We start from the raw sequence: 57671 nt of genomic DNA, 5'->3' as shown, positions 1-57671 counted from the left end.
TTCATTCGATAGTGCCATAACAAGCGTCCTTCATGGTCTGTGTGTAAGTTTTTTGTGGTGTTTTTGTTAGCGTACGGCATTCATGTTTGGGGTGGGTTTTTGCCTGTTCTTTCAGCTGAACAAAGGCTTGGTGAAAATGCTGTGAAAACCTACATTTAGCTCACGAAAATTCATATTTCTGCCACAATTCCCCGTCAGAATTGCTATTATGTTGCGCGACTAAAGGCCGAAGTGCCTGGTCTGCATTTGATGATGGTTAAAATAAATAAAATCATGGGGTTGATAATATGTCACATAAACTGATGAAAGGATTGCTTGCCACTGCGGTACTGGCTGCTCTCACCGGCTGTATGGATGCCGATCCGAAAGAGCCGGTTGTACCAACGACCTGTGCTGAAGCCGGTGATGCCTGTAAGACCTTCACTGTGCTGCATACCAACGACAACCACGGTCGTTTCTGGGAAAACAAAGACGGTGAGTACGGCATGGCTGCCCGTAAGGCCCTGATTGACCAGATCCGCGGCGAAGTGGAAGGCAATGGCGGCGAAGTGCTGCTGCTTTCCGGTGGTGACATTAATACCGGTGTACCCGAGTCCGATTTGCAGGACGCAGTCCCTGATTTTATCGGTATGACCAAGATTGGTTACGATGCCATGGCTGTGGGTAACCACGAGTTTGATAACCCGCTGAATATTCTGGATATGCAGCGCCAGCTGGCTGACTTCCCATTCCTGTCTGCCAACATCTACAAGGCGGATGGTACCCGCTACTTCGATGCTTACAAGGTGTTTGAAGTGAACGGTGTGCGTATCGCAGTTGTGGGTCTGACCACCGAAGATACTGCCAAGATTGGTAACCCTGAATTTATCAGCGAGCTGACCTTTACCGATCCAAAAGAAGAAGTTGCCAAAGTTATCAAGGAAATCAAAGACGGCGATATGGCCGATGTGATTTTCGCCGTAACTCACATGGGTCACTATGCCGATGCACAAAACGGCAGCAACGCCCCTGGCGATGTGGCCATGGCCCGCAGCCTGAACAAGGGCGAGCTGCAGCTGGTGATTGGTGGCCACTCTCAAAACCCAGTGTGTATGGAGCCAGGCACCAATAACTACGCCGACTTCCAACCCGGTGATGAGTGTACCCCTGATCAGCAAAACGGTACCTGGATCATGCAGGCTCACGAGTGGGGCAAGTATGTTGGCCGTGCTGACTTTGAATATTTCAATGGTGAATTGCACCTGGCTGGCTACAAGCTGATCCCGGTTAACCTGAAGAAAACCGTAGAAGATGAGTCAGGCAATAAGAGCAAGGTACTGGTAGGTGATGCCATTACCCCGGATGCCGAACTGAAAGAACTGCTGCAGTACTATCAGGATAAAGGACAGGCTTCCCTGGATGAAGTGATTGCCAACACAGACGATAAACTGGAAGGCGATCGTACCATGGTGCGTGGTCAGCAAACCAACCTGGGCCGTCTGCTTGCCATGGCTCAGTCTGTTAAAGTGAACGCCGATGTGGGTGTAATGAACTCAGGCGGTGTGCGTGCCTCCATCGCGGCCGGTGATATCTCTTACCGTGACGTACTGACAGTGCAGCCATTTGGCAACATGGTGACGCTAAGCACCATGACAGGTGCCGAGTTGACTGAATACCTGGGCGCCGTTGCCTCTATGCAGCGTGGTTCAGGTGCATACGCTCAAATCACCGGTGTGAAAATGACCGTGGATTGTACTGCCAAAACCGTTGCCATCAGTGATGTAAACGGTAAAGGTTACGATGCCGGTGCCTCTTACACCTTTACTGTTCCAAGCTTCAACGCCGCCGGCGGTGATGGCTACCCAGTGCTGGCCCCAGTGCAAACTGGTTATGTAGATGCCGACGTGCTGTACGACTTCTTCAAGCAGAAGGGCAGCATCAAGGCCGCCGATTACAACCCTATGGGTGAAATCGTTTACGAAAACTCCAACAGCCCACTGGGTTGTGAAGTCACTGCCCAGTAATCCTCGGGTAGTTTCATGAATAAAAAGCCGGCTTAGCCGGCTTTTTACTTTTCTGGCCTTGATTTCTGAATCACCAAACCCCAAATAGGTTTCAGAGCCGCTCGATGAGGGCTCGGGTATCGCCTTCGGGGATACCTTATTTCTCAGGGTGCGACCCGGTCGGCCCGCTTACTATATTGCTTATGATGAGGATATACAGAATGCGTAATTACGATTTGACCCCACTTTACCGCAGTGCCATTGGTTTTGACCGCCTTGCCCAATTGGCCGAACATGCTGCCGCCAACAATGGCAACAACGGTTACCCCCCTTACAATATCGAGCTGCTCGGTGAAAACCGTTATCGCATTACCATGGCCGTAGCAGGTTTCTCGATGGAGGAGCTTGAGATCAGCAGCGAAGGCGACAAGCTGGTCGTCAAAGGCAACAAGCAAGATAAGGCCGCTGAGCGCAAATATCTGTACCAGGGCATCGCCGAGCGAGGCTTTGAGCGCACTTTCCAGCTGGCAGATTATGTGACCGTGACCGGCGCCTATCTTGAACATGGCTTGCTGAATATCGACCTGGTGCGGGAAATCCCCGAAGCGCTGAAACCACGCAAGATTGAAATCGGTTCGCGCCCCGTGCTGGAAAATGTCGAATAAGCCCTGATAAGGCAATCAGCGCTATTTGAGTGCTGAGTTGCCTCAATAAATACAAAACGCCAGTCTGAGACTGGCGTTTTACGTTTTGCGGCATGGCGTTGCTGGTGTTATGCCCGCATGGACTTATCACCGCGGGACAGGCCCACCACACCGGAGCGTGATACTTCCACCACCTTGGTGACTTCCGCCAGTGCATTGATAAAGGCGTCCAGCTTCTCTGTGGTACCGGCAAGTTGGATGGTGTAGTGGCTGGAGGTGACGTCGACGATTTGGCCACGGAAGATATCGGCGCTGCGTTTGATTTCTTCACGCACTTCCGCTTGGGCCTTTACCTTCACCAATGCCAGCTCACGCTCAATATGGGCCGATTCAGTGATGTTGGAGACTTTGAGCACGTCAATCAGCTTGTGCAGCTGCTTCTCGATTTGCTCGAGCACCATTTCATCCGCCGCAACGGTGATATTCATCCGCGACAGGGTGGCATCGTCTGTTGGTGCCACTGTCAGACACTCGATGTTATAGCCACGCTGGGAAAACAGGCCAACGACACGGGAAAGGGCACCGGGTTGGTTTTCCAAAAGTACAGATATAATTCGGCGCATCAGCTTCTCTCCGTTTTGCTCAGCCACATGTCATTCATCGCGCCCCCGCGAATTTGCATGGGGTAAACGTGCTCAGTTTCATCGACATTAATGTCTACAAACACCAGTCTGTCGGTCATCGACAGGGCTTCGGCAAGCTTGGGCTCCAGCTCCTCCGGGCGGCTGATGGTAATGCCTACATGGCCATAGGCCTCGGCAATCTTGGCAAAGTCCGGTACTGAGTCCATGTAGGAGTGGGAGTGACGACCTGAATAAATCATGTCTTGCCACTGCTTTACCATACCCAGGAAACGGTTGTTAAGGTTGATGATTTTTACCGGCACATCGTATTGCAGCGCGGTAGAAAGCTCCTGAATATTCATCTGAATGGAGCCATCGCCGGTGACACATACCACGGTTTCATCGGGCATGGCCATCTTCACCCCCATGGCGGCGGGCAAACCAAAGCCCATGGTGCCGAGGCCCCCTGAATTTATCCAGCGTCTTGGCTTATCAAAGGGGTAGTACAGGGCCGCAAACATCTGATGCTGACCCACATCGGAACTTACATAGGCATCGCCCTTGGTAAGGCGATAGAGGGTTTCTATCACTTGCTGCGGTTTGATTTTCTCGCTGTTGGTCTCGTATGCCAGACACTTGCGGGCACGCCACTGATTGATGTCATTCCACCAGCAGTCGATGGCGCCTTCATCGTTTCGCATTGCGGCGTCGCCGTCCAGCAGCGACAGCATTTCATCCAGTACCTTGTCGGCACTGCCTACGATGGGGATATGGGCCTGTACCGTTTTGGAGATGGATGAAGGGTCGATATCGATATGCAGCACTGTGGCGTTGGGGCAGTATTTCTGCACGTTATTGGTGGTGCGGTCATCAAAACGCACCCCAATACCAAAAATCAGATCGCTGTTATGCATGGTCATGTTGGCTTCATAGGTGCCGTGCATACCCAGCATACCTATGTTGTTGGGGTGGGTGCCGGGAAAAGCGCCAAGGCCCATCAGGGTGTTGACCACAGGAATATTCAGCCGCTCCGACAGTGCCAGAATTTGTTTGTCGCAGCTCGAAATAATAGCGCCGCCGCCTACATAAAGTACCGGCTTTTTGGCATTGAGGAGGGCCTGCAAACCCCGGCGGATTTGGCCTTTATGACCTGTCACCGTGGGGTTGTAAGAGCGCATTTTCACCTCTGAGGGGTACTCATAGTCGAACTTGATCGCCGGGTTCAGGGTGTCCTTGGGCAAGTCCACAACCACTGGGCCTGGACGGCCGGTCGCGGCAATGTAAAAGGCTTTCTTAATGGTTTCGGGTATTTCGGTGGGGTCTTTTACCAGAAACGAGTGCTTCACTATGGGTCTTGAGATGCCAATCATGTCGCATTCCTGAAAGGCGTCGTTGCCAATCAGGCTCGATGGCACCTGACCGGACAGGATAACCAGCGGGACCGAGTCCATATACGCGGTGGCAATGCCTGTGATGGCGTTGGTGGCGCCGGGGCCTGAGGTTACCAGTACCACGCCCACATCACCCGTGGCACGGGCATAGCCGTCGGCCATGTGTACGGCGGCCTGTTCATGGCGAACCAGAATGTGCTCTATATTTGAACTTTCATGGAGGGCATCGTAGATATCCAGTACAGAACCACCTGGATAACCGAAAATGTGTTTTACGCCTTCATCAATAAGGGATCGAACAATCATGCTGGCGCCGGAAAGCTTTTCCATTCGTGCATCCTCAAAAAGATACCGTTACGGTAAACAGTACTTGTTACAGCGACGGTAATCGCTCTAAAACCAAGCTCCTGGGGTACCAGAAACTCGCTCAATTGCCCATATTCCGGTAAGAAACGCTCACTTGGGTGAAGCGAGCCGGGCAACTGTCACAGATGGACAGGCATTCATCTTTCAAAAAAGACTGGTTAAATTCAAGCCTGAATTCAAAAAAAACAACGAACTTAAAGAAAATTCAACATCAGCGGGGAAGAGAGACGGGAGTTAGTGCCCAGGAATAAGTCAGGGTGTTCCAGCTAAACATTTGAAATTAATTATAAATAGATCACTTTCAGGCCAGTTATGCTATATGTGGCCTGAAAGCAAGCAATTGCAGATTATTCAATCGAGGCGCGTCTGGCGAGGTGCTGACACACTCCGGCCAGCAGTACCGAAAACAGCATCAGTGCCGAAAACGGCAGGGCAGTGCCTGTGTAAAATGCCGCCAGCAGAGGCCCGGCCAATGCACCAATCCCGAATCTGAGGGTACCTATCACGGCGGTGGCCGTGCCTGTTTCCCGCTGAAACTTGAGCAGCACTATGGCATCAGCATTTACCGACATAATGCCGAGGCAAGCCATCAAGGGTATCAGGGTCAGCAAAGTGCCATACAGCCCCAGTTCAATGGTGTTGGCGGCGCACAGCAGCAGGGCAAAGACCAGACCGCATAGGGTCGAGGCCCTGAGCAGCCTCAGCGAGCCAAAACGGCCCACTATTCGCGAGTTGAGAATATTGGCGAGCATCAGGGCGCCCACGTTTGACGCAAACACCATGGCAAAGTGTTGGCTGTCCAGCCCGTAAACCTCCATAAATACAAAGGGAGAGGCGGTGAGGTAACAGAAAAACGCGAAGGAGGTGAGTACGCCGCTGGCGATAAAGCCCTTCACGCCGGCGCGGGTCAGTACGGTGCGATAGGCTTGAATAAACCCGGGCCTTTGATGTTTCTCTGTTTTTACTTCCGGAATGTGCAAGCCAAAGTACACCAGTGTCAGCGCCAGCAGCGCATAACCCGAGAGGACATAGAAAATCATCTCCCAGTGGCTGAAGCCCAGAATAAAACTGCCGATACTGGGGCCAATCAGGGGCGCCAGCATCATGATAAGGCTCACGTAGGACATGCCCTTGGCTGTATTGTCCCCATAGAGAATTTTTACATAGCCGGGTACCACCACTGTGGCGGCAGAGCCAATCATGGCCTGAAAAAAACGCAGCCCGAAAAAGGCTTCAGGGGTGCTGACATGGGATAAGAGCAAGCTGCAAATTCCAAAGCCTGTAAGCCCAAACAGCACCAGCGGACGGCGGCCGTATCTGTCAGCCAGGGGACCAAACAGCAACAAGCCGCAGGCGTAACCGGCGAGGTATACACTGAGACTCTGCTGTACATGGGTCACATCCGAGCCCAGACTCAGCGCAATAGCGGACATCGCCGGCAAATACATATCAATGGCCAGCGGCGTAATGGCCACAATGGCGGCCAGCAAGGGAATTAAAAAGGCCCTGTTGAGCCCTGATGTGCGTGCTTGCGCTTCTGTCGGTGAACCCACTGTTACCTCTCGTGGTGAAAATGAATAATCAGGCGATAAATCTATGGGCTGCGACTCCCCAGCCGCGGCGAATCTCCCATCCTAGGTGACTGTGCCGGCAACTGCCAGCACCGCCGGGAGAGACAATTGAAAGCAATTGTTGCCCTCCAATTGCTTTGTCTGCAGGCATCGGTGAGGGCCGTGAATTTAAACCACGGCAATGCCCTGATTGAGGACTTCAGTCAGGGTGCTTTGGATCCTGTCGAATACCTCGTCTTCTTCGCCCCGTGGAATACGACCCAGGCTGAATCGAATGCCGTTTGCCGGGCCGCCAAAGTCCGCAAGACTGCGGGCCAGTATGCCTTTTGAGGCGAGCGCCGCTATCACATTGCTGGCCCTGAAACCTTCTGGCAGGGTCAGGCGCCCGTTAAGTCCGCGACTTTTGGCTTCAAGCTCAAGGGATTCTGCCATGGTCAAAAATCGCTGTTGCAATGAGGCTATCCAGGTGTCTCTGTGTTGGTGAATGCCCCCAGAGCGGATAAGTTCACAGCCAATTTCAATCAGCAGCGGCGACATCATCCAGCAGTGGGCATGTATGATGCGATTGACCCTGGGCTGCAATCTTGCAGGCAGCAACATAAAGCCAAAGCGAATGCCTCCGGCAAACCGCTTCGACAGACTGCTTAAATACACCACAGATTGCGCATCCGCGGCCAGTTGCCAAATGGGAGCACTCCACTCCTCTGACGTGCAGTAATTCACATCATCTTCAATAATGATGATGTCGTGGGCTCTGGCCAGAGCCAGAATACGTTGCCGCTGCGCCTCACTGTAGCCTATGCAGCCAGGATTCTGGCTGTTGGGGGTCAGGTAAATGACCTTGGGCCTGTGTTTGTCGATGCAGGCGGCCAGTTCGTCCAGATTAAGACCATCGTCCACCAATGGCACGCCGCACAGATTCAGGCCCAGGGCTTCGGCGGCGCGATTCAGCCCCGGGTAACACCAGGCCTCATGCAATACCCAGTCGCCGGGTTCACACAGGGCGGCGAGTGCGGCATACAGCCCCTGCTGCGCCCCCTGGGTAAAAACCAGTTTACCCCCAAAATCATCGACGCCGGTCCGGGTTAAAAACGTCAGCACAGTCTCTTGCTGCGCCTCCAGATTTGCCGTGTGGTAATCCAGCAGGCCGGCCAAACGAACCGGATCGCGTCCCATGCGGCTCATCACTTCTCCGAGGATTGCGGCTTGATCGGTGACTGCCTGCTGGCAAGTTGCCAAATCGAGGGGGCCTGTGCTTTTCGGCTCCCCCATGCGCACATAGGTGCCATCACCGACACGCGCTTCCACCCAGCCACGATAGATGGCTTTGGTGTAAGCACGGGTGACAGTGCCCAGAGTGACACCGAGTGCATCGGCGAGTCGGCGCTGTGGCGGTAGTTTGGAACCGGGCGCCAGCTCTCCCCGGGTAATCGCATCGCCTATGGCATTCGCCAGCTGTTCATACTTACTGCCACTGAAGTTTTCCAGCTTGGGCGTCCAAATTGTACGCATGACAATATTCCGATTGATCTGTTTTATGGGCTCTATAGTATGGCAATAATTGTTCGGAATCATCCTTTTATTGCATCCATACAATTTGGAGTTTACTGCATGGAAATGACCCTGACGGCATTGACCCTTTCTGCCGCTGTATTTTGCGCCACTATGACCATGACCCCGGGTCCCAACAACCTGTTGTTGGCTCAGTCCGGGGCGACCTTCGGTATCCGTCAGAGTGTTCGCCATATTGTAGGCATAAGGTTGGGCACCACCTCACTGCATCTGGCCATGCTGTTGGGGCTTGGCGCCTTGTTTGAAAGTTTTCCGCTGCTGCATCAAATCCTTAAAACCGTGTCATTGGCGTATCTTTTATGGCTTGCCTTTAAAATTGCCACCGCGCCTACCGGGGGGCAGTCCGCATCCGGTCGTAACCGGCCCATGGGGCTTATGGAGGCGGCAATGTTCCAATGGATAAATCCCAAGAGTTGGCTCGCGGTGATGACCCTGTGCAGTGCCTTTACCCTCGCAGGAGACCAGTACTGGCTCAGCGCGCTGGTGATGGTATTGGTGTTTAACGTGGTTGGATTGCCGGCATCCTTTACCTGGGTGGTGTTGGGGCAAGCCATTGGCCGCTTTTTGCACACACCGGGGCGTCAGCGCACCTTTAACCAGCTGATGGCGCTGGCCTTGTTGCTGACACTGCCAATGATATTGATGTAGTCAATGGATTTATTTTTACTGGCAGGGATAGACAAACTAAGCTAATTCAACGATAAGGCAGGGAATGGATGGATCGAAAGGAGTCTGTGTGTCTCGTTTGTTGTCCCTGATGCCGGGTCTGGCATCATTTAAAGACTACCGAAAAGAATGGTTCAAAGATGATGTGCGAGCGGCATTCTCTGTGAGTGCCGTGGCGCTGCCTGTGGCCATTGCCTATGCGCAGCTTACCGGGGTGAACGCCTTGGTGGGCCTGTATTCCTGCGTGCTGCCCATGATGGTTTACGCCCTGTTTGGCACCTCCCGTCAGTTGATAGTGGGACCCGATGCGGCAACCTGTGCCGTGGTGGCTGCTGTGGTGACACCGCTGGCGGCGGGCGACAGTATCAAACACTGGCAATTGGCCATGACCATGACCGCCATGACGGGATTCTGGTGTCTTATTGCCAGTCGTTTCAAATTGGGGGTGTTGGCTGATTTTCTGTCAAAGCCCATCTTAATGGGGCTGTTAAACGGTGTAGCCATCACCATTATCGTGGGTCAGGCCTCCAAAATTCTCGGCTTCAGTTTTGATGAGCGTTATTTACTTGACCGCATCGCTGCGGCGCCCGGATATCTGGCGCAAATTCACTGGGCCACCCTGGCGATGAGCCTGGGAGCCGTGCTCATTTTCCTTTTGGTCAAACGTTTCAGGCCCAACTGGCCAGCGGCCATGTTGGTGATAGTGGTGTCTACTCTGGTGGCCTGGGCCGCAAACCTGGAGCAGTTTGATGTGGCGCTGGTGGGGGACGTAAGCATCAATATGCCGGCCCTGCAGATGCCTGCCTTTGACATTGGTATCGCCCGTGAGTTGGTTATGCCGGCACTGAACCTCGCCATGGTCAGCTTTGTGAGTATGATGCTCACGGCACGAAGCTTCGCTGCAAAAAATGGCTATGATATTGACCCTGACAAAGAATTCAGGGCCTTGGGTATTGCCAATATCGCCTCGGCGCTATCGCAGGGTTTTGCCGTGAGCGGCGCCGACTCCCGTACTGCGGTGAATGATGCCAGTGGTGGCAAGACGCAATTGGTGTCGCTGATTGCCGCGCTTATCATAGGCGTTATCGCCTGGCTGTTTACCGCGCCACTGGCCTTCATCCCCTCTGCGGCGCTGGGGGTTGTGCTTGTGGTGGCATCCTGGTCACTGCTGGACCTGAAAACCCTGTGGAAACTCAGAAAGCGCGATCAGAGGGCGTTTTTACTGGCTATGACCACCTTTGTGGCCGTGTTGCTGATTGGGGTTATTCCGGGTATTACTCTGGCGGTGTTGCTGGGCCTGTTTCAGTTTTTGCAGGTGGTGATGCGCCCGAGCGACCAATGCCTTGGACTCGATGCCAAAGGCACGCTGCGCAGTCTGGATGGCAGTGATAAAGCCGTGGCCGTGCCCGGGGTATTTATCTACCGTTTCAACTCGCCGCTCACCTACTTTAATGCCAGCTATTTCAAACGCCGTCTTTTGGAGCGTATCGCCGCAGAGCCCGAAACACCGGAATGCGTGATTATCGATGCGGTGCCGTGCTTTACTCACCCAGACATCAGTGTGATGGCCATGTTGTCGGACTTATATGCACTCCTGAAACGCCGACATATCCGGCTGATTTTGGCAGGCCGCAAGCGGCAGTTGCTGTCCTGGTGTGAGGCGCAGGGCATACCCACGGGGGAAGGTGGGCTGCTCATCCGTTCTGACCTCTATCTTGCGCTCAAGATGAATCAGGCTTACAAGCAGGCTTTGGCGGATGGTCAGGCGCCGGTGCTCAAGCGACCTGTGGATTTGGACCTGGTGTTGGAACACAGCCATCTGTAACAAAAAAGCCCCGGTTCCCGGGGCTTTTTTTGTACAAGAGAATTAATCTCTGCCAAGCATATCGCAGGGGATAAGCCCTTGATAAAAATAATAACCGGCAGGACCCAATCCAAGACTCAGTGCGCACCAGAGGCATTTTTGCCCCTGACTGATTTTGGCTTCACTGCTCAGAGCCTTGTATCCGAACAGACAATGCAGCACTACCAACAGCAGCAACAGCAACAAGATGGTGATTTCCATATACTCAATACCTTAAAACAATTCCGTTAAGGTGACGCTTCTTGCGTTTTCCCCAAAATAACAGCAGGTTCCGTTTTTTATCGCACTAATTTACCTGACGATGTACGTATTTGCCAACACACAACCCCATCGCAGTGGAACCTTTTGTGCGGCCACCTCCAGGATGCTTACCTGAAGTTTGGCGCGACGATTAAAATTGTAGCGATTTTGGCGGTGAAGTACCAATAACAACAGTAAAAATGCGGGAAAGATCCCCATTCAACTCAGGACTGTGGACGCGCTCAGTCGTGTCTGTTGGGGCTATCACATGTGGTTGAGCGTTTGTCTGGTATGGAAACGCCTGTCGGCAAGTGGCGTGAGGGGTATAAGTCAGTTAGTAACACGGCGCGCCTTTGCGCTGACAGGCGATATGTCAGTCTTCGTCAGCGGGAGAGGGAAGCTCGCTGTCCAGTCTCAGAATAAGGCCAAGCTGCCCCAGATGTTTCTTTTCACGTTTCAAATCTTTAAGCAGCAGGTCCACACGTGCGCTTTGCTCGGGAATAACCGCCAACTCATTGGTATCCAATACAGCGCAGCTCAGGCGAAGGGAACGGGCTACCCGGCCAAGGTTCACCAGCACCGCCAGACGCAACAAACACAAGAGTTTTACCAGTACTTCGCGGCGGCCGTCGGGCAGGGTATTAATGTTATCGAACTGCGGCTTTTTACACTGGTTGCCAATTAACATCGCCAGATCCTGCTGCAAGTCCTGACTGAAACCGGGGAGGTCGCTGTTGGCGATGATGTAGGCTCCATGCTTGTGGTAAGCACGGGAATTGATGTGAATGCCGATTTCATGCAATGAGGCGGCATAGGACAAGAGTCGGGCAAAGGGGCGGATTTGCCAGCTGTCGGCCACGCTGTCAAAGAGGGCCATGGCGGTGTTACGCACCCGGGCACCGTGTTTGGTGTCCACGTGATAGAGATTGGCGATGCTCTCTACCGTGCGATGACGTATATCCTGAGATTGGTCGATTTGGGCAAGCTCATAGAGCACACCTTCGCGCAGCGCCGCAGGGGTAGGCTCAAGCTGCTCTATCGCAAGTCGCCTGAAAAAGCTGATAAGAATGGCAAGTCCAGCCGGCACCAAAGTCATGCGCTTTTTATCGATATTGGCAAATTGCAACGCATCCACGTGGCCAGCCTGAACCAATTTCAGTTTCAGCTCTTTTAATCTGGCCAGGGTGACAGTTTCATCGCCAAAGCTTTCCAGCAGGGCTTCACAGATGGCTTTGACCGAGCCTGAGCTGCCCAGTACCAAGTCCCAGCGGCCATCAAAGTACTCTTTGGAAAGCGATGAGAACTGTTTGTCGGCGGCCGTTTGCGCGGCGCGAAAGGCACTGAGGGAGAGCTGACCATCGGAAAAGAAACGCTCGTTATAGCTCACGCAGCCACAGCGAAGGCTTGAAAGCATCACAGGTTGGTTCTTTTCGCCAATCACTACTTCGGTGGAGCCACCGCCGATATCGATAATCAGATTATGCTTGGCCAGTACCTGACTTTGGGCGATGCCGGAATAGATAAGTCGCGCTTCTTCATGGCCGGAAATCACCTCGATGGGATAGGGGATCACCGTCAGTGCGGCTTTTAAAAATTTGTCACGGTTGCGGGCGACCCTTAAGGTGTGGGTCGCTACCAGCCTTACCTGGGTTTCGCACAAGCCGGAAAACCGCTGGCCGAAATTGCGCAGACACTCCAGGCCACGGCCTATGGCTTCATCGGATAAGTAGCCTTCCGGACTCAGTCCCTGAGCCAGCTGCACCTGCGCTTTTTCTTTATGCAGAATTTGCAAACTGCCGTCTTGTTCACGGGCAATCATCAAATGGAAACTGTTCGAACCCATATCGATAGCAACAAAGTGTCGCTGGTTTGATGATGACAAGCTGTTTCTCCCTCGTGGATCAGCTGGCGACCGGCAGATCCCTGTTATCTTCGTGCTCCGCAACCGGGCCGGACTCGCTCTCCAAGGCCTGTGCCTCGGCTTCGATACGCGCCTTGAGGAGTTTTTCATACTGGCAAAGATACTGGTATATCGCCAATTGGGAGCGTACTTTACGTTTATTTCCCCGGTGACGGTAGGGGTTGCTCTGCTCTTTGTTGATTATTCGGGCTTTGGTATTGTCCGATAACTGCAGTGCCAATATGTCCATCACCATCTGTTTCAACTGAGGGTCGTAAATCGGGGTGGTTACCTCGATACGGCTGTCGATATTGCGGCTCATCCAGTCGGCAGAGCAAAGGAAGAGCTTATTTTCACCACCGGCGTGGAACAGCATGACCCGAGAGTGTTCGAGGAACCTGTCGACAATGCTGATGACATCGATATTGTCACTGATCCCGGGGATTTGTGGCACCAATGAGCACATGCCGCGAATGATCAGGCGAATTTTTACCCCGGCCATGGACGCATCGTAAAGCTTACCGATAAGCTGCTCATCAACCAGGTTGTTGAGTTTCAATGTGATACCGGCCTTGCTGCCCATTCGGGCATTGAGGATTTCATCTTCAATCAATGAAATCAGTTTCTGGCGGGCATCGAAGGGGGAGACAAGCAGGTGCTTGAAGTTGTCACGTCGGTATGGGTGCTCAATTAAATCAAATACCTGCTCAACTTCGCGGGCGATTTCCTGATTGGCGGTGAACAGGGACAAATCCGTATACACCTTGGCGGTGCCTTCGTTGAAGTTACCTGAGCCAACGTGGCAATACAGCCGGGTTTCCCCATGCTCTTCTCGGCCGACGAGGCAGAGCTTGGAGTGTACCTTAAGGCTCGGGATCCCGTGGTGCACCTTAACGCCGGATTCCGCCAGGATGCGGGTCCATTCTATGTTGTGCTCTTCATCAAAACGGGCCCTGAGCTCAATCACCGCCGTTACCTGCTTGCCGTTTTTCACCGCATCAATCAACGACTGCATCACCCGTGATTTCTTCGCGACCCGGTAGAGGTTGATTTTGATGAATTTAACCGCGGGGTCGAAGGCCGCCTGACGCACAAGCTCGGTAAAGTGTGAAAATTTGTGATAGGGGTAGTTGAGCATAATGTCGCCGCGGGCGATGGCATCAAAACTGTTGCCGCAGCGCTGAAAACCGGCGCTGTCCAGGGCGGCAATCTTGTCGTTTTCAAGATATTTGCGACCCGGGTTCGGGAAGGCGATAAAGTCTTTAAAGCTATGATAGCGACCACCGGGCACCAGGCACTCTGTGGAGCTAATCCCAAGCTGCTCTTTAAGCATTACCAGCATATGCTCTGGCATGTCTTTGTCGTATACCAAACGCACCGGCTCGGCGGTGAGGCGTTTTTTCAGGCCCCGGGTCATTTTTTCCAGCTGGCTCTGGTCCAGCTCGTCAATCACGTCAAAGTCGGCATCGCGGGTCAGTTTCATCGAATACGCATCTATGCTCTCGTACTCGAAAAACGGCGAGAAGAGGTCATCCAGACAGTGACGGATGATGTTATCCAGCAGGATAAGGTGCTTTTTAGCCTTGGATTTTTCGGTAGGCAGTTCGATAAAGCGGGGAACATTTTTGGTCGGCACTTCCACCAATGCATATTGTCTGCGGTCTTTGCTGTGCAAACACACTGCCAGGTAGGTGGCGTTGTCGGTGATATGCTTGACCAGGGCCCTGTGGTTGCTGACGATAAGGGGCGCTATATGGCGTTTTAATTGGTCGCGAAAGTGCGACTTGAGCCACTGGCTTTGAAAGTCGCTCAGCTGAGATTCATTGATAAGCAGTATGTTGCGCCGCACCAGCTCACGCATCAATTCGCCATAAATGGTGTCGAATCTTTCCTGCAGCGTGAGCACCCGGGTTTGAATTTTTGCCATCAGGTGGCGGCTGTTGTTACGGCCATCCTGGAGGCTTGAGAGGAGAATGCCCCTGCGTACCGAAGCGACCCGCACCCGGAAAAATTCATCCATATTACTGGAGAATATCCCCAGAAAGCGGATGCGCTCTACCAGTGGCACATCGGGGTCGCAGGCCTCCTGCAACACACGTTCGTTGAAAGACAGCCAGGAAAGCTCCTTGTCGATAAACATCTTGTCTGTATTGGGGGACACTCGAAAACTCCTTTGAGCGTGTGATGCAGCCATGCCAGCGAATGTCGCCGGTGCCAGCACACGATATCAGCCATTTGTCGTGCTGGGAACCCGGGGCGCCACCGAAATAAAATCAGTAACAAGTGATTGGCATTATTGAAAATAATAGCCCAGTCGCTGAGATTACTTCAAAAATATGTCAGATTTATGACCTGCCTGCCATCCCCATCCGTCCTGGCACTGTCATTGGCCTCACGCTTGCAACATGCCATCGATTGAATACCTGATAGAAGCCGCAATACCGGCTGAATTTTGCCCCTGAACACTGCCTTTGGCTTTTCAGCCGGGGGCGTTTTTGCTACCTTGGACGGCTTTTTTATTGGCTTGGAGAAATCGGGTGTTTGCAGGATTTGACTATGGCAGTGCCAACTGCGCCATGGCGGTATGTGAAGGGGACGCGGTGCGCCTGCTGCCCATCGGCGACACAGGTGGCCAGTATCTGATGTCCGTGGTGTATGCCCTGGATGTCAGTTTCATCACCGAGGCGGTGTGCCAGCGTTTACCCGATGCTCAGGCCAAGGCGCTAATGCAAAAACGGGGCGCCGAGCTTGCCCGCGCCAGACGTATGCGTCAGGAGCTGGATTTAACCGCAGCAGACGACACAGTATTTATCGGCGAAGCGGCCTTAAATGCCTATCTGGATACGCCCGAAGAAGGCTTTTTTGTTCGTTCACCCAAATCCTTTTTGGGCGCAACCGGCCTGCGCCCCGAGCAGGTGGCCTTATTTGAAGACATAGTCACCCTGATGATGCTTGAAGTCAAAAGCCGCGCAGATGCGTTGCTGCAAAGCCCTGTGAGCCACGCCGTTATCGGTCGGCCGGTTAACTTTCAGGGGATTGGCGGCGAAGAGGCCAATATTCAGGCCCAGAGTATTCTGGAAATTGCCGCCATGAGAGCGGGTTTCACCCAGGTGTCTTTCCTCTTTGAACCCCTCGCGGCCGCCTTTGATTTTGAATCGTCCCTCGAAGCAGACAAGCGGGTATTGGTGGTGGACGTAGGCGGCGGTACCACAGATTGCTCTTTGGTGACCATGGGACCCAATAAACGCAGCCAAACTGAGCGTAGTGACGATTGCCTTGGCCACAGTGGCCAGCGCATTGGCGGTAATGACCTGGATATTGCACTTGCCATGGAATGCCTGATGCCTCATTACGGCCTCGGCGATATGCTGAGAACGGGTAAACCCATGCCAAGACAACTGTTCTGGCAGGCGGTGGCCATTAACGATGTGGGGGCGCAGCGGGACTTTTTCTCCCTGAGTTATGCCACGGCCCTTAAAGAGCTCAAAAAAGATGCCGTAAACCCCGATGCCCTCGACCGTTTGGCAAGGCTCAGACGAGACCAGCAGCACTGCCAATTGGTGAAACTGGCAGAGCTTGCCAAGATTGAATTGAGCGGTGAGGACTCGACTCAGGTTGAGCATCCCGATGGGGCCAACACCCGTGTTGCCGGTGACGCCTTTGGTCAGGCGATTGCGCCCCTGGTACAGCGCATCGGTGAGCTGATGAAATCCGCCGTGGGGGACGAGGCGGCCCCGGACCTGATTTATGTCACAGGTGGCAGCAGTCGCTGCCCTCAGGTGGCAAGCAGCATTGCTGCCGTGTACCCCGGCGTTGAGGTGGTGCAGGGCGACAGCTTTGGCTCAGTCACCGCGGGGCTTGCCCGCCGGGCGGCGCTGGAATTTGCCTGATTAAGGGAAAAGGAGCTTATATGGAACTCAATTGGATGAAAAACCCCGCCTTATTGTGGCTTGCCACTCTGGTGCTTGCGGGATGCGGTGATGATGTGGGAAAGGTTAGCCTGGGACTTTTTACCACCAAGGATGTGGTGATTGATGCCAGACAAGATCCCAAGGTGCCTGGCGTGACCTGTCACATCAGCCGGGTGGAAGCGGATTTGTCGCTGGCCGACCCGTCTGACATGTCCATATCCTGTCGCCAGACCGGCCCTATTCTCGCAGCCCAGATTGCCACTATCGATAAGAGCAAAAACGGCGAGGTGGTGTTTTCAAGCTCCCTGAGTGTCCTGTTCAAAACCCTGAAGGTTCGTCGCATTTACGATGCAGGCTCGCAAACCCTGATGTATCTGTCCTACTCCACCAAGGAGACTTCCGGCAGCCATAAGCATTCGCTCTCAACTGTGCCCCTGTATGGCACTGAAGCCTGGCAATCGGTGGCGACCGCTCCCTCGGGAAATTAATCTATGCCTTACGCCTCACCAGCCTGTCTCACAGGCAGATACAGGCAAGAATTCACTACGTGAATGGCAGAAACGAAAAGAGTCCGCAGCTGACACTGCGGACTCTTCAGTTTTGGCTAGTTCGATGACTGAGCTCGGGAAACGGCCTGCATCTCCTCAAACCTGCAAGTTTCACCCTTGCGAATCTTTGGCCATGACCTCATTGAAACGTGCGAACCCGGCGCTGAGATCCTCAATCAAATCTTCAGGGTCTTCCAGACCGATGTGCACACGAATAAGGGGTTTGCTGCTGTCCCAGCGGGTGGCCGAGCGGATGTTGTGTATCCCGGTTACCCCGAGGATAAGGCTCTCAAAACCGCCCCAGGAAAAGCCCATTTTAAAGTGGCTCATGCCTTCGACCATGGCGGTGACCGCCTCCACAGTTCCTTGCTTTAACACGAAGGAAAAGAGCCCGTTACTGGCAGAAAAGTCCCGTTTGAAAAACTCATGGCCCGGGCATTCTTCAAAAGCCGGGTGACGCAGGTGGTCGACTTCCGGACGGGTCTTGAGCCAGTTGGCCACAGTGAGTGCATTTTTTTCGTGCTGTGCCATGCGAACCCCCAGGGTACGCAGGCCGCGCGCGGCGAGGTAAACGTCATCCGGCGAGGTGGTTTGCCCCAGAAGGTAACTGTGCTCACGCAGTTTGTCCCAGTACTTCGCGCTGGCAGTCGCCGTGCCCATCATCACATCTGAGTGGCCGACGATGTATTTGGTGGCCGCCTGAATGGAAATATCTACGCCGAGTTCGAAGGGGCGGCTGTTAATGGGGGACGCCCAGGTATTGTCAAGGATCACCACCAGGCCGTGGTCATGGGCAATGCGGGCGAGGGTAGGCACATCCTGCACTTCCATGGTGATGGAGCCCGGGGACTCGACAAAGAGCACTCTGGTATTGGGGCGAATTAGGGCCTCAATACCGGCGCCAATTAAGGGATCGTAGTAGGTGGTTTCAATACCGTAGCCCTTGAGGACCTTGTCACACAGATCCCGGGTTGGTTCGTACACGCTATCGACCATCAGCAGGTGATCGCCTGCCTGGAGAAAGGCCAATAAGCTGGCAGAAATGGCGGCCGCGCCGCTGGGGTAAAGTGCCGTGCCCGCACCGCCTTCAAGCTCGGCGATGGCGGCCTGAAAGCCAAAATGGGTTGGGGTGCCGCGGCGGCCATAAAACATTTCGCCGTTGTGTTTATTTTTGGCGGCGTGGCGCATTTCGTCCATGGTGTCGAACACTATGGTGGAGGCGCGAAACACGGGTGGATTGATCACCCCTTTGCTGTATTTCTTTTCGCGGCCAAGACTTACGATTTTCGTGGCGGTTTTCATGGGTTTATCTGACATGCTGCGTCCTGCCCCTGGAATGAGAATTTGGCCATCTTACCATATGGATGGCTAAATTAAACTGAGATACTGCCCCAGACCATCTGTGTCAGGGCAGCTTTTTCATTGCCGCCTGAATGGCGGGCTGCAGCGCAAGCAACCTGGGCTGCTTGCTGCCAGATACACCAAGCAGCAGGGCACTGAAAAATGCCCGGCGATTATGGCGCTCGGCAAGCCCTGTGTTGGAGGTAAATGCCTTGTCCCAACTGTCGATATGGGTAGGCGTGCTCCACTTGGTTAATTGGCTGTGCCAAAATTCCTCTGGAATATCGTCCCTTAGCATGGCGTAGAGCACCGGACGGGCCAGCCGCTCCGGCTCGCCATAGACATAAAAATGCCCGGCCGGACTGAGCTGGGTTTGTAATGATTCAACCAGCTGCATTATGGATGCCTGTGACAGCGCCGGATTGAGGATGAGTTGCAGCAGCAAATCGGCGCTGTGTGCCACCTGATGGCGCCAGCCGAGGGTGTCATCGAAGCCGCGATAATCCCGGGTTGACGCCATGGTGTCTGCGGCCAGTTTACTGAAGGCATCCCGCTCAGCAGATTCAAGAAATGGGCTTACCCTGTCGACTCTGGCCACTTCCGACAGGGTCAGTATGGCAAAGGGAAAGTAGACACCATCGGGGTCATTTTTTTGCTGCCGGACTTCTTTGGATAGCCTTGTATAAAGGCCGTTCACCGTCTCTTTTTCAAGGGCGCTTGCCCTGAGCCAATGGCTTAATCCATTGAAGGCGACCGAGTCTCTAAGCTCGGGGTCGGTTTCTGCAAGGCAGCTGACCAGCCTCAATACCATGGTTTCCCGGTCGGCATCCGGCAGCTCAAACTGGTTGCTGGCAAGGCTTATCAGTCGAGACTTTGGCCACTTGTCATCAACGCAGGGAGCATGTGGTTGGGATAACTGTGCGTTTTGGACTGTGGCCTGGACGCTGCTTGAAAAGGCGGCCACACCGAGCAGGGAAGTTAAGGCAAGTGCCTTCACCCCATGCTTGATGCGTGGCTGAGCAACAGTGGCAACATGTGAGGCTGTGATTTTGTCCGTACTTTTCATTATGCGTCCCTGATAATCCCTTAATACATGTACCAGGATGAATACATCATGGTTCACGCTGCAAAGCTACAAGAGTGGCGTAAACAGGGCAAGGTTTAACCTGCTTGCCCTCAGAGCCGCTCAGTCATTCCGTTAATTGAGGGCGTTTGGGTTCAGTCAAGGTGCAGACTCAAGCGGCATTGACACGGATAGTCGGACACCGTCGTTACCGGCGAGATTTTCTGCCTTGATATCGCCGCCGTGAAATTCCGCAATCAGCCGTGCAATATACAAACCCAATCCGAGGTGCGGTTTATTATCCTGCGCCGGTGGACGCACAGTGACCATGGAGTCGAAGATGCGCTCTGCCATGTCCTCAGGCAGCAGCGGCCCCTGATTCATGACGCTGAGCTTGAGCTTCTTATGGCTGTGACTGAGGCTGATATTGATGGGCGTATCCGGCGTCATAAATTCCAGTGCATTGCTTATCAGCTTATCCATGAGCTGCGCCAGATACTCGGGCACGCCGCGCACCGGGTAGCCTCCCTCTTCAATCGTCAGCGCCAACGCAACGCCTGGGTAGGTGATTTGGTAGCCCTGAACACAACCCTTTATCACCGTCTTGGCATCGAAACGTACCTTGTCGGATTGAGACAAAGACTCTTCCAAACGGGTGGCTTCGCTCATATTGGCGAGGATAAGGCTTAAGCGACTCACGCCTTCCTGGGCACGGTCGACGTACTTTTGCCTGTCGTCCCCAAGGCTCAGCATAGAGAGATGCTCAAGGCTTGAACGCACCACGGCCACCGGGGTTCTCAGCTCGTGGCCCAATCGTGACGACATATTCTCCAGATAATGGGTGTACTGGGACAAACGCTGCACCATGCCAGCCAGTGAGCGCGACAGGTCGCCTATTTCATCCAGCGACTGTGACGGACTGATGCTGGCCTTGACCCGCCCCTGGGCATCAATGGCGCTTTCTGCCTGATCCCTGAGATTACGAATACGGCTTGAGATATTGGAAGCAAAGAAAAACAGTGCCAGCGTGCCCATGCTCATGATGGTCAGGATCACATTGAAAAGCTTCTCCAGAGCACGGTTTCTTAAGGTGCGGATCCCATGGGTGGTTTCTTCGGCCACCACGGCGCCCATCACCTTATCATCAATCCAAATGGGGCTGGCCGCCGCCAGAACCACGGCCTTGTTGTCCGGGGTCAGGCGCCAGGTGCTGCCGGGCTTGCCGGAAAGCGCCCGCTGAATGTGGCTGCCTTCGAGCTCAGTGGAGTCCTGCAGACCATCGATAAAGTCCTCAGGCGGTTTGGTGAGCACCCGATAGTAAAGCGGGTAGAGATACTCCTGTACCCAATGCTCAAAAGCGCCTTCGGGACGTTCATTCCCTATGGCCTTGGTCCAGATGCTGTCGCTGTTTTTAATATCACCGGAGCGCGCCAGCACCCGCCCGTGTCTGTCCACCACCCAGATACGGGCGCTGTTGTGCCCCATACCTTTGATGATGGCTTCAATTTCCGGAGAAGGCACCAGTACAGTCCCCAGATTATCGGGGCTGTCGGTACGGGAGGTGCCCGTTATCCCGACCAGATCGCGACTCTTGGGACTGTTGACATCGTGGAGGGCAAAGCTGATTTTACCGCCAAGCATCTCCAGCGGGATCCTGAGCTCGATGTTGTAACCCTGAGCCGTGGTGTGCCACTGCCCCTGAATACGGACCTCTGGCAGTGCGGGCAAACTGAGCTGAGGGTCACCAGGCAGTTCGAACGCGTTCACCCAGCCATCTTTTTGTGTGGCCACCACGTAGCGGTGGAAAAAATTGCTGCCATCGAGGGTAGCGATGGCCAGGTGATCGTTTCTGTCCACCCTCAGACTGTTGCGACCTCGATACACAGGCGCCGGGTCGGTGACTTCAAAAAAGGCGTACAGGTAATTGCCGTATCGGCCAATCATATGGTTGAAGCTGAGGTTGCTTTGTGAGTCTCTCATCAGCTGCATATCTGCACCATAGTGCATTGCCTTGCTGCGGTAAGGCTCCCAATCATCCAGTTTTCCGTCGAGCTGAATGGGGCCCGACAGCGGGTGGGCATAGAGATCTTTGCGTTTTTCCACCTGGGATAAAAAGCTCGCCTGACTGTCGAACAGCCGCGGGCGCTCGTGCAGCGCGGTGGCCAGTGCCTGGGTGGTGCCCTCCAGGGTTCGTTCCTGGCCGTGACGCAGATACTTTTCCATCTCCCACACATATTGGTAGCCAAGCCAGGGCAGGCACAGCAAAAACAGCGAGAGAATAACGACTTTGGCGCGAAGGCCCAGTGGCAGGCGGATCATGAACTCTGGCTGTCCCAGCGATAACCCATGCCATAGACGGTATCTATGCAATCAAACTCGGTGTCGGCCGCGATGAACTTTTTGCGAATGCGCTTTACATGGCTGGTGATGGTGCTGTCATCCACGTAGATTTTTGCTTCCTGCATCAGCTCGGTGCGGCTTTTCACATGGCCCGGATGTCGTGCAAGGGCATGCACCATCCAAAATTCGGTCACCGTCAGTTCAATTGGCTCGTCGCGCCAGTACACCTGAATTCGGTTGGCATCTATGGTCAGGTGCCCACGGGTCATCAGGTTATCCGGTGTAGCCGGTGCCTTAAGCTGTTCACAGCGGCGAAACAGGGCGGCCAGCCGTGCCAGCAGATGCGGAAAACTCACTTCCTTGGATAGATAGTCGTCCGCCCCCAGCCGAAGGCCGGTCACAGTATCAAAGTCACTGTCGCGGGCGGTCAAAAAGATAATGGGTATGGTGGGCGACAGGGCTCTGAGTCCCTGACACAGGGTGAACCCGCCATCGATTTCTTCCCCAAGACCAATATCTATGATGGCCAAATCCGGGAGCCGGGTTTGAAACGCCAGCATGGCATCGGGACGATTGGCAAAGGTTTGCACCAGATACCCATGGGACTGGAGCACATCTTTGTAGTTTTCGCGGATGGCGGCTTCATCTTCGACGATGGCAATTCGTTTCATGGCGTGACTCAATAACAGCGGGCGCGAGGCCAATTTTTGCAGGGGCTAATTCAATCTATGGCTGACTATACAGCAATTTAGCCCCATTGAAAGTCTGGGGCTGTGATTGCCATTTTGTTGCCACAATTGATAGGCAAAGCGCCATTTTTACTCCCTTTGATTGCCACGAGCGGGGGGTTAAATAAGTTCATCACCAACAGGCCGGCAGGTCCGGCAGTCCAACAAGGAATGATGACTTATGAAAACCCAATTACTCGCTTCAGTTATTTCTCTGGCTCTGATTGCACCTGCGGCCAATGCCGCTGAGCGCGACCATAACGAAGAACTTGTCGGTTTGGGCTCAGGTGCCCTGATTGGCGCTGCCGTGGGTGGACCCGTAGGCGCCATCATAGGCGCCTTTGCCGGTGGCATTATCGGAAAATCCGTCGGTGATGAGGAAGAGATTAAGGACCATAAGCTGGCTCTCGCCACCCAGGATGCCGAAATTGAACGCTTGGCTCAAAAAAGTGCCAATTATGATGCCCTCGCCAGTGACTATGCCATTACCCGCGCCCAGCTGAATACCCTGCAAACGGCCCGTGAGGCCAAACTGACCGAGCTTACGCTGGGGCTCAATGTGCAGTTCAAAACCGGCTCGTCGGAGATTGAACCGCATTTTCAAAACCAACTGCAGGCCGTTGCCCGTGTGATGGAAGCCCAGCCTGATCTGGTTATCGATTTGAAAGGCTTTGCCGACCGCCGTGGAGACAGTGACTACAACCAGGCCCTGTCTGAGCAGCGCCTCGCCAATGTGAAAGCCTATCTCGTCAGTGCCGGTGTGGCATCAGACAGACTCCAGGGACAGGCCTTTGGCGCCACAGCGCCTCTCAGTGCTGATGCGGGCTTTGAAAGTGACTTTTTTGACCGGCGCGTGACCCTCGAACTGGTTCCCGCGGATACCAGTATGGCGGCAACACACTGATAAACAGTCAATGACTGGCGAGGGTAATCCCAAGGGAAGGGCAAGGGTAATGAAGGGTTCCAAGGATAACAGCATGATACACAGACCAGGGAAGACGGCGCCTGCAGTGACGTTTGCAGAAGTGGCGTCTGCATTGGAGACGAAACGAGGCCTGACTGCGCTGGCGGTGATGGCGGTGCTGATGGCACCAGGCGCAGTCAATGCCAGTGTTGCCAGCGGCGCACAGCCCGTTGCCTTGCCTCGCGCCGGGTCAATTGCTGAGCCTATTGATAGGCAAATGGCTGGCCCCGCACCCGGCGATATCATAGCGCCGGGCCATGGCGGTGAGCTGGTGTTTGAAGACGATGGTACCGAGCGCGTCAGTCTTGCACTCGATACCCGCTACACGGTTAAGGTCAGTGCCTTGGTCAGCCGGGTCACTGTGTCTCAAACTTTTAAAAATCACAGTAATCGGGTAATAAACGGCCACTACCGCTTTGCGCTGGCGCCCAATGCGGCGGTAAGTGGTATGCGCCTTACCATCGGCGAACGCCTGATTGAAGGGGACATTCAGGAAAAAGCTCACGCGGAGAGGGTATTCCAACAGGCAAAGCGGGACGGGAAACGGGCGAGTCTGGTGAGCCACAGTGAAAGTAATCTTTTTTCGACGCGGATTGCCAATTTCATGCCCGGCGAAACCCTCACCGTCAGCATCGATTATCAGGAGGTTCTGCGTCCTCAAGCGGGCCGGGTTGAGCTCCGAATCCCCACTGCGCAGACACCTAGATATGGCGCATCAGCTGTGCTGCTGTCGGCGCAGGATGGAGTGTCAGATGAGTCCCCAATATCCGGGGAATTGGGGGCTGCGGGCGGTAATCATCTTACGGCCGCAGGTTTTTGGCCCGCCACCCGGACAGAGGCTCAGGCAGACACCCCAACACCCTCGCTGTCGCTGAGCGCCAGTATTTTTGGCTTTGCTGTTGCGGCGGTAGAAAGTCCAACCCATGGCTTGTGTGAGCAGAGTTATCGCGAAGGTGGCTGGCAGTTGTCACTGTGTCCTGACACCGAGGCAGACAGGGATCTGGTGCTGTCCTGGGTAATTAATGAGGGCAATGAGCCGGTTGCAGACTTTTTGGTGCAACCGGGCTACAGCTATCCCGGAGCTGTGGCAATCACAAACACTCAATATGAAACTGCTCAGGATAGAGCCGCTCAGGATGAATATGCCCGGGTGGATGTTGTGCAGGGTGACTACAGCCACGGCTTACTGGCCTTTATGCCACCGCAACCCGATTTGGCCAATCGGCTGGCGCGGGAGCTGGTGCTGGTGATTGATACCTCCGGCTCCATGGCAGGAGATTCCATGGTGCAGGCCAGAAGCGCCCTTATCCACGCGCTGGGCGGTCTGGGGCCAGAGGATAGCTTCAATATCATTGCATTTTCCAATGAGGCAAGGCCGCTTTGGCCCGATGCCAAACCCGCCACGGCATTTAATCTGGGGGCGGCGCAGCAATTTGTGCGCAGCCTCGAGGCGGATGGCGGTACTGAGATGGCATCTGCCCTGGAGCTTGCCCTTAAAATGCCTACCCGGGGAAGCGCTGACACAAAACGGTTACGGCAGGTGCTCTTTATCACGGATGGCGCTGTCAACGGGGAAGATGCGCTGTTTGGTTTGATTGAGCGCCGTCTTGGACAATCGCGGCTTTTCCCCGTGGCCATCGGCGCCGCGCCAAACGGTTATTTCATGAGCCGTGCCGCCGCCGCAGGACGTGGCAGCTTCACCTTTATCGGTCATGGCGGTGAAGTGGCAGAGAATATGAATCAGCTCCTAAGCCGTATTGAGCACCCGGTGGTCAGTGACCTCTCTGTGACCTGGGCTGACGGTCGGCCTGTGGATGCCGTGCCTGCAGTATTGCCCGACTTATATGCGGGCGAGGCTCTTAACCTGAGCCTCAGAGCCGTGCCCGATACGCTGATGCCCATCGTAGTCAAAGGCAATACCGACGGCCAAACCTGGGAGCGCAAACTTACTCCTCGTCCTGTACCCAATGGCAGCGGCCTTGATCTGCAGTATGGCAAAGCCCGCGTTGATGACCTTGCCCGCCAGACATTAACACCCACCCAGCGGCGCGCTGCCACCGTGGCTTTGGGGCTGGAATATCACCTGGTCACAGCCCACACCAGCCTGATTGCCGTGGATAAAACCCGGGTCTCACACGGCCAGGGACTGGATGCCAGGTTACCGGAGGCGACGCCCAATGGCTGGCAGGGCGGCAGATTGCCCCAAACCGCGTCGGGCAGCCTGGGATTGATGTTGGCCGGTGGCATGCTGGTGCTGATTGCCATCGGAGCCGCAGCGTGGAGGCGGGAAGATGAAGCGGTTTAGATTTGGTTCCAGACCCCGCAGACGCTGGCCGCTGCTGTTGTTATCGGGAGTTGTTCTTATCAGTTTTGGAGGATATATGCAGGCAAAAGCATTACTTGCCCAGTACCTGATTGCCAGTGCCTGGGAGCAGAGCCTCAAAGATGGTTTACCCCATAAACCTTGGGGCTGGGCCGATACCTACCCCATTGCGAGGCTGGAACTCAGGCGCGAAGGGGCAAGCAGTGAAAGCTTTTATATTCTGGCGGGGGCCAATGGTCGCAACCTGGCGTTTGCCCCGGGCTGGCTGGAAGAGACGGCGGCGCCGGGAGATGGCGGCAACACCGTGATTGCCGGGCACAGAGACACCCATTTCGCCATTTTGCGCGAGGTGGGGCCGGGGGATGAACTGCTGCTGGAGAATATGCGCGGTGAATTGCAGCAGTATCGGGTGAAATACACCTCAGTGGTGTCGGAGCGGGAATTATCTGTGTTAGAGCAGGTGACCGACAGGTTAACCCTGATTACCTGTTATCCCTTTTATGGTTTAAGCGACAGAGCCAATGAACGCTTTGTGGTGGTGGCCGAACCGGACGATTTATGGAGTCGCCCGGATGCGGCAGCGAAGGCCATGGTGGTCAGCCTGAGATAGGCATGACTCTGTTGCGACCAAGGCGTTTGGCTTCGTAAAGCTGCTTGTCGGCGCGCTCAATCAGGCTTCTTGCGGTCATTTTGGGTTGCCACTGAGCCACACCAAACGAAGCGCTGATGTTATCGATGCGGGCATCCCTGCGTCTGTCCTTGAGTGTCAGCTTTTCCACGCCACGACGAATGCCTTCCGCCAACTGACGTGCGATGCGCAGATTGCTTGACGGAGCCAGCAGGGCAAATTCCTCACCGCCGTAACGGTAGCACTTCACGCCGTCCCGGCAGGCTTCGGTGAGGCGTTTGCCCACCAGCTTCAGTACCTGATCGCCAAGCTGGTGGCCATAGTTATCGTTAAAGTGCTTGAAATGGTCGATATCACACAGGATAAGGCAACAGCCTTCAGGTGCCTGTGCCAGCAAGCCGGCAAGGTCTGCATCGAAGGCTCGTCGATTGAGACACCCCGTGAGCGCATCGAAAAAGATGTCTTTCTCACTCTCTTCCAGCCGCCGTTTGAGGGAATCGATTTCCTGCTGCGCTTTGGCAAGCTGGCCGGTGAAGTAGCTGGTGGACTCGCGGATGGCGTCGGATTCTTTAACCAGATTACGGACCAGATTCAGCACCTGTTCAAGACTCAGACTCTCGTTGTCTATGCGTTCCAGTCGCGAAAAGTTGGCGTCGATTTTTTGCTGAAATGCGGTGGCATCCAGGTTGGTGTCTTTAAGCTGGTTGCCAAGCTCGGTGGCCATGGCCTCAAGATTCTGGCGCATATCCCGCACATCAAGCTCTACCGGATCGGCCAGATGTTCACGATACAAGAGCTCGCCGCTGACAGGTGGCAGGGTGTGGTACTGGGCCACCAGGTCGTCCAGGGCTTTGTTGAGCTCGGGTTGCTGCTCGCCCACATAGGTGTACCAGAGGGCATAGTTTATTGGCGTGGTGGGGATTTGATGTTTTAGCATCAAAGGAACGGCCTTTTTCAACCGCCCGGCGGCGGTTTGCACGAGATCACTGGGGGCCATTGCAGTGGCGGGTGGCTTTTCGCCCATGGACGGTTCCGACGAAAAAAGAGGAAGCGATAAGGCTATGATAGCCCTGAACCCAGACGGTTGAAACCGAAGGTTTCCTGCAGGGTGATGAAGCTCTGCTTATTAGTGCCAGCCTTGGAAACTCACCTGAATTTACACGCTGTGAGTAAACCTGCAGAGGTTGGCGGGCTGCAGGGGCCTCACTGGCTTTGGCTGACATCAGGGCACCTAAGTCATCAGGGTACTTAAGTAATCAGGGTCCTGAAGCAATCAGGGCTCTGAAGTAATCAAGCGAAAATGCGGCAATAAAAAAGGCCCCTGAGGGCCTTAATGGACTGGAAACTGCTTAAAAGCGATAACTAACTGAAATCATTGGGCCGACAAATTTGTAGAAGATGTTGTAATCGGCCACTTTGATGTTTTCAGCAGACTGGGTCACATCCACATCGACTTTGTAATAATTGTACGCCAGTGACAGGCTCCAGCTCTCGCCCAGATCGGCACTGACACCGGCGCGGATGTCGGTCAGTGAACCTTCCAGATCATCGAGTTTGATGGCGAAGTACTGACCATGGGCCGAGAAGCGCCAGCCGGGCAAAAACTCGTAATGACCAACCAGACCAATATCCGGCAGTGGGGCAGTGACGCTGTTTTCCACAATACGCGGAATAGGGCGCTGGCTACACAGGTCGCCATCCAGCTCGGTGGCAAGACAGGCGCCAATTGCGCCCTCAAACACCGACTCGATGAACATGGTGTGTAACCCCAGGGTAATTCCCAGGCTGTAATTGTCACCTTGCAGCAGATCGTAACCATAGCCAAGACGCAGCACATCAATATTCAGGGTGGTATTGAGCTGGCCACCGGCCTTTACGGAATAGACTGTATCGTCAATCTGTACATCAAATGGGCGGGTGACGGCGCTGGTTTCGGCGCTGCGATGCAGACGTTTCCAGTCTAAGTAGACATTGTGTCTGTCGCCAAAGGCGTATTCGAATTCAATAAAGGGCAGGAACTGGTTTTCGGCTAATTGCAGGTCGCTCTCGAAATCCAGGCGGAAGTCTTCACCGATCACAGGATCGGTTACGTCTATGCTGGAATCAGACTGAGAGTAAAATCCACCGACCCGGAGGGTCATATCCTTGGCGAGCGCACACTGGCTAAATCCTGCCAATGCCATTAACAATAGGGTCGAAGTTGCCCGCATTGTCGCTCCTGAAATCTTGCTTTGTCGTTATTATGTCGTTAGCTGTTACCCGGACGGCTGTGTCTATGCACTTTTTGCCGCACTGCAGTTTAACCACAAAGGCAAAAGATTGTGAAACATTTGTTTGCAAAATTGTGAAAAACTTTGACCCTGAACAAAAAAGCACCCCTAAGGGTGCTTTTGTTCTCATATTGAGGCTTGGTCTTCTTTATTGAACATCCCAAGCCGGATGCGAATAAAGTGGAGGATCTGTGATGCGATATCCACGTTGAGACAGGACTCCAGCCCTTCAAATCCCGGAGAGGAGTTGGCTTCACATATTTTGTAGTGACCGTTGTCGAACAAGAGGTCGATTCCGGCAACGTCGAGGTCAAGAATGTTAGCAGTTTGGGTGGCCAGCCATTCAATTTCTGGGGTCACCTCGAAGGGGAGCGCGGCACCACCGGCACTGACGTTGGCTTTGAAGCTGTCTTCTGCTGCGCGCCGCTCAAAACAGCCCACGACTCGCCCGCCAATGGTAAAGACCCGCAGATCCCGGCCATGACTGTTGGCAATAAACTCCTGCAGTATGATGTTGGCATTTTTATTGGTGGCCTCAATCAACTGCATCAGGTCGTCAAACTCCCTTGGTTTGTGTGACAAAAACACACCACTGCCCTGAGAGCCCGACAAGGTCTTTATCACCACCGGAAAGCCCAAATGGCTTTGCACCAGTTCGATATCCACCGGGAACTTCACCAACATGGTTTTGGGGGTTGGCAGATTTTTTTCCGCCAATAGCTGCTGTGAAAAGAGTTTATCTTTTACGGTCTCGATAGCCCGTGATGAGTTGAGACTGTATACCCCCAAGCGCTCCAGGTGGCGAATTATCGCCAGCGCAAAATAGGTGGTGCCTGAACCCATGCGGGGGATAATAAAATCGGGCAGCTCAACTGGCTGCCCATTAAGCAAAATACTCTTGTTGTCTTCCCGGGTAACGGTCAAATCAAACTCGTCCGGAGCATAGACCTGAAGATCTATGTTGTCCGCCTTGGCGGCGTCCAACAGACGTTGAATTTCGTACAGTTCGGGTTTGAGCTGAGTCGCGGTTTCTTTGTATAAAATCCAGCCGCGCATTCAGATATTCGCCTTAAGCGTCATGGTGTGTCCTCGGGTTCCTCGTCATCAGAAACCTCGTCATCGTCGATATCATCGAGTTCAATTTCAGCCTCAGGTGCCACTGCGGGGGCGTGGACTGTGCCAACGACCGCGTAGAAAGGCTTACCCTGAGCCAGCTTGCAATACTTTAACCAGATCTGTTCAAGTATGCTACTGGCGGACTTGTTCCCGCGCACAACATCGACAAATTGCGCTTCTTCATCAGTCGAAGGCAGGCGAGTGCCATCGGCGAGCGCCTTCATCGCCAGACCATGACATTCCAACAATTCGGCTTCTTTGTTGGTAAAGTCTCCACTGCGGCGAAACCCCTTGGGGAAATTGGCATCGTCATAAAAGCGCCTTTGACTCAGAAAGCTCATCGGGGCGGATTCGGGCATACCCTGATAGATTTTACTGGCAACTAACTGTTCTGACATTGTCTTTTCCTTCCATACAACAAAAGCTGATAGCGATGATTACCTAAGCTGTGGGATAATTTGCAACTGGAGTATTGGCTAGTATCCTTGAATTAGGAATCAAAAAATTTTGGTCTTGTTGGTCAAAGAAATTTTATGGACACAGATCTGCTGAAAACCTTTTTGGAAGTTTCACGTACCCGCCATTTCGGAAAAGCTGCCGAAAATCTTTATCTTACCCGAAGCGCAGTCAGCTTCCGGGTGAAGCAGCTCGAAACTATTCTCGGGGTGGAGCTGTTTGAGCGCCAACGGAACAATATTCAGCCAACACCGGCCGGCGAGCGCATGCTGAATCATGCCGAAGCGGTACTCACAGCATGGGAGCGCGCCAAGCAGGACGTGTCGTTAAGTCGATTGCAATCGACACAATTGACCATAGGCGCCGGTCCCAACATCTGGGATGCGTTTTTACAGGGCAACCTGCAATCCCTGCACAAAGGCTTGCCGGGCGTGGCATTACGTACGGAAGTGTTGCCCCAGAATGTGATGACCCGTCAGTTGATGGAGCGCACCCTGGACATGGCAATTTCCTTCGACCCGCCCAAGATGGAAGACTTTGAACAGATCCGTATCGGCGTGGTGCAGTTGTGGCTGGTGTCCAGTATCGGTCCACTCAGTTTGTCGGAGTGTCTTAAGCACCATTACATTAAGGTCGACTGGGGTACGGCTTTCAATATCCTTCACGCACAGGAATTTGGCGACATGCCACTGCCTGTGCTGCACACCAGTTCATCGCGCATCGCCCTGGATTTCGTGCTCAATAATGGCGGCAGTGCGTTTTTGCCGGATCACATGGTGAGCCCGTATCTTGAGCGGGGTGAGTTATATCGGGTGGAAGGCGCACGCTCCATTCCCCGTAACGTGTATGTCGTGTATTGGTCGCAAAATGACAGACTATCGCAAATAGAGCGGGCCGTGAGTTTTCTGGCGCGGGAGTCTGATGAAGGCGCTGAAGAACTCAGCGCCTGAGTGAAAAGTGCAGCAATTACCAGAGCAGCGGCAGCAGGATAAAGGCCCACACCAGGGTGCAGAGCGCAAGACTCATAAACACGGCTGCCGACGCTATGTCCTTGGCTTGACCCGAGAGGGGGTGGATTTCATCCCCGATACGGTCCACAACCGCTTCTATGGCAGAGTTCAGCAGTTCGGTGATGAGCACAATGAACACCGCCATGATCATCAGTAATTTTTCAACCGTACTCACATCCAGCCACAGTGCCAACGGCACCATCACGCATGCGAGGATCAGTTCCTGCCGAAAGGCCGCTTCGTGAACCCAGGCTGACTTTAAGCCTTTAAAAGAAAATCCGGTCGCACGAATAACGCGCCTGATGCCATGGTTATTGGCTGGTTTCATGTGTTCCCCCAAATTGCCAAGCCCAATCGTCGGGCTCAAATATGGCCGAAGGCGACGCCTTTATGCTGAACGTTCAGCAAAAGCGCGGCTGGCCATAAAAAGGCGCCAGTATAATGCAGCCGCAGCGATAAGAACAGGTCGCCACAGGGACGTGTGTAGATGTTGTAGCGCTGATGTTGTAGCTCAGATGTGTAGCTCAGATGTGCAGCTGTGAAGTTATGGAAAGTTCTGTCGCCGCTGTTGGTCTTGTGATGTGCAGCTCACTGCCCATGGGATATGGGCTATAACTTAAGCGTGTGTGAACAAGTCGCGCAGGGAGGCTGCGATGAAACCTGGGTTTTGGTTAAAGGGCATGTTGCGCCTGGTAAATTCTGAAGGCAATGATATGGCGCTCACTGTTGCCTTAAGGATAATACAGGGTGTCTGCGGTGTTGTGCTCTTACTTTCCTTTCTGGCGCTGGTACCTTCGTTTGCTCACTCAGCCGTGGTAGTTACGGCCCTTCCTGCTCCCTCAAATACAGCAACAGTTGCAAACCAGCCAAACGGTTCGGCGCCTCTTGCGGGCTCACTGCAGCTCGCGTCCAGTAAGGCTTTACCCCCGGAGTCCGAGTTGCCTCGATATCTGGTGAGCGAAAAACTGGATGGTGTCAGGGCTCGCTGGACCGGCCAAACGCTGGTCACCCGCTCTGGCAATTTAATCGCAGCGCCCGTCTGGTTTACTGCAGCCTTGCCGGAAGATGTTCTCCTCGATGGCGAGTTGTGGGCCGGCAGAGGCCGTTTTGAGTGGTTGAGTGGATTGGTGCGTTCACGCGGTCGTGATGATGATTGGTATCAGGTGCAGTTGATGGTGTTTGACACACCCCAACCCGGGCTCGGATTTGCAGAACGTTACAAGTGGTTGAAAGCTCGACTCACCGATAAAAATACGCCGCTCAAGCTCCTGGAACAAAGGCGTTTCCAACATCTCTCTGAGCTTAACGCCTATTTTCAAGCCGTCATTAAAAAAGGGGGCGAAGGCTTGATGCTGCATCGGGAAGACGCCGTTTACATCGATGGTCGCAATCCACTGCTTATCAAGCTCAAGCCCCTGAATGATACCGAAGGGCAGGTGATTGGTTACCGTCCGGGAAAAGGCCAATTTGAGGGCATGATGGGAGCGTTACAGCTGCGCCTTGTGGATGGCAGAGAGTTTTTCCTGGGCTCTGGTTTCAGTCTCGAAGAGCGTCGTCATCCACCTGCCGTTGGCGATTGGGTCACTTTTCAATATCATGGGCTCACCGATAAAGGGCTTCCCAAGGGCGCGCGATTTCTCCGTGTTCGTCCGATGGAATGAACTCCCGCTGTTAAGAGACAAAGACATCCATGACCAACACACCCGGTTCGATTCTATTTGTATGTATGGGCAATATCTGCCGCTCTCCCAGTGTCGAAGCAGTGTTTCGGCAACGTGCCATCCGCGCAGGACTTGATTTGGTGATTGATTCTGCCGGCACCATAGGCTACCACCAGGGTGAGGCCCCGGACGTCCGCTCGGTAAAAGCTGGTGAAGCTCGGGGTTATGATTTCTCAGGGATGCGGGCCCGGCAAGTGAAGGACAGCGACTTCATGCACTTCGACCTGATTCTTGCCGCAGACAAGGATAACCTTGCTGAGCTAAGTCGCCGCTGTCCTGCTGAATTCAGCCACAAGCTGCGGCTCATATTAAGCTTTGGCGAGTCAGACGTTGAGGAAGTTCCCGACCCCTACTACGGCGGGCACGCAGGGTTTGAGCGAGTACTGGACCTGCTGGAACACAGCAGCGATGCCTTGATAGCTGCCATCAAGGCGTCGGAAAAGTAACATCAAAAAAGGGCCATCAGGCCCTTTTTTGGTTTGAGTACATCGCTTAACGCCGGCACGGGCGCTCAGGCTAACGCCTGGTTGCTTGGTACTTAGTTGTTATGGCGCTTACCAGAGCGGCGCAGCTTTTCGGCCGCCAGTTTCTCCTGACGCAGGGCTTCTTTCTCTGCGAGGATCCGCTCCACTTCGGCCTTTTCGATTTCGGCCATTTCGGGGGTCTCGAGACTCAGCAGCCCCAGTTTGCCACTCCGGAATTCGTGCAGCAGCAGTTCGGCGGCTTTGTGCAGGTCTACATAACCTCCGCTTCGCAGCGCTCCCCGTTTGCGCCCAATGTCTTCGAGCAATGCCACATCGTCATCGGACAGTTCATCGAGCTTATAACGTTCTTTCAGCTCGGCCGGATAAGCGTCACGGAAAAAGGCCGCGGCGAAGAGCGCAACATCTTCATATTCCATGGCGGTGTCTTTGATGGCGCCGGTCACAGCCAGACGATAGCTGCTGGCCTCGTTGTCCACCTTGGGCCACAGAATGCCCGGCGTATCCGACAGTACAATACCATTTTTGAGGTTAATGCGCTGCTGCGCCTTGGTGACAGCAGGCTCGTTACCTGTTTTGGCAATCACCCGTCCAGCCAGGGTATTGATGATGGTGGATTTTCCCACGTTGGGGATCCCCATAATCATGGTGCGTATGTCTTTATCGGCGCGGTCACGCTCGGGCACCAGCTTGCGCACAAGCTCAGGAATAACCGTTTTCAGATGACCGGGCTGCAAGGTGGTGACGGCCATGGCCTTCACCCCTTGTTCTTTTTCAAGGTGTGCTATCCAGGCCTCTGTGGTGGCCGGATCGGCAAGATCGCATTTGTTCAGCAGCTTAATACAGGGCTTGTCACCGCGAAGTTTGGCAACCATGGGGTTTTCGCTGGAATAGGGAATGCGGGCATCCAGTACCTCTATTACCAAATCGACCTGGGGCATGGCTTCGGCAATTTCCTTTTGTGCCTTGTGCATGTGTCCCGGATACCATTGAATCGCCATTGTTTAAATCCTGCTTGCCTCTGTCTTGGGGCGCATAGTCTACCCGTATCCGCCATCAGGCACAAAAAAAGCGTCCCTCGGGACGCTTTTTGGTCATCATCAGATGACGCCAAGCTCGCGCAGACGCTCCATCAGGTAACTGTCGGCGGTATAGCGCTCTGACAGCACCACATCAGGGCGAGGGTGTAAAAACAGTGGCAGGGAAATCCGCGACTTGGTTTTGTCCATGCCTTCGGGATTGATTACCCGATGGGAGGTCGATGGGAAGTAACCGCCGGAGGCTTCCTGCAACATGTCGCCGATGTTGATGATAATGTTACCAAAATCTGAAGGTACATCCAGCCAGTTACCGTCTTTGGCTTTTACCTGCAGCCCGGGTTCATTGGCGGCAGGCAACACGGTAAGCAGGTTGATGTCTTCATGGGCCGCGGCGCGGATGGCTCCCGGCTCTTCATCACCCTTCATGGGTGGATAGTGCAGCACACGCAGCAGGGTTTTTTGGCTGCCATCTATCATGTTTGGCAGTGGCTCGGTAAACAGAGCCTTCACCTCATCCGGGCTGTGAGCTTCAACCCAGGACAACAATTCAGCGGCCAACTGATTGGCGTGGTCATAGTAGGCGAGAATGTTGGCCCTGAGGCTATCAGGGATACGACCCCAAGGGTAAACGTGGTAGTACTCTTTTATGTCTTTTACACTGTGACCCTTGGCGGTTTCCGACACATCGGCCGGGAAAAATCCGTCCTGGGTTTCGGGATTGAAACGAAACTCATCCTTGGCATCACTCTGGAAGAATTCGTACCAATCTTTGTAAATGGCTTCGACCAAAGATTGCTGAATAGGGTGGTTTGACAGCACGCCAAAGCCGGTATCCCGCAATGATTGAACGAATTGTGCTGCCGCGTCCGGCGAGCGGTAATCAATAGTTTCCAATTTCATGTTATGTTTTCTTTTCTTTTTGTTGTGGTTTAACCCCGGGCGAGAGTCTAGTCGGGGGCGTAGCAGAGTGCAAACTCTGTGTTTGCTTTGGCGTAAAAAAGTACCGGTGGGATCCCCGGTGTAATATAAGGCTGAAAACCCGGGTCAGCTCAGGATGAGTTTCTTTAGCCGTTGGAGTAGCAATGAGAACGCTGAACGAATTTGAACGTTACGTAATCGAAGATAAGGGGACAGAGCGCCCCTTCAGTGGCGAGTATTATCTGCATAATGCCGAAGGCGTTTACTGTTGCAGGAAATGCGATGCGCCGCTGTATTTGTCAGAACACAAGTTCCATGCCCATTGCGGCTGGCCCGCCTTTGATGATGAAATTCCCGGCGCTGTGGCAAGGCATACAGATGCAGACGGTCGCAGGGTGGAAATAGTCTGTGCATCCTGTGGCGGCCATTTGGGGCATGTGTTTGAGGGCGAGTATCTTACCGAGAAAAACCTGAGACACTGCGTTAACTCGGTGTCCATGGTGTTCAAGAGCCGGGAAGAGATGGAAATGGGACAGGAAACCATGAGTGTGAATCGCCCCGCTGCGAATGCCTATGCCACCTTTGGTGCCGGTTGTTTTTGGTGTGTTGAAGCCATCTTTTTGGCATTGAAAGGCGTTGTCAGCGTCAAACCCGGCTACGCAGGTGGCCGTGCTGCCGATGCCAATTACCAAAGAGTGTGCGACGGTGATACCGGTCATGCGGAAGTCGTCCATATAGAGTATCAGCCTGAAGAAGTGAGTTTTGAGACTCTGCTGGAGGTCTTCTTTCAAAGCCACGATCCCACCACCCTTAACCGTCAGGGTAATGATGTGGGAACCCAGTATCGTTCGGCGATATTTGCCCATAACGAACAGCAGGCCGAGGCGGCAACCAAGGCGATAGATGCATTGACCGAGGAGGGGGCGTTCGACAGCCCCATAGTGACCGAAGTGGTGGCCTTTGATGAGTTCTACCCCGCCGAAGACTATCACCATGACTATTTTGCCCGTAACGGCGAGCAGAGGTACTGTGCCCTGGTGGTAAAACCCAAGGTCGAAAAATTCAAAAAGGCCTTTGCCTCACTGCTGAAATAGCCTCATCGTTGAAATAGACTCATCAATAAAATCGTCGGTCTGAAATAAAAAAGCGGCCCGAGGGCCGCTTTTTTATTGGGTGTAAAACCCTATCAATCCAGCTTGTCGTCGGCCACCCGGTAGTGGGGGTCTTCCATCAGATTCACTTCCACCAGGTCTCCAGCCTTGGCAAGAAGTGCCTTGCAGTCTTCGCTGAGGTGCACCAGATGCAGGGTCTTGCCCAGAGCATTGTAACGCTCGGCCAGGGTGTCTATGGCATCCAGTGCGGAGTGATCGGCAACCCGTGACTGACCAAAGTCCACGATCACGTCTTTGGGATCGTTGGCGGCATCGAAAAGCTCAAGGAAGTGAGACACTGAACCAAAAAACAGCGGGCCGCTAAGTTGATACACCTTACTGCCGTTGGCATTGATAACCGTTCGGGCGCTGATGTGCTTGGCGTGTTCCCAGGCAAATACCAGCGCAGAAACAATCACACCCACAAATACGGCTACCGCCAAATCGGTAAACACGGTCACAGTGGTCACCAGCACAATCACAAACGCATCGTGCTTTGGCACCTTGCGCATCACTTTAAAGCTCGCCCACTCGAAAGTGCCAAGCACTACCATAAACATCACACCGACCAGTGCCGCCAGTGGGATGATTTCAATAAAGGCTGCGCCAAACAGGATAAAGGCCAGCAGCGCCAGCGCAGCGGTGATCCCCGACAGGCGGCCACGACCACCGGAGTTGATGTTAATCATCGACTGACCAATCATGGCACAGCCGCCCATGGCACCGAAAAAGCCGCTGGTGATGTTACCCACGCCCTGACCGACACATTCTTTGTTGCCGCGGCCACGGGTGCCTGTCATTTCATCAAGCACTGTCAGGGTCAGCAGCGACTCAATCAGGCCGACAGCGGCCAGAATAACAGAGTAGGGCAGGATGATTTGCAGGGTTTCCCAGGTAAAGGGTACTTGGGGAATGGCGAAGGTCGGCAGGTTACCTGCGATAGTGGCATTGTCATCGCCACTCATGGTTTTAAGGAAATCGACCACGGTGCGGGTATCGAGCTCAAAAAGAACCACCAGACCTGTCACGGTCAGAATAGCTGCCAGTGAGGATGGAATGGCGGTGGTGATTTTGGGCAGGAAATGAATAATAGCCATGGTGAGCGCCACCAGACCCAGCATCAGGTAAAGACCTTCACCAGAAAGCCAGGTCAGCTCGCCATTGTCGCCGGGCACCTTGAATTGCCCCAGCTGCGCCAGGAAAATCACAATCGCCAAACCATTCACAAAGCCAATCATCACGGGATAGGGCACGATGCGGATAAATTTCCCCAGCTTTAATATCCCTGCGGCAACCTGCAGCAAACCGGCCAGCACCACAGCGGCAAACAGATACTGCACTCCGTGGGTGGCAACCAGCGCCACCATCACCACGGCCATGGCGCCTGTTGCGCCTGAAATCATGCCGGGTCGGCCACCAATCACGGCAGTCACCAGCCCCATAATAAAGGCGGCATAGAGGCCAACCATGGGCTCAACCCCGGCCACAAAGGCAAAGGCAACGGCTTCCGGCACCAGGGCCAGTGCCACGGTCAGGCCAGACAGGAGGTCCGCCTTATGGCTGGCGGTTTTATGGCGAATTAACTCAAACATGAGACCTCTGAAACGAGTTTGTGATGGCGTTAACAAATAAAGCCGCGCAGTCTAGCAAATTTCACTCCGGGTTAGAACCCGAAATTAGCCTGGACTTGGACGATGTATTCGCCTAAATCTGACCGCGTACCCAATTAAAAAGCCGCGCATTCGCGCGGCTTTTTACTCTCAACGTTAGCTTAACTGCTTACGGGCGGGCCATATCTGAGCCGGCACTGTTACTGCTTTGCACCTTGGCACTGCTGGCCTCAGCACTGGCAGCTTCGTACTCACGTCCCTTTGGCGTGGCAACCTGTTCGCGGGCTTCAATGCTTGGCTTGGTCATTTCTGAACTTACCATGCTTCCGAAACGGCTGCCTGCTGGGCGGGCTGGAGCGGCTGCTGCCTTGGTCACTGCAATATCAGCAGCGACTTCTGTGGCAGGTTTTTCAACCGCTTTGGTGCGGGCTGGCATCACTGCGGCTGGCTTGGCCATCGGGGCAGTTGAAGTCACTTTTTCCGCCGCTTTGGGTTCAGCAGCTTTAGCTTCTTCAGCCTTGGTTTCAACAGCATTGCTTTCTACCGTCGCAGCCGGCGCTTGCGCAGAGGCTTCAACTGCCGCGGCTTCAACAACAGGGGCTGCAGCTGTGGCTTCAACAGCGGCAGAAGGAGCATCAACTGGCACTTCAACGGCTGCTGCAGCAGCAGGAGTAACCTCCACCACTGTCTCTGCTGGTGTGTCAACGGCTACGGCTTCGGCAACGGGCGCTTCTGCTTTAGGAGTATCGTTAACGACAACCACATCAGCAGTTTCTTCGGCCTTCTCGAGAACGCTTTCCTGAGTAACGACTTCAGAAGCTGCAGTTTCTACTGCAACAAGGTCCTGAGGTGCAGTAGCAGGAGCGTCGGCAGCAACAACATCGGCCTGTGGCAGGTCCAATTCAGCCTGAGCCAATTCGGGCTGAACCAGTTCACCACCTTCGGCGCCGGTTTGCTGCTCTTGCTCATCACGGCGACGGCGTTGGCCGGCAGCGCGCAAATGACGAGGGCTGCGGCGACTGCGACGCTGACCGTCACGGCCATCACGGCGTGGCTTGTCGTCGCTGTCAGTGTCGTCCTGGGCGTCGTCAGCGGCTTGAGCGTCTGGATCCAGCATGTCGGTTACTGCTGTGTTCACGTCACTCACAGCTTCAGCAACAGGAGTGGCGACCACTTCAGTGGCGGCAACTGCTGCGTTGTTGCTGTCAGCGGTTTCTGTGACGTCCAGTTCGGTTTCAGCGGCTTTTTCTTCCACTTTTGGCTTGCGAGGCTGACGACGGCTGCGGGTTTGCTTATCGTCTGACTTTTCTTTGGCCACAACCTGGGCTTGCTCAACGGCAGTATCCTCAGCGGATTCCTGCGCGTTAACGGCGTCCAGATTTTCCTGGGTAGCACCATCATCCAAACGCACTTTGCGGCGCATGTTACGGCGCTGACGACGCTCACGCACGGCTTCCTGCTTTGGCTCTACCGCGTCATCGGCCGCTTCAACAGTTTCTGGCTTTTCACGCTTGGGCGCACGCTCACGCTTGGGTCTTTCTTCACGTGGCTTATCACTCTTGTCGCGCAGCTGTTTGTCGTCGGCCTGCTCTGGCTTATTACGGCCACGACGGCTGTCAGAGCTGCGACGTTTGTCACCCTCTTCACGACGACTGTCATCACGGCGGCTATCGGCACTGCGACCTTCCTGGCGGCCATCATCACGACGGTTGTCGTTGCGACGGTTACGACCACGGGTGTTCTGCTGACGGCCATTACGGGCAGGGGCTTTCTTCTCTTCGGTTTCGGTGTTGTCACCGCCAAAGAGTGAACCTATGGCAGCAAACAAACGGCTGAAGAAACCGGGCTTGGCTTCGCTGGCTGCTTTTACAGGTTTGGCTTCTACCTTGGGCGTTGCGGCTGGCGGTGACTCCAATGGGGCAGAGAAGCCTTTCAGCACAGGCTCAGGGGCCTGGGCGCGCTCCAGTTTACGAGGCTCATACAGCTTGGCTTCAGGCTTTTCAACGCGCTTGTAGCTGGCTTCTTCGATTTCATCGTCCTGACGATGACGAATCACCTTGTACTCCGGGGTCATCATGTGCGGATCCGGGATCACGTACACTTCAACCTCGTGGCGCTGCTCGATGATACGAATGGCTTTACGCTTTTCGTTGAGCAGGAACGCAGCAACGTCAACAGGTACTATGGCTTCAACCTGAGATGTGTTGTCCTTTATGGCTTCTTCTTCCATCAGACGCAGGATAGACAACGCCAGAGATTCGGTACCGCGGATAGTGCCCTGACCATGACAGCGTGGGCAAATATGTGCGGCTGATTCTTCCAAAGATGGACGCAGACGTTGACGTGACATTTCCATCAGACCAAAGCGGCTGATTCGGCCCAGTTGCACTCGGGCGCGGTCCTGGTGTACGGCATCACGCAGACGGTTTTCCACTTCACGCTGATGGCGCACAGGCGTCATATCGATAAAGTCGATAACAATCAAACCGCCGAGGTCGCGCAGGCGCAGTTGGCGGGCGATTTCGTCGGCCGCTTCCAGGTTGGTGTTTAGTGCAGTTTCTTCGATATCGCCGCCCTTGGTGGCTCGGGCAGAGTTGATATCGATTGAGGTCATGGCTTCGGTGGGGTCTATAACGATAGAACCACCGGATGGCAGACGCACTTCGCGCTGGAATGCAGATTCGATTTGAGACTCAATCTGATAGTGGGTGAACAGCGGCACTTCGGCCTTGTACTGCTTCACACGCTCAACAAAGTCAGGACGAACGGTGGCTATGTGCTGCTTGGCCTGTTCGAAAATCTTTGGATGGTCAATCAGGATTTCGCCCACATCGCGGCGCAGGTAATCGCGAATGGCGCGCACGATAACGTTGCTTTCCTGATGGATCAGCATGGGGCCTGGGCCACTCTCAGAGGCTTCCTTGATGGCATCCCAGTGGCGCAGCAGCACTTTAAGGTCCCATTGCAGCTCGGCGGCATCTTTACCCACACCGGCGGTACGCACGATAAGGCCCATGCCGTTAGGGACTTCCAAATCGGCCATGGCCTCTTTGAGTTCAGTGCGCTCATCGCCCTCGATACGGCGGGAAATACCACCGGCGCGTGGGTTATTGGGCATCAGAACCAGATAAGAGCCTGCCAGGCTGATAAAGGTGGTCAGGGCAGCGCCCTTGTTGCCACGTTCTTCTTTATCAATCTGAACAATCACTTCCTGACCTTCGCTTACCACCTCTTTGATATTGGGGCGGCCCTGGAAGGAGTAACCTTTCGGGAAGTATTCGCGGGCAATTTCCTTGAGTGGCAGGAAGCCGTGACGCTCGGCGCCGTAATCAACGAAGGCGGCTTCGAGAGAGGGTTCTACGCGGGTAATTTTACCTTTGTAAATGTTGGCTTTTTTCTGTTCGTGTCCTGGACTTTCGATATCCAGATCATAGAGTTGTTGCCCATCTACAAGGGCAACGCGCAACTCTTCAGATTGAGTTGCGTTGATTAGCATACGTTTCATGGTGACGTCATTCTTCTTTAAATGGGTCACCGGAGAAAAGTCGGTGCATTCCGGGCCTGATCTCAGATCACTGTGCCTCACGGCAGGTCATCAGGCATGGTTCAGCGCATTGCTGTTAGACGCAATCTCTGCGTGTCGCTTCCGATTTATGGCTTATTTTTCAATAAATACAAAAACAAGGAATTCGTTGTTAAACGTCAACCAACCCCATAAATTCTCTTAAATACTTCCGTGAATGCCTAAACCGACAAAATTTATCCGGTGACTGGGTTCAGTCTACAAATTCGATTCAGGGAGTGTTTTCCACAAGAAACCAAGAAAAGTGGCGGTATATTGGATTTAACCTGTCGTTATTGCCGTAACATCAGCTTTCACTTCGACAAAGGTTTGCAACTCAATGAATTGCGATCCTTCAACCTTCAATTTTACTCTGGCGGAAACACCGAGCGGACGACGGTTTTGTGAACACTTTATCCACGGTTAATCCCCGTCCGCGAATGGAATATAGCAACAATCAAAAATTTCGGCAATGTAAAGCCACATTCGAGTTGAGATTGTTGTACAATGCGCATCGTTTTCACCAGATGTTTTGCCATGAATAAAGAAACAGTTCCAACCCAGGTTCAATTGATCAGCATCGATGAAGATGGTGCCGGTCAGCGCATTGATAATTTCCTGCTCGCCAAGCTCAAGGGTGTACCCAAGAGCATGATCTATCGCATCGTCCGTAAGGGCGAGGTGAGGGTTAACAAGAAGCGAATTAAGCCCGAATACAAGCTTGCAGCCGGTGATGAGGTGCGTGTACCACCTGTGCGTGTAGCCGAAAAAGACTACCGTACAGCGCCTTCTGCCAACCTCAATCGTGTCGCTCAACTTGAAGACCGTATTCTGTTTGAAGACAAACAGATTATTGTGCTGAATAAACCGGCGGGTATTGCCGTTCATGGCGGCAGTGGGGTGGACTATGGTGTGATTGAGTCGCTCAGGAGCCTGAGACCCACCTGCAAGTTTCTGGAACTGGTACATCGTCTCGATCGCGACACCAGCGGTGTGCTGCTGATAGCCAAAAAGCGGATGGCCCTCAGGCACCTGCACGATCAGCTCAGAAATAAGCAGATGCAAAAGGTGTATCAGGCGCTGGTGCGCGGTCAGTGGCAGGAGCATGACAGGGTAGTTAAAGCGCCGCTGCTCAAAATCACCCTCAAATCCGGTGAGCGCATTGTGCGGGTGAACAGCGAAGGCAAACCCAGTGAGACCCGTTTCCGGGTGTTGCGCCGTTTTGACGAAGCAAGCCTGGTGGAAGCAAGCCCTGTAACAGGTCGCACCCATCAAATTCGCGTGCATTGCCAGTACCAGGGACATCCTATTGCCTGTGATGACAAATACAGCGAGCAAAAATTTGATGACGCCATGCGTGCCAAGGGACTGCAGCGTTTATTTTTGCATGCGGCGCAGCTCACCTTTACCCATCCGGAGTCTGAAACCCAGATGACGGTTCAGGCACCGCTGGACGCCGATTTGACGGCCGTACTGGATGCGCTGGAGCAAAAAGACTGATGCAAAGATTCGACCTGATTATCTTTGACTGGGATGGCACCCTGATGGATTCCATCAGCAAGATAGTCGATTGCATGCAGGCACTGGCCCGGGAGCTTTCCATTGCCGAGCCTACCGAAAAGGCTGTTCGGGACGTGATTGGTCTTTCGATGCCTGAAGCCATGCGCGCCCTGTTTCCCGACGAAACCGAGGCAACACGATCTGGGTGGATAAACAGGTATAAGGCCCATTACCAAATTTTTAATGCCACTCCGAGCCCGTTATTTGACGGGGTGCCTGAACTCTTGACGTCATTGCAGGGGGCATCCCGCAAACTTGCCATTGCCACAGGCAAGGGTAGGGAAGGGTTAAACCGTATTCTGGATGAGACCCGTCTTGGGGCATTTTTCCACGCTTCCCGCTGCGCCGATGAAACCCAGAGCAAACCCCACCCACAAATGCTGCACGAATTGTTGGCAGAACTTGATGTCAGTCCCGAACGTGCGGTGATGATTGGTGATTCGGCATTTGATTTACAGATGGCAAATAACGCTGGCGTCGCGGCCATAGGTGTGGATTACGGCACGCACGACAGAGATACACTGCTGAGTGTTTCGCCCCTTGCTGTTGTGTCTCATCCGCTGGAAATATTGCACCACCTGCGCTGATGACAACACCTGCTTAATCGCAGGTGTTGTACATTCTCTGAATTGGCAAACACAGCATTTATTGTGCACTCGATGCCTGCATACATGCGTTCACTTTGTCACTTAATACCCTGATATATGCCCTCGTCGCCGACTGATTGTGCCTATTAGGTTCAGTCAGGCAATTGCGGCGCTGTTGTGTCTAGCGCCTGATATCGTCTCAAACTCATTGCCCAGGGGTAGCGTCCGTGAGTACACAGAGCCCGGATTGTTTGAGTAAGTCCACCAAGGCAATCAGGGGCAAGCCAACCAAAGTATTGGGGTCGCGGCCTTCGAGGCGCTCAAACAGGCAAATCCCCAATCCTTCAGATTTGAAGCTGCCAGCACACCACAGGGGTTGCTCTTTTCTTACGTATTGCACTATTTCGTCATCGCTGAGGTCACGAAAGTGCACGGTAAAAGGCTCTACCAGCGACAGGGTAGTGTCCGTTTCAACATCGTGCAGGGCGAGCGCAGTATAAAAGACAATGCTTTTGCCGCGCTGCGCTTTGAGCTGGCTAATGGCATTTTCTTCGCTCAGCGGTTTGCCAACAATCTTGTCGTCAACAACTGCAACCTGATCAGAACCGATAATGAGTGCATTGGTCGGCACGTCCCATGCCAGGGCTTTGGCCTTGGCAATGGCAAGCCGCTCGGTTAGCGCGATGGCGGATTCCCCGGGCAGCGGCGTTTCATCGGTGTGTGGCGCCAGGGCCTGAAATGGCAAGCCCAGCTTTTCCAGCAGCGCTGCCCGAAAAGGTGAGGTAGAGGCGAGGATTAAGGGTCGCATTGGATATTGGCCTTTTAGGTCTGAAAGGTTAACCGGGGATTTTAAACCGAATTCAATTGACCTGAAGTTTACCCTCAATGTTAACCGCAATTACCATTCTGGGGCTTAAGGGTCAAAACTCGGGTTGATGAACTATGCTTCGGTGAGTATTGGCGAACCTGTTGAAATTGGATTTTATCGACAGTGACATTGTCCTTGGCCCACCGCCGATTGGCAAGTCAGGAGGTATTTTTGATAGGGGGCTACAATCGCTTTTATTTTAGGCGACCGGCGCTTGTGTGCCCGAGGGTGCTTGGGTAGAATTTTGCCTCGGTCAATTTCATTGCCGGAGCAGGAGCGAACCCCAGATCCCACGCAGGGCATTTGGGCTAAAATTCCTTTGACTCCGGCGTGTTGAAGCTATAATATGCGCGCCTTATGCAAACAGTAAAGATACCGGTTTCTATCGATCCGATCCGCGCCGCGTCAAATCGCCTGAGTTATCAGGGGATTGTGCCTGGCAAGGTGTTAAAACGATTGAGAGAATTGACAGCCGGCGACTGTTCCGATGTGACAGTGTCGTTGGAATGTGGTGTTGATTTACAGGGGATAGTCTACCTGAAAGGGACGGCTGTGACGGAGCTCACTCTGTTATGTCAACGTTGCATGGCACTTTATACCACTGAGGTTACGGTCGACTTTTGCTTCAGTCCTTGCAGGACAGAGGCGGAAATCGATGAGCTCCCGGATGCGTATGACCCTATTGAGTGCGATGAAATTGGCGAGATACGTCTGCAGCAACTGGTCGAAGACGAGTTGATTTTGGCAATGCCTTTGATCCCGGCGCATCAAAATATTGATTGCAACCTGGGTTCCCAGGACATAGTCGTAGGCGAGATTGAAGCCGCTCAAGAGGAGCGTCCAAATCCGTTTGCAGTGTTAGAAAAACTGAAGAGCAAGTAATCCAGGAGACAGACAAATGGCTGTACAACAGAACAAAAAATCTCGTTCAAAGCGCGGTATGCGCCGTTCACATGACGCTCTGAGCACTGCTCAGCTGTCAGTAGACGCTACCAGCGGTGAACTGCATCTGCGTCACAATGTGACCGCTGATGGTTACTACCGTGGTAAGAAGGTTATCAACAAGTAATTGTTGGCCTTCCTATGACGAATCTGACGCTTGCGTTAGATGCGATGGGGGGCGATCACGGCCCCCAAGTCACGGTGCCTGCGGCTTTGCAGGCACTTCGACTACACCCAAAGCTCTCCCTCCTGCTCGTCGGTGACGAGACTCAAATATCCCCGTATCTCTGTGCCGCAGAGATAGACGTTCGCGATAGAATCACCATCGTGCATACCACTGAAGTGGTGCGTATGGACGATAAGCCTGCAACTGCGCTCAGACAAGCTAAAAACAGTTCCATGCGACTGGCCATTGAACAGGTCCGTGATGGCAAGGCTGACGGCTGTGTCAGTGCCGGTAACACTGGCGCGCTGATGGCTATGGCCAAGGTACTGCTTAAGATGTTGCCCGGTGTCGATAGGCCTGCGTTGGTCAGTTGTTTGCCGGCTATCAATGGTAAACCTGTTTATCTGTTGGATCTCGGGGCCAACATTCAGTGCGACTACGATACCTTGTTCCAATTTGCGGTGATGGGCTCAGTGCTCAGTGAAGCGGTTGATAAGATCGCCCGTCCCAAGGTCGCGCTGCTGAATGTGGGCATTGAAGAATGCAAGGGCAATGGCGATGTGCAGCAGGCTGCACAATTACTGCTCCATACTCCCCAGCTCAACTACGCCGGCTTTATTGAAGGCGATGAAATCTACAGTGGAAAAGTGGATGTCATCGTTTGTGACGGCTTTGTGGGCAACATCACACTCAAAACCTCAGAAGGCATTGCCAGACTGCTGGTTCATCAATTAAAACAAGGCCTGGCCAAAGGCTTTATGGTTCGAATACTTGCGCGACTGCTCGCGCCCCGCATTCAGAAAGTACTCAACCAGATGAACCCCGACCACTATAACGGAGCAAGTCTGTTAGGATTGCGCGCAGTAGTAGTGAAAAGCCACGGTAATGCAGACGAACACGCCTATATACAAGCAATTAGTCTTGCCTACACCGAGGCAAAACGTCGACTGCCAGAGATGATTAAAGATCGTCTCGAGTCGATTCTTTTAGATATCAATAGCTGATTTCTCCTTAAACTATGCATACAAAAATTCTTGGAACTGGCAGTTACCTGCCGGCTCAGGTGCGTAGCAATCTCGATCTGGAAAAAATGGTGGATACCAGTGACCAGTGGATTGTTGAACGCACAGGTATTTCGGAACGCCGCATCGCTGCCATGGACGAGACTGTTTCTACCATGGGTTACCAGGCCGCATTGAAAGCCCTCGAGATGGCGGGTATTCAAGCTCAAGAGCTGGACATGATCATTTGTGGCACCACCAGTGCCGCTAATGCATTTCCCGCTGCCGCCTGTGAAATTCAGGCACTCTTGGGTGTGCACACCATTCCAGCGTTTGATGTCGCAGCTGCCTGCTCTGGCTTCGTTTATGCCCTGTCGGTGGCCGATCAGTTTGTTAAAACCGGCGCTGCCAAAAAGGTGCTGGTGATCGGTGCCGATGTGCTCTCTCGTCTGTGTGAACCTGAAGACCGCACGACCATTATTCTCTTTGGTGATGGCGCCGGTGCTGCCGTTGTGGGTGCCAGCGAAGAGCCTGGGATCATCAATACCCATATCTATGCCGATGGCCGTCAGGGCGATCTGCTCAAATGTGCTTTCCCGCCACGCCTGGGTGAGTCTTCAGAAGCCGTGGGCTTTATGCAGATGAAGGGCAACGATGTGTTCAAAGTTGCCGTGACTCAGCTGTCTCATGTCGTGGAAGAAACCCTGCGCCTCAATAACGTGGACAAGTCAGACATTGACTGGTTGGTACCTCACCAGGCGAATTTCCGCATCATCAACGCCACTGCCAAGAAGCTCGACATGAGTCTGGATAAAGTCGTGCTGACGCTGGCTAAACACGGTAACACCTCTGCTGCTTCTGTGCCGATTGCACTGGATGAAGCTGTGCGCGATGGCCGTATTCAGCGCGGACAATTGCTGCTTTTGGAAGCCTTTGGTGCCGGTTTTGCCTGGGGTAGTGCGCTGGTGCGCTTCTAATTTCCCCGGGAATTCTGCTAGGCTTTTTACGCTTTTACTCAAAAAGGTTTAATAACAATGGATAAATTTGCCTTTGTATTTCCAGGGCAGGGCTCGCAGGCCGTTGGCATGCTGGCCGAACTTGCTGCCGATTTTCCTGTGGTAACCGAAACATTTGCCGAGGCGAGTGCCGCCCTTGGTTACGATCTGTGGGCGCTTGTGCAGGATGGCCCCGCCGAGCAGCTCAATCAAACTCAAAAAACTCAGCCTGCGCTGCTGACCGCCAGTGTCGCCATTTGGCGTGCCTATCAGGCAAGCGGCAAGCCACAGCCTGCTGTGCTCGCAGGCCACAGCCTGGGCGAATACTCGGCGTTGGTGTGCGCCGGTGTTATTCCATTTACCGATGCAGTGAAGTTGGTTGAGCTGCGTGGCCAACTGATGCAGGCCGCCGTGCCGGAAGGCACTGGCGCCATGTACGCCATTATTGGATTGGATAACGACGCCATCGCCAATGCCTGTGAAGAATCCGCCCAAGGCGAAGTGGTGAGCCCGGTTAACTTCAATAGCCCTGGCCAGGTGGTGATTGCCGGTAATAAAGATGCTGTTGAGCGCGCCGCCGCAGCCTGTAAGGCTGCCGGTGCCAAAATGGCCGTGGCACTGCCAGTGAGCGTGCCTTCCCACTGCAGCCTGATGAAAGGTGCTGCCGATAAACTCGCCGAGGCGCTTGCAGCTATCGATTTCAGTGCCCCTGCCATTCCGGTTATCAATAATGTGGATGTTGAGGCGCCAACCGACGTTGCCGCTATTCGCGATGCACTGGTGCGTCAGCTGTATTGCCCGGTTCGTTGGACCGAGACAGTAGAAGCCATGGCTGCCGATGGTATTACTCATCTGGTGGAGTGTGGCCCGGGCAAGGTGCTGACTGGTCTTGCCAAACGCATCAATAAATCTGTTTCAGCACAAGCGGTTAATGACGTAGCAAGCTTTGCTGCGCTGACCGAATAAAGGAGTTTTCCATGTCTGTATCTTTGGATCTGACCGGCAAGGTAGCCCTGGTTACCGGCGCCAGCCGCGGTATCGGTAAAGCCATCGCACTGACCCTGGCCGACGCCGGCGCCACTGTAGTGGGTACTGCTACCAGCGAGAAGGGCGCCGCTGCTATTTCCGATTATCTCGGTGATAAGGGCTTTGGTCTGGTACTTAACGTTACCAGCAGCGAATCCGTTGCCGAAATGTATACCGCGATCAAAGAAAAAGCAGGAGATGTTGATATTCTGGTCAACAATGCCGGTATCACCCGTGACAACCTGCTGATGCGCATGAAAGACGAAGAGTGGGAAGAAATCATCGACACCAACCTCACGTCTTTGTACCGCCTGTCCAAGCCGGTAATGCGCAGCATGATGAAAAAGCGTCATGGCCGTATCATCAGCATAGGTTCAGTGGTTGGCACCATGGGTAATGCCGGTCAGGTAAACTACTCAGCTGCTAAAGCCGGTTTGATTGGATTTACAAAATCTCTCGCCAGAGAGGTTGCATCTCGTCAAATTACGGTTAATGCTATTGCTCCTGGATTTATCCAGACAGACATGACCGACGAGCTGACGCCTGAGCAGCAGCAAGGCATCATGTCGCAGGTGCCGATGGAAAGATTAGGGCAGGCGCAGGAAATTGCTAATGCCGTCCTGTTCTTGGCCTCGGACGCTGCCGCTTACATCACGGGTGAAACCCTGCATGTAAACGGTGGAATGTACATGGTTTAAGGGCGAATGGCAGGGAACTGTCGCGTTTGGGTAGTTAGCTGCTGATAAGATTTGGTTTTGTGGTTAGACCACAAAATCGGGGCTTGCAATGTCAGCCAGATCGAATAAACTACTCGCAATCTTACGCAAGTGCGTAATTTGAATAGGAAAGAAAACTAATGAGCAACATCGAAGAACGTGTAAAGAAAATCATCGTTGAGCAACTGGGCGTTAAAGAAGAAGACGTTAAGCCATCTGCCTCTTTCGTAGACGATCTGGGTGCCGATTCTCTGGACACTGTTGAGTTGGTAATGGCTCTGGAAGAAGAGTTTGACACCGAGATCCCTGATGAAGAAGCCGAGAAGATCACCACTGTTCAGGCAGCGATCGACTACGTTTCCAAGAATCAGTAATACTGAATTCCAGAAAACAGGCGGCTAATTAGGCCGCCTGTTTTTGTTTGGGCGCCGGAATTTTCCGCTGGTTGTACCAGCCTCCTTTTGGATTGCCATCTGGCACAATCCGGCGCAATTTGGGCTTCTAGCCTCAAATACAGTTATGAAAGGTGACTCCTGTGACAAAACGTCGCGTAGTGATAACCGGTCTGGGACTGGTAACCCCGGTCGGTAATGATGTTGATTCCACCTGGAAGGCCTTGCTTGCCGGTCAGAGTGGTGTGGCGCCCATCACCAAGTTTGACGCCAGTGAATTTGCGACCCGCTTCAGCGCGTCGGTCAAAGATTTCGACGTTGAGCAATATCTGTCCAAAAAAGACGCCCGCAAGATGGACCTCTTTATCCAGTACGGTATGGCCGCTGGTATTCAGGCCATTCGTGATGCTGGTCTCGACATGGAAAAAGAAGACCCGACCCGCGTGGGTACCGCCATCGGTGCCGGTATGGGCGGTATGTGGCTGATTGAAGCCGGTCACGCTGCGCTGATGGCCGGTGGCCCGCGCAAGATTTCCCCCTTCTTTGTTCCCAGCACCATCATCAACATGATTGCAGGTCACCTGTCCATCATGTATGGCATGCGCGGCCCCAACTTTGCCGTGACCACTGCCTGTACCACAGGTGTACACAACATAGGTTTCGCCGCCCGCTCTATCGCCTACGGCGATGCCGACGTCATGGTAGCCGGTGGTGCCGAAGACGTGACCTGTCCGCTGGGCGTGGGTGGCTTTAACGCCGCCAAGGCACTGTCGACCCGTAATGACAACCCACAAGCGGCCAGCCGCCCATGGGATCGTGACCGCGATGGTTTTGTGATTGGTGACGGCGCCGGCGTACTGGTGATGGAAGAGTACGAGCACGCCAAGGCCCGCGGTGCCAAGATTTACGCCGAACTGGTTGGTTTTGGTATGAGCGGTGACGCTTTCCACATGACCTCGCCTCCGGAAGATGGTGCTGGCGCCGCGCTGGCTATGACCAATGCTCTCAAAGACAGCGGCCTCGCCCTGGAGTCCATTGGTTACATCAACGCCCACGGCACCTCAACCCCAGCCGGTGACAAGGCTGAAGCAGCCGCAGTGAAGTCGGTGTTTGGCGACCACGCCTATAAGCTAATGGTCAGCTCCACCAAGTCGATGACTGGTCACTTGCTCGGTGCAGCCGGCGCTGTGGAAGCCATTTTCACCATTCTGGCGCTGAAAGACGGCGCTGTGCCGCCAACCATCAACCTGGATAACCCGGATGAAGGCTGCGATCTTGACTTCGTGCCCCACGAGGCGCGTCAGACCAGTTTCGAGTATGCCCTGTGTAACTCCTTCGGTTTCGGTGGTACCAACGGCTCATTGTTGCTGAAAAAGATTTGACCAGGCAGTTTCACTGGCTGATAAAGGCGCTGGGACATATCGTTCCGGCGCCTTTTCTTTTTGTCGGTGCATTCACGCGCTTACGCTTTTGGCGTAAGCTTAAATCACTTTAACAAGATAGGGTTACACCATGGCCGGACAAGACAGGCACCTGACCTTACGTTTTCTCGCAGAGCCCGCCGATGTGAATTTCGGTGGCAAGGTTCACGGCGGCGCCGTGATGAAGTGGATTGACCTTGCAGCCTATGCCTGCGCCGCAGGGTGGAGCGGCAAGTATTGCATCACCGCTTATGCCGGTGGTATTCGTTTCGTCAAACCCATCCATGTAGGCAATATCGTCGAGGTGAGTGCCAAGGTCATTTACACTGGCAACAGCTCGATGCATATCGGCATTGATGTGCGGGCCGGGGATCCCAAGGTGTCTGAGCGTCAGCTCACAACCCATTGCATTGTGATCATGGTGGCGGTGGATGATGCCGGTAACCCAACCCCTGTGCCTGAGTGGGTGCCGCAATCCGAAGAAGACAAGGCGCTGCGGGACTCGGCTATCCGGCTTATGGAAATGCGCAAAAAAATCGGTACCGAAATGGCCGCCCACGTTGCGCCCTGAGGCTAATTTGTTTAAAGCCTGGGTGCGGATCCCCGCGCTCAGGTCATGCTCACAAAAACAACCATAAGCCCGCAAAAGGGCACAGCGCCTATGTCTGAAACCACCTATTACCTTGCCCTCGATTACGGCACCCAAAGCACCCGTGCGCTGGTGTTTGACTGCCGCGGCAATCCCATTGCCGTTGCAGCCGTTGCCAACCAGAACTGTAAAGCCGAACAAGCGGCCAAAGCTGCCGTGCAGGACGGTGACTACTGCTATGGCCAACTGGTGGCGGCCTGTCGCAAGCTCTTCGCCGAACACAGCTTGAGCCCAGAGCAAATCGTTGCTGTTACTCTGACCACCCAACGCGCCTGCACCTTGCTGATGGATAACCGCGGCAAGGCCAAATCGGATGTGTTTATGTGGTCCGACAGACGCATGGTGGAAGGGATGCTTGCGCCCATGAGCTGGTTTTATCGGCTCGGCTTTTGGATAAGCGGTATGACGGGGCGCATCGACTATTTGCGCCGGGCGGCCAAAATCAACCTGATGCGGGAACTCTTCCCCGGCAAGGTTGATGCCAGCGAAAAGATTGGCCTCTTGAGTGGTTATCTGCTGAGCCGCCTTGGGGGAAAACTGCTGGATTCAACCGCATCGCAAGTGGCCTATTTGCCCTTTGACTACCGAAATCAAACCTTTGCATCAAAACACAGTTGGCGCTGGCAGGCCCTTGGCTGCAAACCATCGCAAATGCTGCCACTCATTGATGCCGCAAGTCAGATAGGCACTGTTACCGAAGGCTTTGCCGAGCTTACCGGCCTTAAGGCTGGCACAGCTCTTGTCAGTGCCGGTGCCGACAAGGTCTGTGAAGCCTATGCCAATGGCGCGGGTGAGCCGGGCGTGTTGTCGTTGAGTCTTGGCAGCGCCGCGACTGTGACCTTGGGTACCCACCGTTATTTTGAGGTGTTTCGTTATGCACCGGCGTTCCCGGGGCTGGAGCCCGGCAGTTTTATGCCCGAGGTACAGCTTGAGCGTGGCTTTTGGTTGCTGTCTTGGGCGCTGGATGAATTCGGTGCCAGCGACAAGGCCGAAGCGAGCGCCCTGGGACTCAGTCCCGAAGCCTATGTGATGAAAGCCATCGCCGGCATCCCGCCAGGCGCCGACGGCCTGATGCTGTGTCCCTATTGGGCCCAGGGCGTTATTTACCCAGGCCCTGAAGCCAGTGGCATAGTGGCAGGTTTTCGTCCGGAGCACACCCGGGCTCACCTCTACCGTGCCTTGATTGAAGGGGTGCTGATGACCCTTGAGCGCGGTAGCAGGCGGCTCGTGGCAAAGGTGGGAATGCCGATAAAAGTTATTAGGGTGAGCGGCGGCGGCAGCCAATCCGACCTGGTGATGCAACTGGCGGCCGATATCTTTAACTGCACCACTGAGCGATTAACTGTGCGCGAAGGCTCTGGCTTGGGGGCTGCCATGTGCGCCGCTGTGGCCATGGGCGATTATCCAGACCTCGCCAGTGCCAGGCAAAATATGGCAAAATCGGCCAGTCGTTTTGAGCCCGAGCCCGCCAATGTCGCGTGCTACCGGCAGTTATCACAGCGGCATCAACGCCTGTACCCGGCAGTAAAATCATTATTTAAAACACGCTGATCGCGAGACACGAAAGGAATAACAATGGCAAAAGTGGCATTTCTCGGACTGGGGGTGATGGGATATCCCATGGCCGGACATTTGGTTAAGGCCGGTCACCAGGTGACTGTGTATAACCGCACCACCGCCAAGGCAGAAGCCTGGGTTAAGCAGTTTGGTGGTGCCATGGCGCTGACACCAAAGCTTGCGGCTGAAAATCAGGACATCGTTTTTACCTGTGTCGGCAACGATAAAGACCTGCACCAGGTTGTGCTTGGCGAAGAGGGGGTTATTTATGGCCTTAAGCCTGGTGCAGTGCTGGTTGACCACACTACGGCTTCTGCCGACATCGCCCGCGAGATTGGCACAGCGCTGACTGCTCAAGGTTTGGGTTTTATCGATGCACCCGTGTCCGGCGGTCAGGCCGGCGCCGAAAATGGCGTACTTACCGTGATGGCAGGCGGCGATGAAGCCGTGTTTAATCAGGTTAAAGACGTCATCATGAGCTATGCCCGCTGCGCCGAGCGTTTGGGCGAAACCGGTGCCGGTCAGCTCACCAAGATGGTGAACCAAATTTGTATCGCAGGTGTGGTTCAGGGCCTTGCCGAAGCACTGCATTTTGCCCGCAGTGCAGGCCTTGATGGCGAAAAAGTAGTGGAAGTCATCAGCAAAGGCGCGGCTCAAAGCTGGCAGATGGAAAACCGCTACAAATCCATGTGGGCCGGTGAGTACAACTTCGGATTCGCCATCGATTGGATGCGCAAAGACTTGGGCATCGCCCTGGAAGAAGCCCGCCGCAACGGCTCGCACCTGCCGCTCACGGCCCTGGTGGATCAGTTTTACTCCGAAGTGCAGGGCATGGGGGGTAACCGCTGGGATACTTCAAGCCTGATGGCCCGCCTCGAAAAAAGCCGAAAGTGATTGCAGGTTAAAGCCATCGTCAGTCAGTTCGGTGGCAGAGTATTTCCCGATAAAATAAAAAGCCCGCATTACGCGGGCTTTTTTACGACATTTGGATCGGGTTTACACCGGGTCTACCACCAGATGCTCAAGCTCTACCACGGCAACGGCATGGAGGGCGTCCATGGTGGCCCCCACTAGAGAGATTTTGCCCTGTGACGACTCAAGCAACACCGCACGTTTGATGTCGCTGAAGCTGCGGTTGTGTCTGACAAGCGCCGACAATGCCATTTGCATTGGCAACATCGACGGATTAAAGGCGGCGTTTTCGGCGTAGCGACCACAGAAGCTGGCGCCGTCTTCTGTTTCCAGCACTACCGCTGCGTGGCACTGGCTGTATGGGGCGTACGATAAACCGGCGTGATCGAGTGCTTCAATCAGCAAGGGATCATCACTCTCCAGTACCAGTTCCGTTTGCTGCTTCGATAGCAGCGGCGCTGTAACATTTAAATCGGCAGGACCGAAGGCATAGGGCAGATAGTGGCTCAGTGGTGCCGTGTCCTGCCCCGGCAGGTGAATGCGAATAGCCTGACCCTGAACCAGCTCGTTCATAAACTGGCGGCAATGTCCGCAGGGGCTGGCGTTAACTATGATATCGCTGATGTGGGTTTCACCGCTAAGCCAGGCGTGGCTGATGGCACTTTGCTCGGCGTGTACCGAGTGAAACAGCGCTTCACCCTGAAGCTCGAGGTTGGCTCCCATGTAGAAGTCGCCGCCGCTGCCCACGGCGATGGCGCCCACATAAAAATTACTTACTGGAGGCTTAGCCAGTGCTGCTGCGATGGGCAGCAGAGCCAATCCCAGTTCGTGGCTGTCCATTTTGGAAACAGAGCAGAGCTGCTTTACCTGCTGTGCATCCAAATGACCGCAAAATTGCTCACCCAGCATGGGAAGCAGTTCATCTGCCAATGCTTTTGGCAGCTCGTTTATCCGGCGGACAAATCTGTCTTGCATGGCCGTTTTCCTTCACTGTTAATTTTATTGACTTGCAGTTTAGTTATTCTGTTACACAGATAATGGGAGTCTAATCCCATTTTATGCGGGTTTTCTGCTAAATCGACTGCAGGTACTGACATAAAGCGCCGAGGAGCTTTTGTTTCTTTTCATCCTTGGCGGTTTCTTCCAGCAAGTTTTCAAGGCGGATTACATAGTCAGGGTCGTTCAAGCGGGCCTGACAAAACTCTCGCCAGCGCAGGCTTTCATCATAGGACAAGGTGAGCGGGTAGTTGCGAGCCCGGTAGCGAAAGAGCATCTCTGGCAAACGAGTATCATCAAATTGCAGCTCCAGCGCGGCTAAGTGCTCCGGTGACGTATTCCGTATGATGTCCATTTTTGCGCGATCGGCAGGAGTGAAAAAACCACCACTGTAGAGCGAGTAATCGGGATCGTTGGACATCCCCTGTGATTCTTCTTCAAACAGTGCCGTGAGTTTTTCGCGTATTTCAGGATGTTGTTTCAGTTTTTTATATTGCTCACGGGCAAAGGCTTTATCAATGCCCAAGCGATCTGCATTGGCGTCATCCAGAGTTTTGGCGTTGGCAACGAAGGGGCACTTATTCAGGTGAATTTGCTTTACGGGCACGGGTAGCTCATCACTGGCAAGGTCTTCACGCTTGGTATAGAGCCGGGTTCTCAGTGCATCCACATCGAGGTCAATCAGGGGCTGAATGTCCATGGCCAGATTGACGCAAATGACTGCATTTTTATTGCGCATATGGTGCGCTACCGGCGCTATCAGTGTTGCACAGCCCTGGGTTGCCGGTATTTTGGAGCTGATGTGCACCAGTGGTTGCATTGCCAATACATCGATTTGCTCGGCCACCGCTTGTTTACGCCTTAAGCGGAAATAATAGTCGAACAGCTTTGGCTGCTTTTCCTTGATAAGCCGGGCCAGAGCGATAGTGGCATACACATCGGACATGGCATCGTGGGCCTTGTCGTGACCAAGGCCATTGGCCGCTGTCAGGTGCTCTAGCTTAAAGCTCGGGCTGCCGTCCTCTTTTTCTGGCCAGTTAATGCCTTCCGGGCGCAGTGCATAGCAGGCACGCACCAGGTCGATGATATCCCAGCGAGAATTGCCCTGTTGCCACTCACGGGCATAGGGGTCAATAAAGTTGCGATAAAAGCCGTAGCGACTTACCTCATCATCGAAGCGCAGCGAGTTGTAGCCCGCAACACAGGTATTGGGTCTGCTGAAAATAGCCTGGATGCGGCCCATGAATTCGGTTTCAGGCACGCCCTGACGATTCGCCAGTTGTGGAGTAATGCCTGTGATGAGGATCGCCTCAGGGGCGGGTAAATAATCGGGGCTTAAACGGCAGTAAAAGGTAACAGGCTCCTCGATGATATTCAGGTCCAAATCGGTTCTGACACCGGCAAATTGTGCAGGCCTGTCCTTCGCAGGACTGGCCCCGAACGTTTCATAATCGTGCCAAAAAATAGTGGGCTGAATATAGTTTTCCATCGGGAAATTAGCTCTGTCCGTGACAATATAAGCGCTTATCTTATCACTTGAAGCGCCATATTCATCTCTTACCGGTTTCCTTACCGTCTTGTTGGGTAAATATACGCCAGGCAGAGGGATTTGTTGGGGCCTTCACGTAAATTGCGGATGACCATAAATGTGATACGGAGGTAAAATAATCCACCAGTGGAAGGATTTACGCATGTTTAATCAATATTTTCGGTTGCCCGAACTCATAAGTATCGATCCGGAGCAGTCGTCTTCACATTTTTTACTGAACCTCACAGATGACGTGAGTGATTTTGTACTCATGCAGGTGCTGCGAGCGCCCCTTATCGAATTGGTGGTTACACGAACAGGCACCGGAGCTGAGTTCCTGCTGAGGTTACAACC

General features: G+C 53.8%; 50 protein-coding genes (1 of these 50 only partly in view). 27 read left to right on the top strand and 23 right to left on the bottom strand.

All coding sequences use genetic code 11. The features are described 5' to 3' along the window. The first annotated feature begins 287 nt into the window (after positions 1-287). The gene (gene ushA / locus K0H63_RS11335; protein WP_220064782.1) at positions 288-2003 is read left to right on the top strand and encodes a bifunctional UDP-sugar hydrolase/5'-nucleotidase UshA; all 1716 of its coding nucleotides are present in this window, start codon (positions 288-290) and stop codon (positions 2001-2003) included. Positions 2004-2203: 200 nt separating this feature from the next. Then, positions 2204-2647: an Hsp20 family protein gene (locus K0H63_RS11330; RefSeq protein WP_220064781.1), complete on the top strand. Its 444-nt coding sequence runs from the start codon at positions 2204-2206 to the stop codon at positions 2645-2647. Positions 2648-2754: 107 nt separating this feature from the next. Here the strand turns inward: K0H63_RS11330 and ilvN are convergent, their stop codons facing one another. The 4 genes from ilvN to K0H63_RS11310 all read right to left on the bottom strand — a co-directional run bounded on the left by ilvN (position 2755) and on the right by K0H63_RS11310 (position 8089). Next, positions 2755-3249, bottom strand: a complete 495-nt coding sequence (gene ilvN / locus K0H63_RS11325) for an acetolactate synthase small subunit (protein WP_220064780.1) — start codon at positions 3247-3249, stop codon at positions 2755-2757. Next, positions 3249-4970: an acetolactate synthase 3 large subunit gene (locus K0H63_RS11320; protein ID WP_220064779.1), complete on the bottom strand. Its 1722-nt coding sequence runs from the start codon at positions 4968-4970 to the stop codon at positions 3249-3251. Before K0H63_RS11320 ends, ilvN begins: the two co-directional genes overlap by 1 nt. A gap of 383 nt (positions 4971-5353) precedes the next feature. Continuing rightward, positions 5354-6559, bottom strand: a complete 1206-nt coding sequence (locus tag K0H63_RS11315; RefSeq protein WP_220064778.1) for a multidrug effflux MFS transporter — start codon at positions 6557-6559, stop codon at positions 5354-5356. Positions 6560-6745: 186 nt separating this feature from the next. Next, positions 6746-8089, bottom strand: a complete 1344-nt coding sequence (locus K0H63_RS11310) for an aminotransferase-like domain-containing protein (protein ID WP_220064777.1) — start codon at positions 8087-8089, stop codon at positions 6746-6748. Between the two features lie 99 nt (positions 8090-8188). Here K0H63_RS11310 and K0H63_RS11305 point away from each other — a divergent pair, with 99 nt between their 5' ends. Both K0H63_RS11305 and K0H63_RS11300 read left to right on the top strand, forming a co-directional pair. After that, positions 8189-8797 (top strand): LysE family translocator, encoded by a 609-nt coding sequence (locus tag K0H63_RS11305; protein ID WP_220064776.1) that lies wholly within the window; start codon positions 8189-8191, stop codon positions 8795-8797. Between the two features lie 64 nt (positions 8798-8861). Continuing rightward, entirely contained in the window at positions 8862-10640 is a 1779-nt protein-coding gene (locus K0H63_RS11300; RefSeq protein WP_220064775.1) for a SulP family inorganic anion transporter, read from the top strand. A gap of 42 nt (positions 10641-10682) precedes the next feature. On the opposite strand, the gene K0H63_RS11295 is transcribed toward K0H63_RS11300, so the two are convergent. The 3 genes from K0H63_RS11295 to ppk1 form a co-directional block, all read right to left on the bottom strand. Further along, complete coding sequence (locus K0H63_RS11295) at positions 10683-10880, bottom strand: hypothetical protein (RefSeq protein WP_220064774.1); 198 nt, start codon at positions 10878-10880, stop codon at positions 10683-10685. Between the two features lie 412 nt (positions 10881-11292). Then, the gene (locus tag K0H63_RS11290; RefSeq protein ID WP_258405714.1) at positions 11293-12762 is read right to left on the bottom strand and encodes a Ppx/GppA phosphatase family protein; all 1470 of its coding nucleotides are present in this window, start codon (positions 12760-12762) and stop codon (positions 11293-11295) included. Between the two features lie 58 nt (positions 12763-12820). Further along, complete coding sequence (ppk1, locus tag K0H63_RS11285) at positions 12821-14980, bottom strand: polyphosphate kinase 1 (RefSeq protein WP_258405573.1); 2160 nt, start codon at positions 14978-14980, stop codon at positions 12821-12823. 376 nt (positions 14981-15356) lie between these two features. Between ppk1 and yegD the strand changes: the two genes are divergently transcribed. Together yegD and K0H63_RS11275 are read left to right on the top strand one after the other, a co-directional pair. Continuing rightward, the gene (gene yegD / locus K0H63_RS11280) at positions 15357-16709 is read left to right on the top strand and encodes a molecular chaperone (RefSeq protein WP_220064771.1); all 1353 of its coding nucleotides are present in this window, start codon (positions 15357-15359) and stop codon (positions 16707-16709) included. Positions 16710-16729: 20 nt separating this feature from the next. Next, complete coding sequence (locus K0H63_RS11275; RefSeq protein WP_258405572.1) at positions 16730-17218, top strand: CreA family protein; 489 nt, start codon at positions 16730-16732, stop codon at positions 17216-17218. A 171-nt stretch (positions 17219-17389) separates the two neighbouring features. Here the strand turns inward: K0H63_RS11275 and K0H63_RS11270 are convergent, their stop codons facing one another. The 4 genes from K0H63_RS11270 to pdsR form a co-directional block, all read right to left on the bottom strand. Beyond that, the gene (locus K0H63_RS11270; RefSeq protein WP_220064770.1) at positions 17390-18595 is read right to left on the bottom strand and encodes a cystathionine beta-lyase; all 1206 of its coding nucleotides are present in this window, start codon (positions 18593-18595) and stop codon (positions 17390-17392) included. A gap of 88 nt (positions 18596-18683) precedes the next feature. Further along, positions 18684-19685 carry a DUF2785 domain-containing protein gene (locus K0H63_RS11265; protein WP_220064769.1) on the bottom strand — a complete coding sequence of 334 codons (1002 nt, stop codon included), beginning with the start codon at positions 19683-19685 and terminating at the stop codon, positions 18684-18686. Between the two features lie 156 nt (positions 19686-19841). Beyond that, positions 19842-22001, bottom strand: coding sequence for a proteobacterial dedicated sortase system histidine kinase (pdsS, locus tag K0H63_RS11260; protein WP_220064768.1), 2160 nt, complete (start codon positions 21999-22001; stop codon positions 19842-19844). Beyond that, positions 21998-22693, bottom strand: a complete 696-nt coding sequence (gene pdsR / locus K0H63_RS11255; protein ID WP_220064767.1) for a proteobacterial dedicated sortase system response regulator — start codon at positions 22691-22693, stop codon at positions 21998-22000. The genes pdsS and pdsR overlap by 4 nt, the downstream gene beginning before the upstream one ends. Positions 22694-22931: 238 nt before the next feature. Here pdsR and pdsO point away from each other — a divergent pair, with 238 nt between their 5' ends. From pdsO to K0H63_RS11240, 3 genes are all read left to right on the top strand, one after another. Continuing rightward, a complete protein-coding gene (pdsO, locus tag K0H63_RS11250) occupies positions 22932-23654 on the top strand; it encodes a sortase-associated OmpA-like protein PdsO (protein ID WP_220064766.1) in 723 nt (240 codons plus the stop codon). A 73-nt stretch (positions 23655-23727) separates the two neighbouring features. After that, a complete protein-coding gene (locus K0H63_RS11245) occupies positions 23728-26019 on the top strand; it encodes a marine proteobacterial sortase target protein (protein WP_220064765.1) in 2292 nt (763 codons plus the stop codon). A 76-nt stretch (positions 26020-26095) separates the two neighbouring features. Beyond that, positions 26096-26647 carry a class GN sortase gene (locus K0H63_RS11240; RefSeq protein WP_258405571.1) on the top strand — a complete coding sequence of 184 codons (552 nt, stop codon included), beginning with the start codon at positions 26096-26098 and terminating at the stop codon, positions 26645-26647. Here the strand turns inward: K0H63_RS11240 and K0H63_RS11235 are convergent. The 4 genes from K0H63_RS11235 to K0H63_RS11220 all read right to left on the bottom strand — a co-directional run bounded on the left by K0H63_RS11235 (position 26634) and on the right by K0H63_RS11220 (position 30449). Next, the gene (locus K0H63_RS11235) at positions 26634-27689 is read right to left on the bottom strand and encodes a GGDEF domain-containing protein (protein ID WP_220064763.1); all 1056 of its coding nucleotides are present in this window, start codon (positions 27687-27689) and stop codon (positions 26634-26636) included. The genes K0H63_RS11240 and K0H63_RS11235 overlap by 14 nt on opposite strands. A 325-nt stretch (positions 27690-28014) precedes the next feature. Further along, entirely contained in the window at positions 28015-28875 is an 861-nt protein-coding gene (locus K0H63_RS11230) for a porin family protein (protein ID WP_220064762.1), read from the bottom strand. A 186-nt stretch (positions 28876-29061) separates the two neighbouring features. Then, positions 29062-29991 carry an ATP-grasp domain-containing protein gene (locus K0H63_RS11225; RefSeq protein WP_220064761.1) on the bottom strand — a complete coding sequence of 310 codons (930 nt, stop codon included), beginning with the start codon at positions 29989-29991 and terminating at the stop codon, positions 29062-29064. A 20-nt stretch (positions 29992-30011) separates the two neighbouring features. After that, the gene (locus K0H63_RS11220) at positions 30012-30449 is read right to left on the bottom strand and encodes a MaoP family protein (RefSeq protein ID WP_220064760.1); all 438 of its coding nucleotides are present in this window, start codon (positions 30447-30449) and stop codon (positions 30012-30014) included. A 135-nt stretch (positions 30450-30584) separates the two neighbouring features. Between K0H63_RS11220 and hdfR the strand changes: the two genes are divergently transcribed. Next, positions 30585-31457, top strand: coding sequence for an HTH-type transcriptional regulator HdfR (hdfR, locus tag K0H63_RS11215; protein ID WP_220064759.1), 873 nt, complete (start codon positions 30585-30587; stop codon positions 31455-31457). 16 nt (positions 31458-31473) lie between these two features. Here hdfR and K0H63_RS11210 read toward each other — a convergent pair whose 3' ends face one another. Continuing rightward, positions 31474-31845, bottom strand: coding sequence for a diacylglycerol kinase (locus K0H63_RS11210; protein ID WP_220064758.1), 372 nt, complete (start codon positions 31843-31845; stop codon positions 31474-31476). Positions 31846-32170: 325 nt separating this feature from the next. Here K0H63_RS11210 and K0H63_RS11205 point away from each other — a divergent pair, with 325 nt between their 5' ends. Together K0H63_RS11205 and K0H63_RS11200 are read left to right on the top strand one after the other, a co-directional pair. Continuing rightward, a complete protein-coding gene (locus K0H63_RS11205; RefSeq protein WP_350355110.1) occupies positions 32171-33178 on the top strand; it encodes a DNA ligase in 1008 nt (335 codons plus the stop codon). 29 nt (positions 33179-33207) lie between these two features. Beyond that, entirely contained in the window at positions 33208-33684 is a 477-nt protein-coding gene (locus K0H63_RS11200) for a low molecular weight protein-tyrosine-phosphatase (protein ID WP_220064757.1), read from the top strand. Positions 33685-33776: 92 nt separating this feature from the next. Here the strand turns inward: K0H63_RS11200 and ylqF are convergent, their stop codons facing one another. Continuing rightward, a complete protein-coding gene (gene ylqF / locus K0H63_RS11195; protein ID WP_220064756.1) occupies positions 33777-34721 on the bottom strand; it encodes a ribosome biogenesis GTPase YlqF in 945 nt (314 codons plus the stop codon). Positions 34722-34820: 99 nt separating this feature from the next. Further along, positions 34821-35660: an isopenicillin N synthase family dioxygenase gene (locus K0H63_RS11190; protein ID WP_220064755.1), complete on the bottom strand. Its 840-nt coding sequence runs from the start codon at positions 35658-35660 to the stop codon at positions 34821-34823. 182 nt (positions 35661-35842) lie between these two features. Between K0H63_RS11190 and K0H63_RS11185 the strand changes: the two genes are divergently transcribed. After that, a complete protein-coding gene (locus K0H63_RS11185; protein ID WP_220064754.1) occupies positions 35843-36772 on the top strand; it encodes a bifunctional methionine sulfoxide reductase B/A protein in 930 nt (309 codons plus the stop codon). 92 nt (positions 36773-36864) lie between these two features. Here K0H63_RS11185 and K0H63_RS11180 read toward each other — a convergent pair whose 3' ends face one another. Continuing rightward, positions 36865-38421 carry a SulP family inorganic anion transporter gene (locus K0H63_RS11180; protein WP_220064753.1) on the bottom strand — a complete coding sequence of 519 codons (1557 nt, stop codon included), beginning with the start codon at positions 38419-38421 and terminating at the stop codon, positions 36865-36867. Positions 38422-38608: 187 nt separating this feature from the next. Next, on the bottom strand, positions 38609-41944 hold the full coding sequence (gene rne / locus K0H63_RS11175; RefSeq protein ID WP_220064752.1) for a ribonuclease E: 3336 nt from the start codon (positions 41942-41944) through the stop codon (positions 38609-38611). A gap of 594 nt (positions 41945-42538) precedes the next feature. Between rne and rluC the strand changes: the two genes are divergently transcribed. Then, the gene (gene rluC / locus K0H63_RS11170) at positions 42539-43501 is read left to right on the top strand and encodes a 23S rRNA pseudouridine(955/2504/2580) synthase RluC (protein ID WP_220064751.1); all 963 of its coding nucleotides are present in this window, start codon (positions 42539-42541) and stop codon (positions 43499-43501) included. Then, positions 43501-44148: an HAD-IA family hydrolase gene (locus K0H63_RS11165; RefSeq protein WP_220064750.1), complete on the top strand. Its 648-nt coding sequence runs from the start codon at positions 43501-43503 to the stop codon at positions 44146-44148. The genes rluC and K0H63_RS11165 overlap by 1 nt, the downstream gene beginning before the upstream one ends. A 205-nt stretch (positions 44149-44353) precedes the next feature. Here the strand turns inward: K0H63_RS11165 and K0H63_RS11160 are convergent, their stop codons facing one another. Next, positions 44354-44956, bottom strand: coding sequence for a Maf family protein (locus K0H63_RS11160; RefSeq protein ID WP_220064749.1), 603 nt, complete (start codon positions 44954-44956; stop codon positions 44354-44356). Between the two features lie 417 nt (positions 44957-45373). Here K0H63_RS11160 and yceD point away from each other — a divergent pair, with 417 nt between their 5' ends. The 11 genes from yceD to K0H63_RS11105 all read left to right on the top strand — a co-directional run bounded on the left by yceD (position 45374) and on the right by K0H63_RS11105 (position 54775). Then, complete coding sequence (gene yceD / locus K0H63_RS11155) at positions 45374-45898, top strand: 23S rRNA accumulation protein YceD (RefSeq protein WP_011760098.1); 525 nt, start codon at positions 45374-45376, stop codon at positions 45896-45898. A 16-nt stretch (positions 45899-45914) separates the two neighbouring features. Continuing rightward, entirely contained in the window at positions 45915-46085 is a 171-nt protein-coding gene (gene rpmF, locus K0H63_RS11150) for a 50S ribosomal protein L32 (protein WP_011760097.1), read from the top strand. Positions 46086-46099: 14 nt separating this feature from the next. Further along, the gene (gene plsX, locus K0H63_RS11145) at positions 46100-47128 is read left to right on the top strand and encodes a phosphate acyltransferase PlsX (protein ID WP_220064748.1); all 1029 of its coding nucleotides are present in this window, start codon (positions 46100-46102) and stop codon (positions 47126-47128) included. Between the two features lie 14 nt (positions 47129-47142). Next, positions 47143-48102 carry a beta-ketoacyl-ACP synthase III gene (locus K0H63_RS11140; protein ID WP_220064747.1) on the top strand — a complete coding sequence of 320 codons (960 nt, stop codon included), beginning with the start codon at positions 47143-47145 and terminating at the stop codon, positions 48100-48102. Positions 48103-48159: 57 nt separating this feature from the next. Beyond that, a complete protein-coding gene (gene fabD / locus K0H63_RS11135) occupies positions 48160-49086 on the top strand; it encodes an ACP S-malonyltransferase (protein WP_220064746.1) in 927 nt (308 codons plus the stop codon). Between the two features lie 11 nt (positions 49087-49097). Continuing rightward, positions 49098-49844, top strand: coding sequence for a 3-oxoacyl-ACP reductase FabG (gene fabG / locus K0H63_RS11130; RefSeq protein ID WP_220064745.1), 747 nt, complete (start codon positions 49098-49100; stop codon positions 49842-49844). A gap of 158 nt (positions 49845-50002) precedes the next feature. Continuing rightward, positions 50003-50236 (top strand): acyl carrier protein, encoded by a 234-nt coding sequence (gene acpP / locus K0H63_RS11125; protein WP_011760092.1) that lies wholly within the window; start codon positions 50003-50005, stop codon positions 50234-50236. Positions 50237-50397: 161 nt separating this feature from the next. Next, on the top strand, positions 50398-51636 hold the full coding sequence (gene fabF, locus K0H63_RS11120; RefSeq protein WP_220064744.1) for a beta-ketoacyl-ACP synthase II: 1239 nt from the start codon (positions 50398-50400) through the stop codon (positions 51634-51636). A gap of 130 nt (positions 51637-51766) precedes the next feature. After that, positions 51767-52246 (top strand): acyl-CoA thioesterase, encoded by a 480-nt coding sequence (locus K0H63_RS11115; protein WP_126167116.1) that lies wholly within the window; start codon positions 51767-51769, stop codon positions 52244-52246. A 90-nt stretch (positions 52247-52336) separates the two neighbouring features. Beyond that, positions 52337-53875 carry an FGGY-family carbohydrate kinase gene (locus K0H63_RS11110; RefSeq protein WP_220064743.1) on the top strand — a complete coding sequence of 513 codons (1539 nt, stop codon included), beginning with the start codon at positions 52337-52339 and terminating at the stop codon, positions 53873-53875. A 24-nt stretch (positions 53876-53899) separates the two neighbouring features. Then, a complete protein-coding gene (locus K0H63_RS11105; RefSeq protein WP_220064742.1) occupies positions 53900-54775 on the top strand; it encodes an NAD(P)-dependent oxidoreductase in 876 nt (291 codons plus the stop codon). A gap of 102 nt (positions 54776-54877) precedes the next feature. On the opposite strand, the gene cdd is transcribed toward K0H63_RS11105, so the two are convergent. After that, on the bottom strand, positions 54878-55768 hold the full coding sequence (gene cdd, locus K0H63_RS11100) for a cytidine deaminase (protein ID WP_220064741.1): 891 nt from the start codon (positions 55766-55768) through the stop codon (positions 54878-54880). Between the two features lie 97 nt (positions 55769-55865). After that, positions 55866-57278, bottom strand: coding sequence for an exodeoxyribonuclease I (gene sbcB / locus K0H63_RS11095; RefSeq protein ID WP_220064740.1), 1413 nt, complete (start codon positions 57276-57278; stop codon positions 55866-55868). Between the two features lie 202 nt (positions 57279-57480). Here sbcB and K0H63_RS11090 point away from each other — a divergent pair, with 202 nt between their 5' ends. Further along, positions 57481-57671, top strand: partial view of a hypothetical protein gene (locus K0H63_RS11090; protein ID WP_220064739.1) — the 5' portion only. The gene runs 697 nt beyond the window's last position; 191 of the gene's 888 nt are visible here — the first part of the coding sequence; its start codon is at positions 57481-57483; its stop codon lies beyond the right edge, outside the window.

This window comes from Shewanella zhangzhouensis, assembly GCF_019457615.1.
GTDB classification, from domain to species: Bacteria; Pseudomonadota; Gammaproteobacteria; order Enterobacterales; family Shewanellaceae; genus Shewanella; species Shewanella zhangzhouensis.
Note: the sequence above shows the minus strand (reverse complement) of the source record. Positions and strands in the feature narration are given on the sequence as shown.

Excerpts from the sequence above, each read along its gene's own strand:
- pdsS (WP_220064768.1), bottom strand. The coding sequence starts at position 22,001 with ATGATCCGCCTGCCACTGGGCCTTCGCGCCAAAGTCGTTATTCTCTCG.
- K0H63_RS11115 (WP_126167116.1), top strand. The coding sequence starts at position 51,767 with ATGGCCGGACAAGACAGGCACCTGACCTTACGTTTTCTCGCAGAGCCC.
- K0H63_RS11140 (WP_220064747.1), top strand. The coding sequence starts at position 47,143 with ATGCATACAAAAATTCTTGGAACTGGCAGTTACCTGCCGGCTCAGGTG.
- K0H63_RS11220 (WP_220064760.1), bottom strand. The coding sequence starts at position 30,449 with ATGTCAGAACAGTTAGTTGCCAGTAAAATCTATCAGGGTATGCCCGAA.
- K0H63_RS11165 (WP_220064750.1), top strand. The coding sequence starts at position 43,501 with ATGCAAAGATTCGACCTGATTATCTTTGACTGGGATGGCACCCTGATG.
- K0H63_RS11205 (WP_350355110.1), top strand. The coding sequence starts at position 32,171 with ATGAAACCTGGGTTTTGGTTAAAGGGCATGTTGCGCCTGGTAAATTCT.
- K0H63_RS11225 (WP_220064761.1), bottom strand. The coding sequence starts at position 29,991 with ATGCGCGGCTGGATTTTATACAAAGAAACCGCGACTCAGCTCAAACCC.
- ylqF (WP_220064756.1), bottom strand. The coding sequence starts at position 34,721 with ATGGCGATTCAATGGTATCCGGGACACATGCACAAGGCACAAAAGGAA.
- K0H63_RS11200 (WP_220064757.1), top strand. The coding sequence starts at position 33,208 with ATGACCAACACACCCGGTTCGATTCTATTTGTATGTATGGGCAATATC.
- K0H63_RS11305 (WP_220064776.1), top strand. The coding sequence starts at position 8,189 with ATGGAAATGACCCTGACGGCATTGACCCTTTCTGCCGCTGTATTTTGC.
- K0H63_RS11310 (WP_220064777.1), bottom strand. The coding sequence starts at position 8,089 with ATGCGTACAATTTGGACGCCCAAGCTGGAAAACTTCAGTGGCAGTAAG.
- K0H63_RS11275 (WP_258405572.1), top strand. The coding sequence starts at position 16,730 with ATGGAACTCAATTGGATGAAAAACCCCGCCTTATTGTGGCTTGCCACT.
- fabD (WP_220064746.1), top strand. The coding sequence starts at position 48,160 with ATGGATAAATTTGCCTTTGTATTTCCAGGGCAGGGCTCGCAGGCCGTT.
- K0H63_RS11300 (WP_220064775.1), top strand. The coding sequence starts at position 8,862 with ATGGATGGATCGAAAGGAGTCTGTGTGTCTCGTTTGTTGTCCCTGATG.
- ilvN (WP_220064780.1), bottom strand. The coding sequence starts at position 3,249 with ATGCGCCGAATTATATCTGTACTTTTGGAAAACCAACCCGGTGCCCTT.
- pdsO (WP_220064766.1), top strand. The coding sequence starts at position 22,932 with ATGAAAACCCAATTACTCGCTTCAGTTATTTCTCTGGCTCTGATTGCA.
- pdsR (WP_220064767.1), bottom strand. The coding sequence starts at position 22,693 with ATGAAACGAATTGCCATCGTCGAAGATGAAGCCGCCATCCGCGAAAAC.
- K0H63_RS11105 (WP_220064742.1), top strand. The coding sequence starts at position 53,900 with ATGGCAAAAGTGGCATTTCTCGGACTGGGGGTGATGGGATATCCCATG.
- K0H63_RS11265 (WP_220064769.1), bottom strand. The coding sequence starts at position 19,685 with ATGAAAAGTACGGACAAAATCACAGCCTCACATGTTGCCACTGTTGCT.
- hdfR (WP_220064759.1), top strand. The coding sequence starts at position 30,585 with ATGGACACAGATCTGCTGAAAACCTTTTTGGAAGTTTCACGTACCCGC.
- acpP (WP_011760092.1), top strand. The coding sequence starts at position 50,003 with ATGAGCAACATCGAAGAACGTGTAAAGAAAATCATCGTTGAGCAACTG.
- plsX (WP_220064748.1), top strand. The coding sequence starts at position 46,100 with ATGACGAATCTGACGCTTGCGTTAGATGCGATGGGGGGCGATCACGGC.
- K0H63_RS11295 (WP_220064774.1), bottom strand. The coding sequence starts at position 10,880 with ATGGAAATCACCATCTTGTTGCTGTTGCTGCTGTTGGTAGTGCTGCAT.
- K0H63_RS11185 (WP_220064754.1), top strand. The coding sequence starts at position 35,843 with ATGAGAACGCTGAACGAATTTGAACGTTACGTAATCGAAGATAAGGGG.
- K0H63_RS11240 (WP_258405571.1), top strand. The coding sequence starts at position 26,096 with ATGCAGGCAAAAGCATTACTTGCCCAGTACCTGATTGCCAGTGCCTGG.
- yceD (WP_011760098.1), top strand. The coding sequence starts at position 45,374 with ATGCAAACAGTAAAGATACCGGTTTCTATCGATCCGATCCGCGCCGCG.
- ushA (WP_220064782.1), top strand. The coding sequence starts at position 288 with ATGTCACATAAACTGATGAAAGGATTGCTTGCCACTGCGGTACTGGCT.
- rne (WP_220064752.1), bottom strand. The coding sequence starts at position 41,944 with ATGAAACGTATGCTAATCAACGCAACTCAATCTGAAGAGTTGCGCGTT.
- K0H63_RS11235 (WP_220064763.1), bottom strand. The coding sequence starts at position 27,689 with ATGGGCGAAAAGCCACCCGCCACTGCAATGGCCCCCAGTGATCTCGTG.
- fabG (WP_220064745.1), top strand. The coding sequence starts at position 49,098 with ATGTCTGTATCTTTGGATCTGACCGGCAAGGTAGCCCTGGTTACCGGC.
- K0H63_RS11160 (WP_220064749.1), bottom strand. The coding sequence starts at position 44,956 with ATGCGACCCTTAATCCTCGCCTCTACCTCACCTTTTCGGGCAGCGCTG.
- K0H63_RS11330 (WP_220064781.1), top strand. The coding sequence starts at position 2,204 with ATGCGTAATTACGATTTGACCCCACTTTACCGCAGTGCCATTGGTTTT.
- K0H63_RS11290 (WP_258405714.1), bottom strand. The coding sequence starts at position 12,762 with ATGGGTTCGAACAGTTTCCATTTGATGATTGCCCGTGAACAAGACGGC.
- K0H63_RS11245 (WP_220064765.1), top strand. The coding sequence starts at position 23,728 with ATGATACACAGACCAGGGAAGACGGCGCCTGCAGTGACGTTTGCAGAA.
- K0H63_RS11270 (WP_220064770.1), bottom strand. The coding sequence starts at position 18,595 with ATGTCAGATAAACCCATGAAAACCGCCACGAAAATCGTAAGTCTTGGC.
- K0H63_RS11230 (WP_220064762.1), bottom strand. The coding sequence starts at position 28,875 with ATGCGGGCAACTTCGACCCTATTGTTAATGGCATTGGCAGGATTTAGC.
- rluC (WP_220064751.1), top strand. The coding sequence starts at position 42,539 with ATGAATAAAGAAACAGTTCCAACCCAGGTTCAATTGATCAGCATCGAT.
- K0H63_RS11180 (WP_220064753.1), bottom strand. The coding sequence starts at position 38,421 with ATGTTTGAGTTAATTCGCCATAAAACCGCCAGCCATAAGGCGGACCTC.
- K0H63_RS11320 (WP_220064779.1), bottom strand. The coding sequence starts at position 4,970 with ATGGAAAAGCTTTCCGGCGCCAGCATGATTGTTCGATCCCTTATTGAT.
- sbcB (WP_220064740.1), bottom strand. The coding sequence starts at position 57,278 with ATGGAAAACTATATTCAGCCCACTATTTTTTGGCACGATTATGAAACG.
- cdd (WP_220064741.1), bottom strand. The coding sequence starts at position 55,768 with ATGCAAGACAGATTTGTCCGCCGGATAAACGAGCTGCCAAAAGCATTG.
- rpmF (WP_011760097.1), top strand. The coding sequence starts at position 45,915 with ATGGCTGTACAACAGAACAAAAAATCTCGTTCAAAGCGCGGTATGCGC.
- K0H63_RS11190 (WP_220064755.1), bottom strand. The coding sequence starts at position 35,660 with ATGAAATTGGAAACTATTGATTACCGCTCGCCGGACGCGGCAGCACAA.
- K0H63_RS11210 (WP_220064758.1), bottom strand. The coding sequence starts at position 31,845 with ATGAAACCAGCCAATAACCATGGCATCAGGCGCGTTATTCGTGCGACC.
- K0H63_RS11110 (WP_220064743.1), top strand. The coding sequence starts at position 52,337 with ATGTCTGAAACCACCTATTACCTTGCCCTCGATTACGGCACCCAAAGC.